The sequence below is a fragment of the Lamprocystis purpurea DSM 4197 genome, from assembly GCF_000379525.1.
In the GTDB taxonomy this organism is placed as follows: domain Bacteria; phylum Pseudomonadota; class Gammaproteobacteria; order Chromatiales; family Chromatiaceae; genus Thiodictyon; species Thiodictyon purpureum.
On sequence record NZ_KB902452.1, the window covers coordinates 1 to 57147 of the forward strand.

General features: G+C 65.7%; 51 protein-coding genes and 5 pseudogenes (1 of these 56 only partly in view). 8 read left to right on the forward strand and 48 right to left on the reverse strand.

The window, feature by feature from the left end; all coding sequences use genetic code 11:
* Positions 1 to 130: 130 nt before the first annotated feature.
* The 13 genes from radC to ssb all read right to left on the reverse strand — a co-directional run bounded on the left by radC (position 131) and on the right by ssb (position 11126).
* On the reverse strand, positions 131 to 637 hold the full coding sequence (radC, locus tag A39O_RS0108425) for a RadC family protein (RefSeq protein ID WP_020504229.1): 507 nt from the start codon (positions 635 to 637) through the stop codon (positions 131 to 133).
* Between the two features lie 136 nt (positions 638 to 773).
* Positions 774 to 1022 (reverse strand): hypothetical protein, encoded by a 249-nt coding sequence (locus A39O_RS0108430; protein ID WP_245561838.1) that lies wholly within the window; start codon positions 1020 to 1022, stop codon positions 774 to 776.
* 80 nt (positions 1023 to 1102) lie between these two features.
* On the reverse strand, positions 1103 to 1387 hold the full coding sequence (locus tag A39O_RS0108435) for a hypothetical protein (protein WP_020504231.1): 285 nt from the start codon (positions 1385 to 1387) through the stop codon (positions 1103 to 1105).
* A gap of 179 nt (positions 1388 to 1566) precedes the next feature.
* Positions 1567 to 2181 carry a hypothetical protein gene (locus tag A39O_RS0108440; RefSeq protein ID WP_020504232.1) on the reverse strand — a complete coding sequence of 205 codons (615 nt, stop codon included), beginning with the start codon at positions 2179 to 2181 and terminating at the stop codon, positions 1567 to 1569.
* Positions 2182 to 2447: 266 nt separating this feature from the next.
* A complete protein-coding gene (locus A39O_RS0108445) occupies positions 2448 to 4289 on the reverse strand; it encodes a cobaltochelatase CobT-related protein (RefSeq protein ID WP_020504233.1) in 1842 nt (613 codons plus the stop codon).
* A gap of 108 nt (positions 4290 to 4397) precedes the next feature.
* A complete protein-coding gene (locus tag A39O_RS32675; RefSeq protein ID WP_169338426.1) occupies positions 4398 to 5504 on the reverse strand; it encodes a DUF3150 domain-containing protein in 1107 nt (368 codons plus the stop codon).
* Between the two features lie 88 nt (positions 5505 to 5592).
* Positions 5593 to 5961: a hypothetical protein gene (locus A39O_RS0108455; RefSeq protein WP_020504235.1), complete on the reverse strand. Its 369-nt coding sequence runs from the start codon at positions 5959 to 5961 to the stop codon at positions 5593 to 5595.
* A complete protein-coding gene (locus A39O_RS0108460; protein ID WP_020504236.1) occupies positions 5958 to 6920 on the reverse strand; it encodes an AAA family ATPase in 963 nt (320 codons plus the stop codon). The genes A39O_RS0108455 and A39O_RS0108460 overlap by 4 nt, the downstream gene beginning before the upstream one ends.
* Positions 6921 to 7206: 286 nt before the next feature.
* Positions 7207 to 8229, reverse strand: a complete 1023-nt coding sequence (locus A39O_RS0108465; RefSeq protein WP_020504237.1) for a YqaJ viral recombinase family nuclease — start codon at positions 8227 to 8229, stop codon at positions 7207 to 7209.
* A gap of 114 nt (positions 8230 to 8343) precedes the next feature.
* A complete protein-coding gene (gene bet, locus A39O_RS0108470; protein ID WP_020504238.1) occupies positions 8344 to 9432 on the reverse strand; it encodes a phage recombination protein Bet in 1089 nt (362 codons plus the stop codon).
* Between the two features lie 115 nt (positions 9433 to 9547).
* Positions 9548 to 10222, reverse strand: coding sequence for a hypothetical protein (locus A39O_RS36390; protein WP_157639857.1), 675 nt, complete (start codon positions 10220 to 10222; stop codon positions 9548 to 9550).
* A 110-nt stretch (positions 10223 to 10332) separates the two neighbouring features.
* On the reverse strand, positions 10333 to 10566 hold the full coding sequence (locus tag A39O_RS40605; RefSeq protein WP_157639859.1) for a hypothetical protein: 234 nt from the start codon (positions 10564 to 10566) through the stop codon (positions 10333 to 10335).
* Between the two features lie 98 nt (positions 10567 to 10664).
* Complete coding sequence (gene ssb / locus A39O_RS0108485) at positions 10665 to 11126, reverse strand: single-stranded DNA-binding protein (protein ID WP_020504241.1); 462 nt, start codon at positions 11124 to 11126, stop codon at positions 10665 to 10667.
* Positions 11127 to 11741: 615 nt separating this feature from the next.
* Here ssb and A39O_RS0108490 point away from each other — a divergent pair.
* Positions 11742 to 12365 (forward strand): hypothetical protein, encoded by a 624-nt coding sequence (locus tag A39O_RS0108490; RefSeq protein WP_020504242.1) that lies wholly within the window; start codon positions 11742 to 11744, stop codon positions 12363 to 12365.
* A 123-nt stretch (positions 12366 to 12488) separates the two neighbouring features.
* Here A39O_RS0108490 and A39O_RS43500 read toward each other — a convergent pair.
* The 17 genes and pseudogenes from A39O_RS43500 to A39O_RS0108565 form a co-directional block, all read right to left on the reverse strand.
* A pseudogene (locus A39O_RS43500) lies at positions 12489 to 12644 on the reverse strand (hypothetical protein); the annotation flags it as partial.
* A 184-nt stretch (positions 12645 to 12828) separates the two neighbouring features.
* Positions 12829 to 15522 carry a conjugal transfer mating pair stabilization protein TraN gene (traN, locus tag A39O_RS0108500; protein WP_245561840.1) on the reverse strand — a complete coding sequence of 898 codons (2694 nt, stop codon included), beginning with the start codon at positions 15520 to 15522 and terminating at the stop codon, positions 12829 to 12831.
* Positions 15523 to 15565: 43 nt separating this feature from the next.
* Entirely contained in the window at positions 15566 to 16627 is a 1062-nt protein-coding gene (locus A39O_RS0108505; RefSeq protein WP_020504245.1) for a TraU family protein, read from the reverse strand.
* Positions 16627 to 17874: a TrbC family F-type conjugative pilus assembly protein gene (locus A39O_RS0108510; protein WP_245561843.1), complete on the reverse strand. Its 1248-nt coding sequence runs from the start codon at positions 17872 to 17874 to the stop codon at positions 16627 to 16629. The genes A39O_RS0108505 and A39O_RS0108510 overlap by 1 nt, the downstream gene beginning before the upstream one ends.
* Positions 17861 to 18379 carry a S26 family signal peptidase gene (locus A39O_RS0108515; RefSeq protein WP_020504247.1) on the reverse strand — a complete coding sequence of 173 codons (519 nt, stop codon included), beginning with the start codon at positions 18377 to 18379 and terminating at the stop codon, positions 17861 to 17863. Before A39O_RS0108515 ends, A39O_RS0108510 begins: the two co-directional genes overlap by 14 nt.
* Complete coding sequence (locus A39O_RS0108520; protein WP_020504248.1) at positions 18376 to 18732, reverse strand: hypothetical protein; 357 nt, start codon at positions 18730 to 18732, stop codon at positions 18376 to 18378. The genes A39O_RS0108515 and A39O_RS0108520 overlap by 4 nt, the downstream gene beginning before the upstream one ends.
* A complete protein-coding gene (traC, locus tag A39O_RS0108525) occupies positions 18719 to 21121 on the reverse strand; it encodes a type IV secretion system protein TraC (RefSeq protein WP_020504249.1) in 2403 nt (800 codons plus the stop codon). Before traC ends, A39O_RS0108520 begins: the two co-directional genes overlap by 14 nt.
* Entirely contained in the window at positions 21118 to 21390 is a 273-nt protein-coding gene (locus A39O_RS0108530) for an RRXRR domain-containing protein (protein ID WP_157639861.1), read from the reverse strand. Before A39O_RS0108530 ends, traC begins: the two co-directional genes overlap by 4 nt.
* Before the next feature lie 68 nt (positions 21391 to 21458).
* A complete protein-coding gene (gene traA / locus A39O_RS0108535; RefSeq protein ID WP_020504251.1) occupies positions 21459 to 21806 on the reverse strand; it encodes a TraA family conjugative transfer protein in 348 nt (115 codons plus the stop codon).
* 104 nt (positions 21807 to 21910) lie between these two features.
* Positions 21911 to 22318: a TraV family lipoprotein gene (locus tag A39O_RS0108540; protein WP_020504252.1), complete on the reverse strand. Its 408-nt coding sequence runs from the start codon at positions 22316 to 22318 to the stop codon at positions 21911 to 21913.
* Positions 22315 to 22620, reverse strand: a complete 306-nt coding sequence (locus A39O_RS38105) for a hypothetical protein (protein WP_211211556.1) — start codon at positions 22618 to 22620, stop codon at positions 22315 to 22317. Before A39O_RS38105 ends, A39O_RS0108540 begins: the two co-directional genes overlap by 4 nt.
* Complete coding sequence (locus A39O_RS0108545; RefSeq protein ID WP_020504253.1) at positions 22617 to 23357, reverse strand: DsbC family protein; 741 nt, start codon at positions 23355 to 23357, stop codon at positions 22617 to 22619. Before A39O_RS0108545 ends, A39O_RS38105 begins: the two co-directional genes overlap by 4 nt.
* A 172-nt stretch (positions 23358 to 23529) precedes the next feature.
* Positions 23530 to 23640: pseudogene (locus A39O_RS43505) on the reverse strand (TraV family lipoprotein); the annotation flags it as partial.
* Between the two features lie 165 nt (positions 23641 to 23805).
* A pseudogene (locus A39O_RS32685) lies at positions 23806 to 25019 on the reverse strand (ISNCY family transposase); the annotation flags it as partial.
* A gap of 78 nt (positions 25020 to 25097) precedes the next feature.
* A complete protein-coding gene (locus A39O_RS41685; protein WP_020504254.1) occupies positions 25098 to 25262 on the reverse strand; it encodes a hypothetical protein in 165 nt (54 codons plus the stop codon).
* Entirely contained in the window at positions 25259 to 25477 is a 219-nt protein-coding gene (locus tag A39O_RS0108560) for a hypothetical protein (protein WP_020504255.1), read from the reverse strand. The genes A39O_RS41685 and A39O_RS0108560 overlap by 4 nt, the downstream gene beginning before the upstream one ends.
* Positions 25474 to 26235, reverse strand: coding sequence for a DsbC family protein (locus A39O_RS0108565; protein WP_020504256.1), 762 nt, complete (start codon positions 26233 to 26235; stop codon positions 25474 to 25476). The genes A39O_RS0108560 and A39O_RS0108565 overlap by 4 nt, the downstream gene beginning before the upstream one ends.
* Positions 26236 to 26906: 671 nt before the next feature.
* Between A39O_RS0108565 and A39O_RS0108575 the strand changes: the two genes are divergently transcribed.
* Positions 26907 to 27206, forward strand: coding sequence for a hypothetical protein (locus tag A39O_RS0108575; RefSeq protein WP_020504258.1), 300 nt, complete (start codon positions 26907 to 26909; stop codon positions 27204 to 27206).
* A 601-nt stretch (positions 27207 to 27807) separates the two neighbouring features.
* On the opposite strand, the gene A39O_RS32690 is transcribed toward A39O_RS0108575, so the two are convergent.
* The 8 genes from A39O_RS32690 to A39O_RS0108615 all read right to left on the reverse strand — a co-directional run bounded on the left by A39O_RS32690 (position 27808) and on the right by A39O_RS0108615 (position 36397).
* The gene (locus A39O_RS32690; RefSeq protein ID WP_020504259.1) at positions 27808 to 28482 is read right to left on the reverse strand and encodes a YfdX family protein; all 675 of its coding nucleotides are present in this window, start codon (positions 28480 to 28482) and stop codon (positions 27808 to 27810) included.
* A 188-nt stretch (positions 28483 to 28670) separates the two neighbouring features.
* The gene (locus A39O_RS0108585) at positions 28671 to 28928 is read right to left on the reverse strand and encodes a hypothetical protein (RefSeq protein WP_020504260.1); all 258 of its coding nucleotides are present in this window, start codon (positions 28926 to 28928) and stop codon (positions 28671 to 28673) included.
* A 49-nt stretch (positions 28929 to 28977) separates the two neighbouring features.
* On the reverse strand, positions 28978 to 30252 hold the full coding sequence (locus tag A39O_RS32695; RefSeq protein ID WP_020504261.1) for a carbohydrate porin: 1275 nt from the start codon (positions 30250 to 30252) through the stop codon (positions 28978 to 28980).
* A 102-nt stretch (positions 30253 to 30354) separates the two neighbouring features.
* Positions 30355 to 31038 carry a MarC family protein gene (locus A39O_RS0108595; RefSeq protein WP_020504262.1) on the reverse strand — a complete coding sequence of 228 codons (684 nt, stop codon included), beginning with the start codon at positions 31036 to 31038 and terminating at the stop codon, positions 30355 to 30357.
* Positions 31039 to 31061: 23 nt separating this feature from the next.
* Positions 31062 to 32414, reverse strand: a complete 1353-nt coding sequence (locus A39O_RS32700) for an APC family permease (RefSeq protein ID WP_020504263.1) — start codon at positions 32412 to 32414, stop codon at positions 31062 to 31064.
* Complete coding sequence (glsA, locus tag A39O_RS0108605) at positions 32411 to 33367, reverse strand: glutaminase A (protein WP_026199249.1); 957 nt, start codon at positions 33365 to 33367, stop codon at positions 32411 to 32413. The genes A39O_RS32700 and glsA overlap by 4 nt, the downstream gene beginning before the upstream one ends.
* A gap of 21 nt (positions 33368 to 33388) precedes the next feature.
* Entirely contained in the window at positions 33389 to 34921 is a 1533-nt protein-coding gene (gadC, locus tag A39O_RS0108610) for a putative glutamine/gamma-aminobutyrate antiporter GadC (RefSeq protein ID WP_020504265.1), read from the reverse strand.
* 78 nt (positions 34922 to 34999) lie between these two features.
* The gene (locus A39O_RS0108615) at positions 35000 to 36397 is read right to left on the reverse strand and encodes a glutamate decarboxylase (protein ID WP_020504266.1); all 1398 of its coding nucleotides are present in this window, start codon (positions 36395 to 36397) and stop codon (positions 35000 to 35002) included.
* Positions 36398 to 36890: 493 nt separating this feature from the next.
* Between A39O_RS0108615 and A39O_RS0108620 the strand changes: the two genes are divergently transcribed.
* From A39O_RS0108620 to A39O_RS0108635, 4 genes are all read left to right on the forward strand, one after another.
* A complete protein-coding gene (locus tag A39O_RS0108620) occupies positions 36891 to 38225 on the forward strand; it encodes an APC family permease (protein ID WP_020504267.1) in 1335 nt (444 codons plus the stop codon).
* Positions 38226 to 38355: 130 nt separating this feature from the next.
* Positions 38356 to 39990 (forward strand): alginate export family protein, encoded by a 1635-nt coding sequence (locus tag A39O_RS0108625; RefSeq protein WP_169338427.1) that lies wholly within the window; start codon positions 38356 to 38358, stop codon positions 39988 to 39990.
* 22 nt (positions 39991 to 40012) lie between these two features.
* Positions 40013 to 41041 (forward strand): SDR family NAD(P)-dependent oxidoreductase, encoded by a 1029-nt coding sequence (locus A39O_RS0108630; protein ID WP_020504269.1) that lies wholly within the window; start codon positions 40013 to 40015, stop codon positions 41039 to 41041.
* Between the two features lie 465 nt (positions 41042 to 41506).
* Positions 41507 to 42580, forward strand: coding sequence for a hypothetical protein (locus A39O_RS0108635; protein WP_020504270.1), 1074 nt, complete (start codon positions 41507 to 41509; stop codon positions 42578 to 42580).
* Positions 42581 to 42610: 30 nt separating this feature from the next.
* Here the strand turns inward: A39O_RS0108635 and A39O_RS0108640 are convergent, their stop codons facing one another.
* Entirely contained in the window at positions 42611 to 42988 is a 378-nt protein-coding gene (locus tag A39O_RS0108640; protein WP_020504271.1) for a sodium-independent anion transporter, read from the reverse strand.
* 507 nt (positions 42989 to 43495) lie between these two features.
* Between A39O_RS0108640 and A39O_RS32705 the strand changes: the two genes are divergently transcribed.
* Entirely contained in the window at positions 43496 to 43993 is a 498-nt protein-coding gene (locus A39O_RS32705; RefSeq protein ID WP_157639865.1) for a PepSY domain-containing protein, read from the forward strand.
* 349 nt (positions 43994 to 44342) lie between these two features.
* Here A39O_RS32705 and A39O_RS0108650 read toward each other — a convergent pair whose 3' ends face one another.
* Positions 44343 to 45788 (reverse strand): DUF1254 domain-containing protein, encoded by a 1446-nt coding sequence (locus A39O_RS0108650; RefSeq protein ID WP_020504273.1) that lies wholly within the window; start codon positions 45786 to 45788, stop codon positions 44343 to 44345.
* A 287-nt stretch (positions 45789 to 46075) separates the two neighbouring features.
* Between A39O_RS0108650 and A39O_RS0108655 the strand changes: the two genes are divergently transcribed.
* Complete coding sequence (locus A39O_RS0108655; protein ID WP_020504274.1) at positions 46076 to 47509, forward strand: DUF1254 domain-containing protein; 1434 nt, start codon at positions 46076 to 46078, stop codon at positions 47507 to 47509.
* A gap of 68 nt (positions 47510 to 47577) precedes the next feature.
* Here A39O_RS0108655 and A39O_RS43510 read toward each other — a convergent pair.
* The 8 genes and pseudogenes from A39O_RS43510 to A39O_RS0108700 all read right to left on the reverse strand — a co-directional run.
* A pseudogene (locus A39O_RS43510) lies at positions 47578 to 47709 on the reverse strand (hypothetical protein); the annotation flags it as partial.
* A 212-nt stretch (positions 47710 to 47921) separates the two neighbouring features.
* Positions 47922 to 48922 (reverse strand): annotated as a pseudogene (locus tag A39O_RS38110) (AAA family ATPase); the annotation flags it as partial.
* A gap of 163 nt (positions 48923 to 49085) precedes the next feature.
* Entirely contained in the window at positions 49086 to 50987 is a 1902-nt protein-coding gene (gene dnaK / locus A39O_RS0108670) for a molecular chaperone DnaK (RefSeq protein ID WP_020504277.1), read from the reverse strand.
* A 533-nt stretch (positions 50988 to 51520) separates the two neighbouring features.
* Positions 51521 to 53713, reverse strand: a complete 2193-nt coding sequence (locus A39O_RS0108680; protein ID WP_026199253.1) for a patatin-like phospholipase family protein — start codon at positions 53711 to 53713, stop codon at positions 51521 to 51523.
* 171 nt (positions 53714 to 53884) lie between these two features.
* Positions 53885 to 54664 carry a bestrophin-like domain gene (locus A39O_RS0108685; protein ID WP_020504280.1) on the reverse strand — a complete coding sequence of 260 codons (780 nt, stop codon included), beginning with the start codon at positions 54662 to 54664 and terminating at the stop codon, positions 53885 to 53887.
* 28 nt (positions 54665 to 54692) lie between these two features.
* Positions 54693 to 54818: a hypothetical protein gene (locus A39O_RS43115; protein WP_020504281.1), complete on the reverse strand. Its 126-nt coding sequence runs from the start codon at positions 54816 to 54818 to the stop codon at positions 54693 to 54695.
* A 229-nt stretch (positions 54819 to 55047) separates the two neighbouring features.
* Positions 55048 to 55560: a DUF1269 domain-containing protein gene (locus A39O_RS0108695; protein ID WP_020504282.1), complete on the reverse strand. Its 513-nt coding sequence runs from the start codon at positions 55558 to 55560 to the stop codon at positions 55048 to 55050.
* A 190-nt stretch (positions 55561 to 55750) separates the two neighbouring features.
* On the reverse strand, positions 55751 to 57147 hold the 3' end of the coding sequence (locus tag A39O_RS0108700) for a YhdP family protein (protein WP_157639869.1). Its footprint extends 2716 nt past the window's final position; the window shows 1397 of its 4113 coding nt (coding positions 2717-4113); its start codon lies off the right edge, out of view; it ends in the stop codon at positions 55751 to 55753.

Here is a 57147-nt window from a genome sequence, read left to right on the forward strand (position 1 = left end):
AACGCCAAGCAACGCGAGGCGCTGGCGCTGATCAAGGCGATCGAGATGTAGCCAGGCATTTGCACCAAAATTTTTCGAAAAATATTGAAATATCAGTCGAATATCGCGTTTTCCAGGCGGGAACTTCGGGTTAGAGCAATCCCCGTTCAGCAAGCGAGGTGGCATCCCCTTCGCCGACGATCAGATGATCGAGGACCCGCACGTCGATCAGGGCGAGCGCGTCCTTGAGCCGCTGCGTGATACGAAGATCCGCCTGACTAGGCTCGGCAATCCCCGAGGGATGGTTGTGGGCAAAGATCACGGCCGCGGCGCTAGTCTCGATCACCCGGCGTATGACCTCCCGGGGATGCACGCTTGCCCCATCAATGGTGCCCTTGAATAACTCCTCGTAACGGATGACCCGGTGCCGATTGTCCAAGAACAGACACACGAACACCTCATAGGGCAGACCATAGAGTCTCAGCTTCAGGTAGTCGCGGGTTTCTTTCGGACTGGTGAGGCAGTCTCCTTTGGTCAGATACACCGCCTCCAGACACCGAATGGCTTTCGCCACCAGATCACGGTCGGTGCGCGACAGAGCCGGTCGGCGGTCGGCGTCGTCCGCATCCTCTGCAAATAGGGAAAGTTGTTTGGCCATGATGGTCTCCTGGATTAGTCAAATCGGGGAGACGCACCTTCCCCCGCAGGGAGAACGAGTCTCCCCATGGGGGTCAGTTGGGTCGCATAGCCGCGCTAGGGCGTGCGGCCCGTGGGCTTAGCAGTCGTGGGCGGCGCTATTCCTGCGGCTCAAGTTCGGCATACGCGAAGGTCTCGACGCGCAGGTTTCCCTCTGCATCCAGGGAGATCGCATAGAGGCCGTCTCCCGCGGAACAGTCGCTGGCGCGATGCAGCCTCGCCCTGACGAGCACATCGGGCTCGTCCAGGGGACCGATCACGCAGGGCTCCAGATCGCCCTCCATGATCAGCAGCCAATAGCGGGCCGGGGGGCGATCCATGGTCTCGGCCCCGTTCGTTGGTGTCATGTGTCTCTCCGCATACATGGGGGGACGCACGCTCCCCATCGGGGAGGCGGCCTCCCCGGTGGGATTGATTGAACGTGGATTCAGAGCAGACTAAGAGGGCTCCCGGCGAGGCCGCAATAGCCTCTGGGTCCGTCATCTGCGCGATAGCTATCCGGCATCTTGCGCGAATCCATTCCCGGATCTTCCCAACGCCACGCCATGCACTGCTCATGCAGGCACGGCGCAAAAGTGGAGACTGTGGGAATGGTGCCGTTGCCAAGCTGACCGGGCTGATAGACCGCGGTGAGCTCATCCATGGTCATCCGGCGGCTGATCGTGCGTAGCGGACAGCCGATGCCCTTGGCTTCGTGCGCGGCGACGATCATGGCTTGACCCCGGCAGCCATGGACTGGTCATAGTCGAGCGGGTCCGGGTCATCCTGCGGACGCCAGGCGTGCTGGCAGTTGTTATTGCTCACGTCTCACCTCATTGGGCTGACGGGGAGACGCACGTTCCCCGATCAGGGAGGCTGTCTCCCCGTGGGGGTTATCGAACTGGTTTGACGTTATTCGGTGGCAGCAACGCCACACGGGCCGATCACGACGAGCTTGTTCCCGTCCTTGACGCGCTCATACACCTGCTCCAGCAGGGCGATCCCCTCAGCATCCAATTGGGTATCGGGATGACTGGTAACCTGCTCGACAATGGTCGGAATTGCTTCGTAACAGAACAGCCCGGCGCGCACGCCGTCGCGTACCGACCGCCAGGGTTTGCAGTCCTTGCGGTCCACCAGGAGGAACTGCGGGCACCAGGTGACCGTGGTCCGCCCGCCGTCCGCCGCATCGAGTTCAGCCAGCTTCCCGCGAAACTGATAGGTCGTCGCATCAAAGACCTGGTTCCCGCAGGAAACCCAGGCATGGAACAGGAATCCTCCGGAGCCGGCGGCCACTGCGGAGCCTTCGACGTGGTGACACACCACTGCGCCGGGGTCATGACCGTCGACGCGCCAGGCCGCATAGCCAGCCACCAGGCGCGCATCGTCGATGCCCTCGCGGGCGAGTAGGTGCTGACAGGCCATGGCGTGCCAGATGCAGTCGGTACCCAGGTGACTACTCGCCGTCGTCGCGAGGGTCCGCACGGCCGTGGCGATATGGCCGGCGATCTCTTCGGATATATTCATGTTTTCTAATGCTCATAAGGAGACAGGCCACCCCGCGGGGAGCCATGCTCCCGGTTGGGGTTGCGGGTTGGTCGTCGTTGCGGCTGTTCTTACTATTCCGCCCAGCTGGCGGTGATCTCGGTCTCCGCATGGAGAACCGAAGAAGTCATGCTGGCGATGCGTTCTTCCGCTTCGAGCGGGAAAACCCATGGCCAGCACGCCTCCCGAACCAGGTCGGACAGTCCGCAAGGGACTGCCGAACCTGGTTCTCTCTGGCTTATCGGTTCTTACACGAGAAGCAACCGTTCCGCGATCCCGAAGAGCTGCCCCTTGAGGTCAGCAATGGTCTCGATCCGAATGGCCACCGGGAAGAGACCCGCGACCTGGGTCGCAATGCCCACGCCGATCATCTCCAGCCCCGCCGCACCGGCACGGTCCACCATCTCCTTGGTGCTGCTCCAATCATCGGGGCCACCGTCCGTGAGCGTCATGATGACCTTGCGTTCCTCCTGGCGCGCCAGCAGGTCCGCCGCGGCGTACCACAGGGCGCCGGTCATCGGGGTACCGCCCCGCCCGCCTTGGACGAACGCACCCGCACGCGCCTGCAGGCGGTCGCCATGGGAGGTGATCCGGGTGACCTGATCAGCAAACCCATAACGGCTCGGGAACGCCGTGACGGCGCACGAGACACCGCGCATCGGTTCCAAGGCCAGCGCCAGAGCCATTGCCGCATCCAATGCGATCTGATCTTGATAGCCCTGCATGGACCCCGAGAGGTCCACGAGCAGGTGCAGCGCGGTGTTGGGTGCCGCGCGGCGATCCTTGCGCGCGAAGATCCGATCGTCGCCGACCGCGGCCCGGTGGAGGTGGTTCGCGCTCAACGTGCGTCCACGCCGGACCGTCCTGGTCTGGGTCATCGTGTGGGCTTGCACCAACCCCTGCAGGCGGGCGGTGAGCTTCGCGGACTCCGACCGCACCCGGGCGAGTGCCGTTTGGCCTTGGAGCACGTGGCCCTCGTAGTTCTCCAGGATGGGCAGCAGCAGGGTTGAGTGGCCCGTCGCCTGCCGGCTCAGGGCCTCAGTGACGGCCTGGAAGGGGTCTTCCGGCAGATCGCTTTCCCCGGCTGAGAGCACCGCCTGCAGGGCCTCGCGCCCGTCGTCGCCTTCGTCACCGGTGCCGTTGCCGGCGTGCTCGGCGGGGCCGCTGTCCTCAGCGGCGTCGTGACTCGTCCCGGGGCGCTGATCCTGACTCCCATCGAACCCTTCACCTTCGTCCTCGCCACTGTCACCGGACGGCCCGGCGCCAGGGCCGGCGCCCTCCTCGTCTCCCGTGTCTGCGTCCTCATCGGACCCGTTTCCAGCAGCACTGTCGTTTTCGCTGGGCAGTGCGCCACCGGCTTGTGCATCGTCGCCTTGACTCTGCGGGGGCTGATCATCGCCGTCGTCTTCCTGGTCGTCGTGTTCGTTCGAGTCCTCAGCGGACCCCGGCGAGGGCGGCGGCGGCTCCTGCGCTTCCTCCTGGATCAACGCAACGATGCGCTGGGCCAGGTCGGCGGCGGCCCTGGTGCTGTCCAGGCTTGGCACCTCGGTGAGAAGCCCCAGCAGCCGATGGACAAAAGTCGGGGGAAAGGTCTTGCGCAGTACCTGCTCATCCTGGCGGGCCATGGCATCCAGGCCATCCCAGCGCAGGAAGCGCCGACGACAGTGCGTATAGACGAACCCCGCCATGATCTGAACGGGTTGGTCCGTTGGCTGCACTGGCCGGTTATGTCCCTCTTGAATCAGAAACGCCTCGACCGCCCACAGGGTGGTCGCGGTCCCGGGGTAGGTCCGGATCATCGCGGCCTCGATCCGCACATCCTCCAGGACGTTCATCACGTGCTTGACGAGCGCGCCTTGGCTCCCCGTCTCGCTGAACGCCGTGAAGTCCGTATAGCGGACGTGGGCCGCCTCGTGGGTCAGGTAACCCCAGGCGAGGGTCTTGGCGACGGGGCTGTCGTTGATGTGCGGGATCCGAATGGTCTTCCCATTGGTCAAGGCCCGGGTTCCCCCGACTTGCACCTGGACCCCAAACTTGCGGCCATAGGCGGCCGCAACGATCGGAAGGGCGTTATGGATCGTGTTCTGCATGGTGCGCTCCTCACTGCAAACGGGGCGCACCGACCCCGGTGGGGCGACAGGCGCCCCAGGGGGTTATGAAAGTCGGTCTGAACACCGGGGTGTTCGACCGCGTGCTGGTCAAAAGAAGAAGGTCTGATCTTCCACTGCCAGTTCCTCAGTCGGCTGGACTGGTCCACGGGCCAGATCGACCAGGCCCTCAAGGACTCGGTCGGTCACGTCCATGGCACCCGCCACAGCCAACGGTTCGAGGTCTTCGCCCATGGTCTCCACCGCGGGCGGGGCCATCCCAAAGACGGCGTCCAGATCCTCCTCGTAAGACATCGCAGACGCGATCACGGGCGCTTTCGGCGCGGTTGCCGGCGACTGGGCACCTGGTTCTACGGCATCGTCCTGGTCGCTCGATGTCTGTCCATGCTGGATCGCCAACTGCCCCGCCCCATGGCGAGCCATCTTCTGGGCGCCCCCCAGGAGCATGGCCAGTCCATATCCCTCGTTGAACATCGCCCCCTCGATCGGCCCTTCCAGGGGCAGCCGGGCGCACCAGTCGTCGATGCTGTCCACGACCGGCTGGATGCGCCGGTCCACGAACGCGAGGCAGGCCAATTTCTCGCGGATCTTTACGAAGGTCCCAAGCGCCCGGCGGTGGAGTTTCTCCTTACCCAAGAAGCTCTCATCAAGCTCCCGTGCCATCTGTTCGACTTCGGCGAAGATGCTGTCGCCCAGACCCTGGACCTCTTCCTCCAGGGTTCCGGGTCGCTCGGCCGGCCCAACCAACAAGAGTTGATAGCCAAACTTCATCCGACCGCCCACGACATTGACGGGCTCGATCGCCCGACGGATCGGGGCCTCCCACTGCGGCAGGCTGGTGATCCAGTCTTCCAGGGCCGCGTTGTACCCGGACAGGAAGCTGCCGGTCTCGGCGTCGAACTCCGACTTGAGGGCGTCGAGTTTGTCGGCGACGGCCTCGGCGTGCTCGGCGGCCACGGCAAAGCCGCCCAGGAACCGAGTACCGACGAGCAGGCAGGCCCGCTCGGCGGCCTTCTTAACGCGGTGGAACACCCGCAGCGCCTCGGGGTTACAGACCCTTTTTGACCCCAGGGAGACCAGCTCCTCGGGGGGCATCTCCGTTCCCAACTTCAGGTCCTCGGCGCGCAGTTTCTTGCGGCCGGACCAGATGCGGACATCGAGACAGACCAGTGTGAGCTGGTCGGTGATTCTCTGCATGACGTGCATGATTGCGCCTTGCCAAATCGCGACGCGCACGCCGCCCTGCGGCGAGACGGGCGCCGCGGTTGGCGGTTGGGTGAGTCGGTTAGAAATAGAACCCGTTTTCAAACCCGCCCAAGAGGGCGGCCAGGTCGATGGGAACCTTCTTCGGTTGGGGTTTAGGCAGGGGTTGCGGTGCCGGGGACGACGGTTGCCGCCACGGCACGGGTCTGACCTCCCCGTCGCTGCCGATCAGGACCTGCCCGACGGACCGGTACCCCTTGCCCAGCTTCTCGGCTTCGCGCTTGTTGATGGTCGCCCGGGTCAGACCGACCTGGTTTTGCACCAAGTGGCCCTCCTTGCCCCAACGGACCTCGTAGAGGCCGGCGCCGTTGCCCATCTCCGCGTAGGCCCAGTCCTTGGCAGTGCCATCCGGATGGGTGAAGCGGAACAGCGCATAGGTCTTCCCACTCATGGCTTCGGCTCCCAGTAGTCGCCGAAGATATCCGCGGCGATCCGGTGGATCGCCTCCTTCTGGTCCCGCTCCGCCCGCGCGGTCAGGGCTTGGGTCAGGGCATACGCGAAGACCTGCGGGGCGCCCTTGAAGGTGAGCGACAGGTGCGCCCAGCGCACCAGGGTCCGGGTGCTCATGGTGACGGTCAGCTCCGGACCGCCGCCCTCGTGGTCGCCCACGAACAGCCGCCGGATTTCTCCGGCGACCTGGATCATCTTGTCGATGATGAGCACGGGGAGCTTGGGCGCGGCCTGCTGGACGACCTGCTGTTCGATCTCCGGCTCCGGGTAGCCCACCTGGACCACGCGGAAGCGGTCCATGAAGGCCAGATTCTGGCGCAGGACCCCTTGGTAGAGGCCCGAGCCGTCCCCCGCGCCCACAGAGTTGCCGGTGGCGAACACCCGGAACTTCGGGTGCGGCCGGATGACCTCACCCCCGTTCTCGGCGATCACCAAGGGCTGCCCCTCGATGATGTCGTTGAGCCCGGCGAGTTCGGCCGGGTCCATCAGGTCACTCTCGTTCAGGATCAGGATGTGTCCGTCGCGTGCCGCGACCGACAAGGGACCGTGGATGAAGCGGGTCTCGCCCTGGACCAGGATGAACTGGCCCACCAGGGCGTTGAGTTCCATCCGGCCATGGCAGGTGACGGACTGCACCGGCCAGCAGAGCCGGGCGGCGGCTTGGGTCACCAGACTGGTCTTGCCCGATCCGGTGGGACCGGTGAGGAACATGCCGTCCCCGCTGACGTCGTGCAGAAAGGCGAGCACATCGCGCAGGATCTCGTTGCGAAATACATAGGGCTTGCGCACCGGGATCTGGGGGTGGGTGTCGTCGGCGAACCCAAGGACTTCCAGGCCGGGACGGGCCTGCACGCCGAAGGTGGTCGCCACCTCGTATCGTTGTGTCAAGGTCGTTGCCATGCTCTATCTCCGAGGGGGTTGGCGCCCGCGGAGACACCGGTCCCCCGGAGGGAGCGCAGGTCTCCCGGGGTGGGGTGTGATGAGGAATCGGTTTGGCTGTTTTTATGAGACGCCCAGCTAGCGTCATGGCCAGGTCCGACATGGACCTAGCGCAATCCGGTTGTCCACTAGGGACGCTCTTGTGAAGAGCCCCTACGGGACAGCCGCCGGGCCGGGGCCCGGGGTGTCGGTGGTGCGGCGGTTGTGCGGGCCCCGCCCATCCCTGGGCTGGTGTCCACGGGCACGGTCAGAAGAAGAAGCCCTGCTGCGCTTCGCCCTCCTGACCGGGAGTCTCGACCGGGGCCGCCGTGAAGGGCACCGTCGCCTTGTCCTCTTTGAGCGCGGTCACCTTGACGCATTCGGCGGAGGCACGGCGGTACTGCTCCAACTCGGCCGGTTCGATGTTCGGCTCGACCTCGGCCAACGCCTCCTTATAGTCGATGGCGCCGCGCTGGCTGTAGCGCAGGACCTTGATCCCGGCGGTCTCCGCCAGGAGGAAAGCACCCATCAAGGGGACGAGCCGATCCTCGATCCCGTCCATCTTGGCCTTGGCCTTTTTGACCTGCGCATCGAGTGTCGCCTTCGCGGCGGCCAGCTCCCGGTACTCACGCGCCAGGACGGCCCAGGTGGCAAGGTCTTCACCCTGGGGGATGAAAATGTCCAGCACCGGGTCGGGGGGCGGCTCCCGCTTTTTCTGGATGCGCTCCCAGAAGGCGAGGCAACCGGGGATCAGGGTCCCGTTGATGAAGCTGTCATCACGTGCGATCTGGTACTCCAAGGGCGGCTGTCCCCGGAGGCAGGGGTCGAAGACCAGCCAGCCACTGGGCGCACCAGCAACGGCGATCTGGCATTGGACCTGGACCCAGTAGAGCTTGAAGGTCGCGGCCTCTTCATCGGTGGCGACCAACTCAGCGAAGGTCGTGCGCCACGGGACCTTCAGCTCCACGGGATGCCCCTCGTCGTCGATCCCGTCAAACGAACAGCGGATGGCTGGGAACTGCGCATGTTCCGCGCACAGCGGTAGCACGAAGGTACGGTGACGCTGCTCGAAGGCGCGGCGGGCCTCGTCCTCCATGGCGATGCCGCGCTGCACCAAGAGGTTCTTGGAAAGGTCTTCCGGGCGGACCAGCCCGGTCTTCTCGGCCCACAGACGCCAGGGCGTCTTGTAGGGCGAGCGCCCCAGGATCACGGCGCCCTCCGAGGCCGTGACGCCGCCTTCGCGCCAGCGCAACCACTCGGGGCTGCGCTGGCGGATGTCGATGACTCTCATCGTCTGGTGCTCCTGAACGTAAGGGGCACCCGGTCCCCAGGGGGCCGCAGGTGCCCCGGATGGGTTGGACTTCAGAATGGGCGTGCAGTCGCCGTCCTTGGTGAACGGCCGCACTCAGGCGGCCTTGGCCTCCACTGCCCGCGCCTTGGCGACTGCCGCCGCAGCGGCCTTGCCGAGTTCCCGCAGCGCGTAGGCCAGGTGGTCGCCGCTAAAGCGCGTCCGGGCATACTCTTCGGCGGAACCCCAGGCGCCGCTGGCAAGGGCTCTTGCGATGAGTGCCGCCACGTGTGCCTTGATGTGATCATCGAGCAGTTGCTCCCGCTCCGCGTCATGCGGCGACTCAGCCGCCGGTGCAACGGTCGGATCACCGTCGGGTGCCGGGGCCTGATCCTTCGCAGCCTCGTTGACCGGAAGTCGGGTCGTCGCTGGCGCCGCTTTGGACTCGCCGTCCAGTTTGGACGCCGGGACCATCACCGCGTCTGCCTCGCTCACCCTGGCCTGGACATGCAACGGTGTGCTTTCGACCTCGATGGCCTTGCCCTCCATCTCTTCAGCGGTGTATTCCCCAGCCTCTTCCGGGAACGCCGCGCGCAACGCCGCCGCCTTGCCGCACTTGATCAACTGGCTGCGCGGACGCTTCTGCCACATCTCGTTGGGCATTTCAGTTTTCTTGATTCGGGCATAGGTCTCTTCCCAGAACACGATCTCCGTGAACGGACAACGGGTCGCACTCACGAGTCGGTAGACGGTGAATTCGACCCACTCCGGATAGATGACCGTTACCTCGTAGCTGTCATACCCATGCGCATCTTCATTCCAGGACTTTCCCTGGAATGCACGGGTCCGTTCCGGACCGAATTTCGGGGGGTCCATCCCCACCCAGAGCCCGGTCCGGGCCGCCGTGATCTGGACCTCCGCGATGCCTGGCCAGACGGTCTCCACCTCGCGGTTGAGACTCTTCGACCACATCGGGACCACATGGACGGGGCGCTTCATCACGTCCAGGCCACGGGCCTGGCAATAACGAACGGCCAGCAAGACCCCTTCCGCGGTCTTGGCCGATGGGAAGATGCTCTCGGTGAGTACCTTCCAGGTTCCGGCGTCGAGGCCGAGTTCGGCGAGCGCGGCGGCCGGGACGGCGAGCCGGTCGGCGATTTGGGTACCGTTGACTGGCACCAGATTTGTGTTGTTTCTCTTGGCCATGGTGTTTTTCTCCGTCGGGTTGACGACCCGGGGAGACACACCACCCCCTTAGGGAGTCGGTATGCTCCCCAGGGGTTGCTTTGATGCCGGCCTGGCCGGCGTTGGTTGAACTTCGTTACGTGCAGGCCATCTCCCATGCATCGAACATCGCGCGCTGTTCGGCTCGGACAGCCTCGTGTTGTGACGTGCGGACGCGCTCCGCGATCACCGCAGCGGCGTCCTTCGCCGCACTCAGGATGTAGTCGTCGCAGGACTCGAAGCCCCAGCACGCGTCGTTCTCGACCGTCGGGCGCCCTTCCTCATCGAGCAAGGTCACCGTGTAGCCGAGGTAACCCCAGGCGTTGTTGCACCAGGCACGTAGGTACTGGAAATCCTCCTCCACCGCTTGGGCGGCGACCATGCGCACGCTCGGCGGCTTGGTGCCGAAGCGCGCCGTGAGCCATTGTTGGAGCCGCGCGACCGTTGCGCGGTCGCACCACGTGGCGCCGTGGAGCCGCGTGGCGACGCGGGGGCGCCCGACCGGCGGTCGGTGCGCGCCCCAGCGCTCACGCAGCGCGATGCGCTGGGCCGTGGCCACGTCGTAGTAGCGCCGCAAGGTGCGGTCCCGGTGAAGAACTCGCTCGCCGGGGCGCTTCTCGCGCCGGGTCCAGTCCGATACCGGCCCGTGGCCGTCTGCCTGTTCCCAGGGCGGGTCATTGCGGTCGTCGAGGGCGATGACGAGCGTGAAATGCATCGCGTTAACGACGATCTGGCGCTCTTCTGCCCAGACCTTGGTCGAGAAGTCGGTCATGAGTGTCTCCTGCGGGTGCACCCCAGGGAGACACACCACCCCCGTAGAGAGTCAGTATGCTCCCTGGAGGGTTCAGTCGGGTTGTCGCGGGCCATCCATGGCCGGGGGTCTTACTCGGCGGGTTCTTGATGGAACTGCGCGAGCATGTCCCACAGCCGGCGGTTCTTGATGACGGGTCGGGCGAGGGTCGAGCGCAAGTAAGCAGGCTCGTCGAACTCGGCGGACCAGTCCCGTGGTCGCAGTTGCTGCGGTACCATTCGATCATGGAGCCGGCGGCACAGAGGTATGAACCCGATGCCGGCAACCGCGATTCCGCCGAAGAAAGCTATCAATAGATCGGTCACGTGGTGTCTCCCAGAGGGTCGGAAACCCGAGGAGACACACCTCTCCAATCGGGAGAATGAGTCTCCCGCGGATGTGGGGTAGCGATTAGATCATTGACTCAGAAGGGTATGTCATCCTCAAACGGCATACCGCTGTCCTGGGCAGGCAGTGGGGGCTCGTTGCGCGTCGGGCGAGGAACCGACGCACCAGCCGCGTTCGGCTCGGTCGCGCGCTTGGCGTCGAGCATCTGCATGGTGCCCCTGAGATCGACGTAGACCTCGGTCGTATAGCGGTCCTGTCCCTCTTTGTCCTGCCACTTGCGGGTGCGCAGTTGCCCTTCCACATAGATTTTGGAACCCTTGTGGAGGTATTGCTGGACGATCTCGGCGAGCTTGCCGAAGATCACCACGCGGTGCCACTCGGTGCGCTCCTGAGCTTCACCGGTATTCTTGTCCTTCCAGGACTCGCTGGTAGCGATACTGACATTGGCCACCGCATCGCCGCTTTGCGTATAGCGCACCTCCGGCTCGTTGCCGAGATTGCCGATGAGGATGACTTTATTGACGCCTCGACTGGACATGATTTTCCTCCGACGGGACATGGAGGGGCACCATGTACCCACTGGGGCAGTGATGCCCCGGTGGGGTAGATTTCGATATCGGTTTGGCTGCTTTTGTAAGACGCCCAGCTAGCGTCATAGCCGTTCTCACGCAGGGAGAACGCACAATTCACCTGTCCGCTGCGCACCAAGAGGCACGCAGGTGTGGCAAGAATCGCAGGGGACAAGGGAATCGCTGATCGCGCCGCCGGCTGATGGCCGTCAGCGGTGCCGCGTCGAACCGTTGGGTTGAAACGTAGAACCCGCCGCACGCAGTCAAGCGCTGCAAGGGATTGAGAGAGAACCGCGGTCAATGCGTCTTGTATGGCGGTCGCAAGGCGCACTCCGGGCGGCTCCGCGGGCGCTGTGAGATGGGATCGAACTCGATATGGCTGTTTTTCTCGAGCGCCCAGCTAGCGCCGTCGTCCCTTTGTAGCGCGGCGCGCGGCACTTTGCAACCGATTTCGCCGGCGCCCAAGGCGCCCCGGCAACCTCCCGCAAAGGCCCAGTTTTTTGACACCTTCAGCGCCTTACGCCGCGCTGTGCGGCGCCCTACCCTGGGGTCCCGATCGACTGCTTGAGGTTCCGCAACCACCCATGGCCACCCCCCGCCCCGAGTCCAGACGCCGCTTCAGCCGCCCGGTGTTCGATGAGCACATCACCGTCCACTCCGATCACGCCCAGCGCCTGATCGACCGCGGGCTATTCCGTGTTTCCTCCGCCCTCTACGCGATCGACGTGATCCTGCGCATCATCGGGGATGATGATGAGATGGATCAGGTCGAGGCGATCGTCAACGAATTGATCCACTCGTTCGCACAGGCGATGAGTAGCGAACAGGAACAGCTGACGGTATTACGCACCCAGCGTGGCGTCACCCGCGTCCCGCGGTATGAGGCCCCGCGCACCCTGACCGTCCATGTTCACTCGCCCCAGATGGCCCAATACACGGCTCTGATTCAGTCGCTCGATCAATTGATGATCATGATCGATACCCTGTGGCTCAACGGCGCCCTGACCAGCAAGCAGCGCGTCAACGGCTGCTTCGCGTGGCGCGTGCGCCTGCTGCGCATCGGCCGCGAGATCATCAATCTGGAGCGGCGCGCCCGCGCCTCCGCTGACCGCCAGGGCAAGGCGGCGGAGGTGCAGGCCGAAACGGGCGAGGGGTTGGTCGTCGTCGATCAGGACGTCGAGGATGCCGGACCGGAGGCGGCGGCCTAAGCCGCGCCGCCCGCGACCGCGGCTACCCGCGCGGCGCGCTGGCGCTGGTCGTCGCCGCGGCCGGTGGGGATCCGCAACAACACGATATCGGCCTGCGCGAACCCCCGGTCCACGACGCTGGGACCGATCGTCGCGTTCGACCGCCGCACGAATGGTTGCGGCGCGGCGACCCACGATCACACCGTCCACGGGCTTGGCGGCGACCTGGCGGAACGCCCGCCACCAGGCCCGCTGATGGATGGTCTGTTGGGGCGTGACCAGGGCGGCGCTCCGCACCGTGGCGAAGACCCAGACCGAACCTCCGGCAACTTATCCACAATCGTTGTGCATAACCCGGTCAGCGGCGCGCCCCACGCCGCCTGATTGCTGTTGCGTCATCATCGCTTACCACGAAAACATGACAACCGGTCAGCCGTTGGTCGGCACCGCGGCCAACTCGGCGGCGCCGCGCGCCGCACCCGCGTCACGGCGGCCGTGTCCCCGGGAGCGCCGGCAAGGTCGCGCCCCAGGCATCATGCTCCGCATCATGGCGCACCTGATCGCCCGACAGTCCATCGGCGCGGGCCGTGGAGCGTACCGCGGCGTTCGGGCGCTGACCGTCCACCGCCAACGCGCTGCCCATGCCGGTCAGGTCTTCGATGTTGAGCTTTTCCAACGTCGGGAAATGGCCGGTCTGCACCAGGATCCCGAGCCACTCGTCGAGGTTCACCTGATTCCAGTCGACGCGGCCGAAGTCCGCGACCTTCAGCCCCGCGCAGTCCGGCTGCTTGGGCTCCCCCCAGCCCAGCCCCAACTGCGGGCGCAGCTGCTCCTGGAGAATCCGCGCCAGTGGGGTGGTGAAGCAGCAGTAGGCATCGCGTTTCTCCACGCACCAGCCCAGGACATCCGACTTGCAGTACCCGCCGACGCGCACGCACGATTTCAACTCGCGTTTCGCCCCCAACGCGAACTCGTCCTGTTCGCAGGTCCAGATGAGCTTGATCAGGATCATCACGATCTGATAAATCAGATAGGCCCACATGACCACCGCCAGCACCGTGCCGAGGATCGCCGCCCCGCCCCCCAATTGCAGCGTCCCTTGGACGGCGCCATTGACGACGGCGGAGCCACCCGCGGTGGTGGAGAACAGCAGATTCACCGCGGCGTCACCGAACAGTTGCGCGGCCCACTCGGCGGTCTGCTGCATGATGAGTTGGGAGACGCCCTCAGTGGCGACCTTGGCGGCGGCGTCGGTGGCTGACGGCGCCACATTACCCATCAGGGTGTTCGCCGCACTGGTGAAGGTCTCCTGCACCGCGCTCCAGGTCGAGGCCACCGGACCGCGCAGTGTCTCCCAGGCGCCACGCACGACATTCTGATGATCCATCGCCAGCAGGGCATGGTCGATCTTGCTCATGCCGATCACCAGATCCAGGTAATCCGACAGGTTGGTGGTCCCGGGCGTTTTGCAGCAGTTGACGATCCCCCCGACCGCCCGCTTGCACTCCGCGGCCTCGCCGGCAAACACCACGCAGTCGCCCCCGGGATCGCACTGCATATCGGACGCGGCCATCTGGGCGGCCTGCAGCGTCGCCGCCGCCTGCGCGAAATCGGCGGATTGCTCGCTCGGGAAGCTGGCGCAATCGGTCCCCATGCAGCGCACCGGCCCGGCACAGTTCATGGTGGACTGCCGATCGAGCACCGGGATACGCGCCAGCGCCCCGCAGTCCCAGGTTTCCTCGTGGAGGTAGCAGTGCCCGTTGGCATCCTGCGCCCCCTCGACGCAGGCGGACTTGATGAACCCGCACTGCGGATTCTGCTCCAGCGCCGTGCAGTCGGTCGGATTGTTCCCCTCGTTGAATGGACACTGTTGATTGCCCTGGGGGTCGGTCCAGCACGCCATCTGGCCACGGTTGAAGCCCGAGCAGTCGGCGGCCACCTCGACTTGCGTACAGAACGGACTTTGGCCGGGGATCGGCGACGGCTGCAAGTCCCCCGGGCACACGTTCGTGCCGCCGCTGGTGTAACACCCGTTGGCGTCGAGGGGCGGGGCGCCGCGGCAGGTGATGCTGCCTTGGCAGAAGCCCCCATTGGCCGCCAGCGCGGTCGCCATCTTGACGCAGGACGGCGTGTTCGACCAGCCGCGCTCCTGCACCAGCGGGGCGTGCCGCAGGGTGACCGTCACGGTGTAGGCACTGGAGGCGCGCCACCACTGCCGCGGCCCGGTGGTGCGAAAGGCATAGTCGTTCCCCACGGTGAACGACGCGCCATCCTTGAGATTGGCGGTCCATTCCATCGTGATGGCCGGGCGGTTCACGGCATCAAACGACGCCGTGCTCGTATCCGCATAGGCATACCCATCGAACGCCACGCTGTAACGCTCGGTATACTGATCGATCTGAAAGTCCAACGCGGACGGGGCGCGCGGCGCGACGGCGACCGACGCGCTGGTGATTCGACTGCTGTCGCTGACCGTGTAACCGAAGGTCTGGGGCGCGCGGTACGCCGGATAGTTCGTGCCCATGTCTTCATGCGGCGTGTCCGCCTGGCGATAGCTGATCTGGGTACAGCCGCTCCCGCACGACTGGACCGTCGCCCCGCCCCAGGCCGTGACCAACGCGATCATGGTGTAGTCATGGAACACCGAACAGGCCCCCGCGTGATCCTCCAGACGGTCGCAGGTCCGGTACTCCGGGACATGCGCCTGCCGCTCCCCCGTGGTGAAGGTGGTGCTGAGCGAGCAGTCGGCGAAGGTTCGGCTGATCTGTGCGAAGTTGGTGATGACCTCGTCGGTCTGGGACCACAGGGGGTCCATACGCATATCCGGTCGCGAGCGGTCGACGGTCGCGCGCAGGGTGCGATAGGCCCCGCCGGTGGCCGCGGGGTCGTTCAACAGCGTGGCTTGGGCGTGCTGGCCCTGGATCAGGGTCCCGGCATGGTTGCCGAAGAGCGCACTGAAATCGCTGGGGCTGCCGGACTGCGCACCGGGGAACAGTGTGCTATAGGACACATCGCCGCTCGCCTTTCCGGGCATCAGTTGCAGGGTGTCGCCCGTGGTCGTCGGCACGGCGAAGGCACCGCGTGCCCCTTCTCCGGTTGCCTGGCCATGTTGCGCCGCCGCGCGAAAGTCATCGCCCCAGACCAAGGCCCAGGGGACCCACACGACGGCGATGCTCACGAGACCTGCCAGGAGGCGCGTCAACCACCGCCGGGGTCCGGGCTTAGAAGAGGGCGACACAGCAATCCATCCAGCGCCACAGCAGGTACACATGGTCCTCGCCGGGACCGGGGATATTGCGCCACTCGCCCCACCGGAAGGGGCTCTCACCGATGACGTGGGCGCGCTGGGTTTCCGGCAGGGGATAGAACATCGAGAGCTGGTACTGGCTCTTTTTCATGAAGACATCAATGGGCGCCTCGCAGGCGGCATCCGCGCCCATGGTACGGCGGGCCAAGCCCCGGCGGTGCAGGGCCGCCAAGGCGCGCGTCGCCGACAGACTGGTGGCGCGGGCAGGCGACCCGGACGCCCCTTGGTGACCACTGAAGGGGTACAGATTCCCCCAGGTGCCGGCGCACCAGAACAATGCATCGATGGGTGTGCCGGCGGTGGCCGCGGCGGCATCCCCCAGGCACGCGGCCAGCGCCACCGGCTGGGCGAGCCAGGCGGCCTCGGGGTTGGTGAAGAAGGCCAGTTCGTCGTTGTTCCAGGTCGGATCGAGCTCCGACAGGTAGAGGATGTCGACGTCGACCAGGCCGTCGTGGTTGCAGCGGCTATCGAAGAAGAGATCCAGGAGGATCAGCAGCGGGAAGGCATACCAGTGATAGTTCTGGAAGGCGCCATCGCTCGCGTCATGCTCGCTTTTACCGGAGGTTCCGAGCAGCCGCCGACTGCCCAGCGGCAGGCGGATACCCCCGAGCGTGGGGGAGCAGCCCGGCGCCCGCGTTAACTCGACCAGCCGGGCCGGTTCCCACAGGCTGATCGTAAGGCCCGGGTGCGGAAGCCCCGCGGTGTCGTTACACAGACACGCCGGCTGGTCCGAGGCCCCGGCGGGGATCGTCCCGCCGCCGATGGGCAACCCGGCGATGCGCACCGGAAACAAACAGCCCCAGCAGATGTCGGTGAGCAGTTTGCCGGAGAACACCTGGGCGTCTGGGCAGCCGGCATCGACATCGGCTGCGGACACGGATGTCGGCACGGTGCCCAACACCGTCAGGAATAGAACGAGCAGTGGGCGCACGACCCCGCGGGCCGACCGCCTCATCGCAACCGCGCGTGCGGCCATCACGGCACCTCCGGTGACTGGTTGACGGGGACCTCACTGACCACGAACACCCGCCCGCGGGCTTCGACCAGGGACGGCACGCGCTCCAGGGCGAAGCGGGTCCGTACATCCGGGGTCAGCAGATAGACCGGAGCATCGAGTTGGTCCTCAACGGCGCGCAGGCCCTCCCAGCCGCGGGCGCGCTCCAGTGCGGTCACCAGATAGAATGGGCGCTGCGTCCCGGCGGTCTGCCCGAGACGCCGCGCGGTCTCGACCTGGCGCGGGTCGGACGCGTCGAAAACCACCAGACGCTGGGTGAAGGGCAGGTGCTCCAGCGGATTGACGGTCTGGCCGGCATGGATCAGCGGTGTCCCGTCCGGCAGCAGCAGGTCCGCACTGGCCGTGATGGTCGGATCGATGCGGCGCTCGCGGGCCACGGTGACGAGCGGCAGGGACGCGAACGTGGCGCGTTGCCAGTAGCGCCCGATGGCGCCCTCCCGCAGCGCGTTGAGATCCAACGCCGCCAGGCGGCGCTGCAGCTCCGCGATCAGGTCGGGCTCGCTGATCGCGGCCACGGGTCCGCGCACCCCCAAATCCCCACGAGTGCCCGCGCGCAGCGTGGCGCGCAGCCAGTCGGGTGCGGACAGGCCGCTGACCCGAGCCAACTCGCCGGTGGCGTCGCGCGCGATGATGACGGGCACCACGGTGACCCCCGCGTCACGGAAGGGGGTCGGATCGAGTGCGACATTCGGTAGCGGGTCCAGATCCTTCAGGAGGGCTTGGATGTCGCGGATGGCATCCATCATCGGCTCACCCGGATGGACGCCGCGCAGGACGATCCGCACGTCCGGGCTCCGGGCAGACGCGAAGATCGTACGCAGAGCCGCGGCGCCCAGGGAACGCGAGACGAAGACGGTGTAGACGATGTCTAGTCCGGCGTCGGTGCCGGCCACCGGGGAGCGCGGGGTCTGCGGCGTACCGCAAGACTGACCCAGGCCGTCGCAGGCCGCAACGGCGGACGGTGTCTGCCCATACCGCGCCAGCGCATCACGGCCAAGGGCGTCGCCCGCGGTCGCGTCGGTGGATGGCGCGGCCGGTTGTAGCCACGACGGCGCTTGCACCGCACCGGCACCCGCCTCGATCGCGGCGGCCTGATCGCGAATGGCGCTCAGACCGTCCAGATCGTCGGCGGCGGGGCCACGTATTGGCCCGTACGTCAGCGCGAGCAGGAGACCCGCGAACCCCATGGCGAACTTAGTCGATGGCATAGGCCCTCCCAAGCAGTTGCGTCCCCGGCAGGGACCCCCAATAGCGGGAATCGAAGCTGTCGTCGGTCCCGCCCATCATCCACAGCGCATCCGGCCCGAGCGCTTCCTCGCGGACGAAGGCGGACGGCGGGCGGTGCAGGGTCGACGCCAGTGCCAGCCCCGCCCCGACCGGGACGCCGTTGACCGTGGTCCGCTGCGGGGTCACCGCGACCCGGTCGCCGGGGACTCCCGCCAGGCGCTTGATCACGATCTGGCCGGGCGCAAAGAACGGCGCCATGGTGCGGCCGGCGACGAAGGCGACGGTCGTGTCCCGCGTGAGGCGCCGATCGTGGCGGTCGATCAGCCAGACGCTGGAGGGCGGAAGGCACTTATGGACCTGCGCATCAATGCCGAGGTGAAAGCGCGCGCTCAGATACACCCCCAGCCCGGCCAGGAGGAGCAGGCTCGGACCCGCGCGCCACCAGAAGCGGCTGGTCACCAGCGGGTGCGATGGTGCAATGGTCATTGGACGCGCTCCTGATTCTGGGCTGGCAGCACCAGCGTCGGCGGCGCCTCCAGCACCGCCTGGGCATCGAGCACCAACACGCCCCCCTGGGCGAGTTGATGGGCGATGGCGCGGTGGCGGGTGATGACCGCATCGACTTGGGCCGGGGCCAGCCCGCGCACCGCCTGCGCCAGATCGAGGATGAGCACCGGCGGGCGGGTCGCGAGCGCCGCCACCACGGGACGCAGGGCGAGGTGCGCACCCAGATAGCCGCTGACCAAGGCGATCAGGGGGACGCCGATGCTCAGGACGACGCGGCCCAGACCCAGACCGCGCGGCGCCGCCGTGATGGGGGCCGGCTCAGGCGAGGTCATCGGCGGTGCCCTCCAGCAGCCGGTTGATCGCGTCAGCGACCGACAACCCCTGCGCGCGCAGCTCGCGAATGGCCGCCACATCGCTCGGGCGCGTCGAGTACAAGAGCCGCCGGAAGGGGTCGACCACCAGCCGCCCGATCCCGGCGCCGCGATCGGTCAGGAGCATGATCTCGGAATAGGCGCCGGGGACGGTGTGCACGGTCTTGAGCAGTTCCGCCCCGCCCTCACTCATCGGCAGGCGGTTCTCGGCGCGCAGCTGGTCGATGGCATGGGCCGGTTGCGCCAGCAGCATGGTGTGGGCGCTGTTGTCGGCAATCGCCCGCCCGGTCGGGTTGCTGTACAGGTCGTTGAGCGACTGGGTGACGGTGATCGCTGCCCCGTTGTACTTGCGAAAGCGCCGGTACCCGGCTTCGATAAACTTGGCGACATCGCCATGGGTCAGTAAGTCCCACGCCTCGTCGATGAAGACGAGCTTGGGTTGGCCACGGTCCCCCAGGTACATGACCTGCTGGATCTGATAGATCAGTTGCAGCAGGATGACCTGTTGCAGGTGTTTGCGGCCTTTCAGCTCTTCGAGTTCCAGCACCACCAGATCCTTGTCGAAGGCGATGCTGTTGCGCCCGTGGAAGTAGCGTCCGTACTCCCCTGCCGTGGTGAAGGGGTAGAGTTGCTGCCCCACGTCGGTCAGCCGCGGATCGTCGCACGCACCCAGCGCCTGGGCGATGGCATCGATGGTCATGCCATGGCCCACGCTGTCCCACAGTTCCTTGAGGACCCGCTTGATCCCGGCGGTCTGGAAGTCGCTCAAGGGTTCGGTGGGCGCGGCCATGGCCGTCACCAGGGCGGCGATCACGTCCGCCTCCTCTTCCCAGTTGCGGATCAGATCAAACGGGTTGAGCGAGATCTGCGTCTCCTGGGTGAAGGCGATGAACTGGCCGTCGAAGGCCTCGCACAGGTTTTGGTAACTGCGCCCGACATCGATCACCCAGCAGCGTCCGCCCACGCTCAGGTTGGTGGCGATGATCTCGTTGGCGAGGAAGCTCTTGCCCGAGCCGCTGGAGGCCGCGACCACGGCGTTGTAGTTGGTCAGGGAGTCGAACAGGTTGACGTCCATCAGCTGACCGTTGCGCCCGACCAGGTTGAGCACCGGCTCGCCGGTGCCCTTCCAGTCGCCGAACACCGGCAGCAGCGCCGTGGCGTGGCTGGCCGCCAGGGTGCGGTAGCGCATCATGTGTGGGATGGCATCGCGGTCCGCCCCAAACGGCAGACAGTGCAGAAACAACGGCAGGGCGAAATATTGATCGGGCATGACCTGGAAGCCCAGCTCACGCCAATAGGTGCGCAGATTCGAGGCGGCGGCGTTCGCCTCCTCCCGCGGGGCGAAGAGGACCAGGCCAAGGTAACAGTGCACCGGGCGGTCGCCGTTATCCAGGGATTTGAAGAGCGTCTCGAAGCCCTGGCGGCGGTACGCCAGCGCCGGCAAATAGGTCGACAGCGGACCCAGGGCCTGGTGGTTGGCCCATTGGCGGCCGGCGGTCAGTTTCACCCGCGCCGCCTCGGCATCGGGAAAGCGCAGGTTGAGCGTGATGAGGACCGGATGGCGGATGCCGCGGGAGCCCGACAGCGCATCCCCCAGATAGCGGGCCGCCATGCCGAAGCCCACGCGGTCCGGGAAGCGCTTCACCGACAGGGTCTGCGCCCGGTGGCCGCCCAGGTTGATGCCCTTGCTGTCCACTTCCACCGCGTGCATCAGGTCCAGGAATTGTTCGCGGATGAGGCGATGGGGATCGCATTCGGGGACGATCCGATCGCGCCAACCGGCGCGCGGGTCCCAATTGAGCAGGGTCGCCATCAGGCGCACATAGCGGTCGGCGCTCAGCGGCACCGGGCGCAGGCCCGCGGTGTGGAGCACTTGAAAGGCCGTGGCGTAGAGTTCCGTCGCCTCACGGGTCTCGTGCGCCGTGGGGACCGGCTCGGCCAGCGGCAGCTTGACGGTGACGATCACTTGTAGATCGCGCAGGCGCAGATCACTGCCGGGACCCAGCGCCGCATTCGCCCCGGCGCGCAGGAACTCGGCGCGCCGCCGCGTCGAGGCCCGCAGCAAATCATCCCCATGCCCCAGGCGCAAGACCTGCATGCGGGCGAGCTTTTCCTCCAAATCCGGCGAGGTCCAGAGGATCACCTGCATCAGGGTATCGGGCGGCCAGTCCAGGTTGATCAGGACCGACAGACGATCGGCTTGGGCGCGATCACCACTGGCCAGCGGCTCGCAGAGGTAGCCGAAGCCAACGGAGCGGTCATCGAGCAGGAACAGCTGCTGCTCCGGGTCGAAGGCGAGCGCCGGGAAGAGGTTCGCGGCACGTTGGCCGGTAAAATGATGGGCACTCACGGGGCTTCTCCGGCCGGCATAAAGGGATCGAGGCGAATGACGGGCGGATGCTGGCGTACCCAGTGCGCCCGTCCGCGGTTGACCAGCTGGCGGGCGCGGGCCTGACTGCAGGGGGCCAACGCCTGGCCCTGCGGGTCACGCACCTGCACGCGCAGCGCGGTGGTGCGACCGCGCGTCAGGGCGTCACTGAGCGTGCGGTCGCGGTCGGCTTGCGACAGGGGTCGCAGGACGGACCAGACGGCGGCGGTGACGGTGATTGCATGGCGCATGGTTTTTGAAAACTGACGGTTGCCCGTCACGTCTCGGCCGCGAGGCCGGTGGGTTCAGGCTCTTGGGGTCAGAGCAGCGGCAGGGTGGCGGAGACAGTGGCGTCAATAACGCTGGGGGCCAGGAAGAGCCCGGTCCCGGCGGCGATGCCCATCACGAACCCCATCACCGAACCCTTGGTCACCCCCGCCACCAGGCCGACGATGATGAAGATCGCGGCGATAACGCGGCCCAGATAACCGGTCATCCAACCGGTCAGGGTGGTATAGAGGGGGGTGAACTCCGACCCGCTGGTGCCGGCCCAGGTGAGCGATGGCGCGAGCAGCACCACCGTGAGCGCCAGCAGCAGGATGAGCATGCGGCCCTGATGACGCCCGATCGGCGGTGCCGGGCGGGGGTTGATGACTGCGGAAAACATGACGTTTATGACCTCTTGATGGTGGAACTGCCGGTCGCTGCCGGCGCGGCCGATTGCCCAGGCGTCGCCCAGGCCACGGAATGGGTTGCGGGTTGGACGGCGGGTCAGACCCCACGCTGGCCGGCCCCGATGGGGAACCCGGCGGGCAGTGGCAGGGGGGCCGCAGCGCCGGCATCGCCCGGCGTGGTGAGGGGCGCCGCGCGGGTTTCGATTTGCAGGGGCCGCAGCACCGTGGTCCGGGACGGCGCCGACGCGTCGCCATAGGTCCACTTGGTGGGGTCCACTTCGATGTACACCGTGGACGGCGCATGCAGGTCGCCGCGTTGGTCTTCCCAGGCGGCGAGCCAGACCGCCATCGTGGTCGCGGATTGCCGCTTGGGGGTGAACTCGGCGGGGCGCTGGTCGACGGGCTGCGAGCGCACGGTCGCTGGCATGGCGCCCGGCGGGAGGCAGCCGGCAAGGGCGCCACCGCTCAGGAGCAACACGATGGCCAAGCGGGTCGTCGGTGTCATGGTGGTTCCCCGGTGGTGGTGGTGCGAACGGTGTCCTCGCCAAACGCGCCGTCTTGGGCCTGCGCGTCGGCGCAGCAGGGCGGGCGGCGCGCGCTCCTGAGCGTGCTCGGGCGGCGTTGCGCGGCCGGCGGCGGCCCCTGGCCGGCGGTGAGGGCGTAAATGGAGGAAGGGGGTAGGCACAGCGGCTGGCCGGGAAGTCCCGGGCACCCATAGGTGGCGTTGCCGCCCGTACAGGCGCTCACCGCGAGCCCGAGCGCAACCACCAGGGGCCGGGGGAGCCACTGGGCAGACCACCCGGTCATGGGGTCCCCTCCCCGGCCCCGCCGTCCAACCAAGCGGCGAGATCGTCTGGCCGGCCCTGATGCAGGCGCCCATCGGGTGCGATCAGGAAGGGGGTGCCGCGGATACCGAGAATCTGGGCGGTGACCAAGGTGCGTTGGGCGGTCCCCTGCCCGCAGGTCCCCTGAGGCGCGGGCAACTGGGTGTCGTGCGCCAAGAGGGCCTGCAGGGCGGCCGCCGGATCGGTGGACGCCAGGCAGTGCAGGGCCAGCACCACGGACTGCGACGGCGCGGCGATCGGCAGCGCGACGAGGCGAAACCGGTAGCGGTCGGTAAGTGCCGGCAGGTCCGCATAGAGCGCGCGGCAGTGTTCGCAGTCCGGGTCGACGAAGACCACCACCTCGCGGCCGGCCCCGTCATTGATGGCGCCCAGGTCGGCCGGGTCGAGTTTCAGCCGTGCCAGATCAAGGTGCCCGGCGAGGCGCTCCGCTTGGACCAGCGAGGTCAGTTCGACCCCGTTCCAGAGGTCATGGACGGTGCCGCGGAACAGGTAGCGCCCGTTGTCGGTGATGAACAGGAGCTGTCCATCGGTGGTCTCCACCGCCTGGATGCCCCCCGCCGGCAACCGCGCCATGCGGCTGATCGATGGACCGTCACCCAGGGGTCCGGCCCCGGTGGTGGCGGGCGCGGCCGACGTGGCGCAGGGCGGCGAGAGGATCGCGGCGGCGAGGGCGAGCAATGAGAGACGGCGGAGACGCATCGGCGAGTGCTTCGACGGGAAGTTGGCGTGCCGTCAGAGTGCCGGATGGGGGGGGCGGGGCGTGAGGGCTGAACGTGCGGTTTTAGGGGGGGAATGCGGGAGATTGTTCGCCAACGACTTCATCGACCACCCCTGGCATCAAGATCGAAGTCGCCTTGCCATTGGTAGTGCGTTACTCCACGTGCAGCCGCGCGGTCGTGGATGGGGCAGCGTCGCTCCAGCGCGGCGGTTCCACCTCCACATACACGGTCGCCGGTGCGTGCAGATCGCCCTTGTCCTCCTCCCAGGCCGCGAGCTAGACGGCCAGCTTGGTGAACGACACGCGCTGCCAGCAATTCCAAATTTGACCCTACCCCGTATTTGGCCGGCTTCGGGGCTTGCGCGAAGCCGGCCGCAGACCCTCCAGCATGAAGTCAAACTGGTCATCCCAGGAGTCGAAAGGCAGATACTGCGAGAGCGCGCGCAGGTGTTCGAAGAAGGTCTGGCGCGAGGGTAACAGGGCACGCACGGCCCGATAGCGTTGGTCCAGGCAGTCGAGGACGGTGTGGACCAGGTAGGCCAGGATGATCAGGGTTGCCAGCACAGCGGACAGGTGCTGTTTGCCATGGCCATAGTTGTGTTCGAAGTGGTAGCCCTTGGTCTTGAGGGTATTGTTGTTTTCGTTCTCGATTTTCCAGCGGCTGCGGCCCACCGCGGCAATCGCGACCACCGTCTCGGCGGTGACCTGGTGCGAGGTGGCCCAACTGTTACGGTAGAGCACCCGACCGGCGGCGTCGGTCGTGGTCAGCTCGCACCAGTCGACAGACAGGGCATCGGCGCTGTCGCGCAGTGGCAGGTGATGGAAGTAACGATAGGTATCGGTGAGGCGTTGGGTACCGGTCCAGCGCGTGGTGACCACGCGCGGCAACGGACCCTGGCGTTCGAAGTCCGCCAACCACTCATAGAGGGTGGGGTGGGACTGGGGCAGGCACACGAACAAAAAGTGGCCGTGTTGGGCCAGGACCTGTTCGCAGAAGGGCTGGTGACAGTACAGGTCATCACCCAGGAAGGTGATCGGGCCTAACGCCGCGAGCCGTGGCGCCCACTGCGGCAACCACCGCGCGCTGGCGGCCAGTTCGCAGTCCTGTTTGATGTGACCATCCTGCGGCGTAACGAACGCGGGGGCAAGGGAAAGACGGTCGCTTGGCCCGGCGCGACCAGCGCCGGGGTGACGGCGCTATGGACATGGCGGGTCTGACCGTTGGCCAGGGTGCGACTGGAACAGTTGGGACACGAAATCGCGGTTGAGGAGAAGTACTCCGTCCCATCCAGTGCGACCGCGAAGCCGCCGGCGAGGGTGCGGTGGGTCTCCAGTGCACCCAGCCGGCCGAGTCCCTCCACGATGTCCATCAACAGCGGCGCGAGTTCCTCCGGGGGCACCGGGTCGAGCAGGTTGCGGCTCTGCTGGTCGCAGGGAATCTGATGGACCCCGAACAACGACGTGGCATTGTTACGCCCGCGCTCCTTCTGCATCCGCACCTGATAATCGAGGAACGACGGACTTTGGGTAAAAAAGACGGAAAACGCACTGAGCGCCGCGTCCGCCACCAGGTAGCGCTGATTGTTGCCGCCCTTGCGCACGTCGCGTAGGCCGTCGAAGGTGTCGCGAATCTGTTTGATCATGACACCCGCCGTCAACAGCGGCAACTCGGCCGCAGCGGAAGTTACCATGGAACTCTCCAGTCAGCTCTGAAGAGCCCTTCATAACATCATGGTCTTAAATTTGGAACTGCTGACGCGCTGCGGGGCGAATTGCGCCGGACGTTGATCCGGTCCGACAACCCTGGGACCCGGCGGTTGGGACGTGGCGCAGCCGGCCAGGACGCCCAGCAGGAGCAGTGCAACGACCCGCCTGATGCGTTTCATAAGAAGCTCCCACTGGTGGTGATGGTGCTCGGGCGGCGTTCCGCGGCGGGCGGTGGGCCGGCCCCGTCCGTCAGACGGTAGATGGCCGAGGTGGGCAAACACAGCGGCTGACTGGGGAATCCAGGGCAGGCGAAGGTCGCGTTGTCGCTGGCGCATCCTGGCAGCACCGCCAGCGGGAACAGGGCGAGCGGCCAGCACCAGCCGACGCGGCTCACTGCCCGCCCTCACCAGCGTTGGGCGCTGCCGTCGGGGTGCCGGCGAGCCACCCGGCGAGGTCATTCGGGCGGCCCTGATGGAGGCGTCCATCGGGTGCGATCACGAAGGGGGTCCCTCCCACCCCGAACATCTGGGCCGTGATCAAGGTGCGCTGCGCTGTCTGCTGTCCGCAGGTGCCCGTCGCCGCCGGCACGTCNGTCGGGTGTTCCAGGAGTGCGGCGAGCGCGGCGGCACGGTCGGTGGTGGCCAGGCAGTGCACGGCCAGCACCTCGGACTGGGAGTCCTCGCCGATGGGCACGGGGATCAACCGGAACCGATAGCGGTCCGTCAACGACGCCAGATCCTTGAAGAAGGCGGCACAATGGGGGCATTGCGGGTCGACGAAGGCCACGACCTCCGGACCCGTGCCCAGATCGAGCGCACCCAGGTCGGCAACGTCGAGCTTCAGGTGCTTCAGATCGATGCGCCCGGCCAGCTCCTCGGCCTGGGCCAGCGAGGTCAAGGCCACGCCGTGCCACAGGTCGTAGGCGTTGCCCCGGACCACGTAGCGCCCGGTGTCGGAGATAAACAGGAGTTGCCCGTCGGTGGTCTCGACCGCCTGGAGGCCGCCCACCGGCAGCCGGGCCATGCGACGGATCGCGGTGTCGCTGCTACCCAGGATGGTGCCCAGGGTGGCGGCGGGCTCGGCCCAGAGGGCGGAGGGCGGCGCGGCGAGTAGTGCCGCGGCGAGCAGCCCTGAAAACCTGGAGAAGCGCATTGACGGAGACCCGGACCGGCTGTGAAGGTGCCGTCAGGGTGCCCGATCAGGGGGGATGGGTGTGAGTGCCGAAAGTTCGGTTTTATGGGGGGAATGCGGGAAATGGGGCCGGCACGAGCCAGCAGTGGTTCCCGGGTTGTGCGATCTGGTCCTGTTGGATCGCAGGGATAATGCGGGTGGTAGGTGTCCTGCAGCAGCACCACTGGGAATGCTCTTTATTTGAAGTCGCGTCACGAACGGATTGCGCCCCGGACCCGGCGCGTCCGTCCGTACCCCCCTGGCGAATGTCTCGACACCCTGCGGGCGCACCGCGTGACGATCTGCCAGCCACTAACTCAACTGCCCCTCAGGGGCCTCCAGAGCAACACTAAATCCGATGCCCCCGAGTCTCATTTTCATTGACATTCCGGTTGACGGGTTCTCGCGCGCCACCCACCTCCAACAAGCCAATCCCAGTGCGGGTCGGACTGCCGAGGTCGATCGAACCTGGCGACAACTGCGGCCCGACAGCGCGGCTCAAGCGATCGGGCTCTATTCTGCCGAAGCGCCCGCCGTCTGACCGTGGGAAAGCCCGACAGGCTGCTAGACGGCGAATTCTTTCCCGGTTATGCTTACTACGCATCTATTCTCATGTGACTCTAAATGAACGGCCAACTGGGGGGGAAAGTTCGATGAGCAAGAACGACGATCTCAAGCGCTTGGACTCCGAATATTTGGCCCTGGAAATTTCCGGGGAAACGTGGCATGTGGAGTTCGACGCCTTGCAGTCTATCCCGCGGGTGGGAGAGAGCATCCGGCTTACGGGTGGAAAATCGGGCAAAGTGGTCGACGTCGAATATGAATTCTCGCCGCAAGGGGCGCCAAACCGCCTGGGAGAGGAAATGCCAGCCGACCAGTCATACGCGAGGCCAACCCGGATTGTAGTCAAGGTATCACTACTGTCCGAAGATTCTCGCGAGGGCCTAGCCTAATAGCCTGAGTTTTGTCGGCGCAATTGGGGTCCTAAGAGTGGCAGAAAGGCTCGCGGGACCTCCGTTGCCGGTCTCGGAATACGCCGCGAATACGCTTGGGAGTATGCCGGAGAATCAGCACGTTCCGCCGCGGGGGAAGCGCAGCGGTGACGCGGGCAGTGGCCTGCGGTAGCACCTTAGGGTGCGGCCAATTGGCCGTAGAGGCGCGGGAAGACTGGGATGATTGGGCCACCGTAACCGAAAGCCAGTTTCAGGCGCCGGCCAGTGGCAATCGGGCAATCGTGCGCGCGGCGACAGACATCAACTCCTGCATCACGGTGCGCAGACGGCGCTTGGCTGGCACGCGCGATGGAGCATCGCCATATCGCCCGGTGGCTAAACCACCCGTCGCGCCAGGGCAGGGCGCAGGTCCGCTTCATCCCGCGGGACCTGCGCCCGACTCCCTGCGACCCTCCGCGCTCCATACCGGGCAGCCGGATTCCCGAGAAACACCGCCTCAGCGCGCGCCACTCGACCGCGGTCAGCAGACCGCGGCCACTCGGATAGGCAGCAATCCCGGGCAATGATGGCGGCGCTGATCCCGCGGGTGCGCCCCGTCGGATCATCCCTTGGCGGTGGGCGCAGCCTCTGTCTCCAACCATTCCAGGAAGCTCTGCGAGTCGACAATGACACCGTCTTCGGCGGCTTTGAGCGCCAGGTTGGCCTCGTAGAACTTGTCCTCGCCGATCAGCTTGGCGGCCTTTTCCACATCGCCGACAGTGGGTTCGAGCGGCAACAGTACGGCGGTCAGATTGAGATAGACCCCGGCCTCGCGCAAGACCTCCACCGCCTGCTTGTTTTCGCCCTGTTTCAGGTGCCCGTTGACCTTTGCGATCTGCGCCGCCTTCTCCGGGGAGAAGACCAAATTGTCCGCTAAGGACAGTTGTGCATCGATTGGAATCAAGGTGCCGGTGTTCGCCCTTGTCGACTTGAAAGCGAGGTGCTCGGCCGTCTTCGCCGCCTCGTCGAGCGCCGTCTTGGCCTCTGCGAGAAGTTTCTCGGCCTCCTTCGGCAGGCCCTCGAAGATGGCCAGCCGCGCCGCATAGATTGCCCGCAGTGCCTGCAAGCCCTCATCCGAGAGCTTGACGACCCCGTGTTCTGCATGGGACGCTTCGGCGAGCATCAGCCCGGGGTTGCGCACCGTCCGCGGCGTATCGGCCTGTACGACATTGGCCAGACCCAGGGTCGCGGCGACGAGCGTGGCCGCCATCGTCTTGATAAACACTTTGCCTTTCATGTTTCAGCCTTCGGTGGTCATGAGTTGGGAGGACATCGGGGCGCATTGAATGAATCGCTGTGCCGGCTACCGCCTCTTATCGAGCTGCTTGTACTCGGATTGACGCAATCGATTAGAGGGTGGCTCAACGTATCGCGGGCCGGGGGTCGGAGGCAAGCCGTGAAATACCCAATATGGGCCACGGCCGGTCATCCGCGTCCGGCCATCATAGCGCAGTTGCTATGCCGTTCGATGAAGGCGTCATGCTCCTCCTGGTCCTGAATCCGTTTCAAATCCCGCAGGCTGTAAATGCCATCGCCGATTGCGAAGCGATCGGCATTCCCACTCTGGTGCAGTGACCAGGCAAGGTCATAGAGTGCACACATAATGGCTTCCGGCCCCTGGCCTTCGTTGATGAGACGCTCCATATCCCCGGTCAGATCCAGTATCACGTCGCTGTTGGCCATAACGCTCGACTCCGGTAACAATAAATAGGTAAACCCCCGGCGCAACAGCTCAAAACATCAGCGTGGCGCGCAGCGCCAGCACCCAGACGCTGTCGCGGTTAGGGGCGAGCGCCGGATCCGAGATGTACTGCACATCAGGCGTGAGCAGCAGTCCGCGGAAGAAGGTCCAACTCCAATAAGCCTCAATGACCTTCTCGTTGCGCGCGCCGACCGGGGTGGTCGGGGCCGGAGCGGCCTCGCTATAGCCGAATGCCAACCCGATCTGGTCGGTCGGGCTGCGCCCGAGCGGGTTATTCATCGCGCCGCCGAGTGCATAGGAGTTACGGATCGGCGTGACATAGGCCCAGGCGCCGTTGGCGCGGCCAAATAGGGCCCAGGTGTCGTTTAGGTTCTGGACGGCGTTCAGTGACCAGCCACTCGTGGTCGGCTGCAACGGCACCGTCGGGACATCGTAATAGGTGACCGAATATTGTGCGGGGCCGAGGCCGCGGAACTTTGGCGCCCACTGCGCATAGCCGAACCAGGCGAAACCACCGTCGCCGAACCCCTTGGTCGAGAGGTTCTCACCCATGATGTCAGCCGCATTCTGGAAGCCTGCGGCGAACTGAATGGTGCTCGTCGCGTTGATCTGCGCATAGGCGCCAAGGCCGGCAATCGGGTAAGTCGAGGTGCCGTTTTGCGCGAACAGATAATTATTGAAATTCTGTTGTTGGTCGGCGAGGTACTGATTGCCATCGAAGTTGTAGAACGGATACTGCCCGACCGACACCAGCACCTTGTTGCCCGGAAACGCCTGGGTGTAGGTGAGCTGGGCGAAGGTATTCTGGGTTCCGGGGAAATCGTTGATCGGCGTGATCAGCCCCAGGTTTCCGGTCACGTCCCCGGCGGTCTGGCGCCACGGGTAACGCACGATCGTGTAGGCGACCTGAATCGACCCCTCGCCGAAGGTCTTGCTGTTGAACAGCTCCCAGTTGATGCCCGGGGTCGCCAGTACCTGACCGGCTGGCCAGCCGCCGTTGGGCTCGCCCCACTGTTGCAGGTAGCTCGCCGCCATCGACCAGGAAAGACCGGTCTGCGCCTTGGTTCTGGTCTTGAACCGCGAATAGTCGCCGTAGAGGCCATTGAGGTCGGCGGAGAGGGTTTGCCACAGCGTCGCGCGCCGCAGGTGGTCGTGCACACGGCCGATCTTGCCGACAGCGGAGACGTCGGTCGTGCCCAGCGCCGGGGCCTGCCCGGTGGCGTCCTGAGCCCTTGCTGAAACCGAACAGAGGGCCAAGGCGATGGCCGCGGCAAGGTCGGGGACGAGGCGGTGGTGCAGGGTCATGGCGTTGGGTCTCCGCTGGTGGTATCCGTTGCAAGGGGTCGGGCGCCGGTCTGCACAGCGCAACTCGGCGAGTCAAGGCGTGCGGCAGTGCGACCTAAGGCTTCATCGGTGCAGGGCGCCGAGGATGGCGACGCCCAGCGGAGTGGCCGCCACCAGACCGGTCAGACCCTCGACGAGCAGCTGCGTCGCCAGCGCGACCAGCACGATGCCCGAGAAGCGTGCGAGCACGTCCTGCGCGCCGGTGGAGAGCCGCCCGCTCACCGGCCCCGCCGCGAGGAAGGTCAGGGCGACGACCGGGGCCATCGCCAGAATGACGCCGCTCAACACGCCCAGATCCGGCAGGGTCGGATACCGCTCCGCGGCGGCGATCACCACGGCGATCGTGCCGCCGCCGATGGTGACCGGGAAGAGCAGTGGCACCACGGCGAGCTGATCCCAGTTCGAGCTCCCGGCGGCCACGCTGTCTTTGGATGCCTCCAGCCGCGGCTCCGGCGACTTGGCACCGCGCGTCATCAACGGCAGGCCCTGATAGAGCAACGCGGCCCCGCCGGTGGCGGTGAGTGCGCCCGAGGAGATTCCTAACAACAGCAGGAGATACCGGCCGAGCCAGATCGCGAGCAACAGCACCAGCGCATAGTTGCGCCCGATCTCCCAGGCCAGTCGCCGCTGCACGGCGCGTGGGGCGCCGCTCAGGATCGCGGCGGCGGCCCCGAGTGTCGCCGGCGGGCTGAACATCGCCAGCAGGCTCACGAACACGACGACGGTCTGGGTGGCGGTGATGGTCACAGGAGTGTCCGCGGACGTCGTGCTCAATTCGCAGTGCCCGAGGTCGCCCCGGGCGCGGGGGCTGCCGCATCACCGCTCGTGCCCAGCAGCGCCAGCACCCCGCTCAATAGGCAGGCGGCGATGATGATGCCAAGCTCGATGAGCTGGCCGCCCTGCACCAAGCTGGCAATGAAGGCGCCGAAGACGACCGCCATAATCGCGAAGCCAATCACCAGCAGCGTGGCGGACGCGCCGATCTCCTGGCGCAACCGCCAGGCGGCGACGAAAACCGCTAGGTAGCACGCCAGGAAGGTCGCGCTTGCGACGCTGGCGATGGCGTTGAGGTTCAGGAAATTTGTGAGTACCAGGATGATCGCGAGCAGCACCAGCAGTCCGGTGGTGCCCTGGCCGAAAAGCGGGCGCACCAACACGGCCGGTAAGGCGCCACGCTGACCCATGCCATGCGTGATGTTGATGATCGAGTAGAGCGTCGCATTGATCGCCGAGGCCGTCGCCAGCAGCGCCGCGACCGACACCAGCACGAAACCCGCATGCCCGAGGATCGGGGCGGCGGCCTCGGCGACCGCGGTATCGGCATAGCGTGCAAGGGTCTCGGGGCTGACATTGCCGAGCACCACCAGCGCGAGCGTGACATAGAGCGCGAGCACGACCCCGATGGCCAGCGCAAAGGCACGCGGCATGCTGCGTTCCGGGTTGGGGACATCGGCCGCGGCGTTGGCCATCATGCCGTAGCCGGCGTAGGCGAAGAAGGCGAGCCCGACGGCCGCGAGCAGCGCATTTGGGTCCGGTAGCCGGTGGACCTCGAGCATCGCCGGGTGCAGGGTGGCCGCCCCGACCGCGATCAGCAGCCCCAGGATACTGAGCTTGACGATGACGAGCCCGAGTTCCACCCGCCCGACCGCGGCCGATCCCACCATGTTGAGTACGGCAAGCACCACGACGATGCCGGTGGAATAGGCCTCGACGCGCTCCAGATGGGTCGGCGGATCATGGAAGATCCGCGCCGCGTAGGCGCCGAAGGCCTTTGCCACCATCGCCACGGTTAGCGCAAGCGTCACCAGATAGAGGATCGACAGAGTGCGCGCCAGGAGCGGCGGGCCGAGTCCGAGGTGGAAATAGTCGATAATGCCGCCGCGGCTCGGGTAGCGTGCGCCGAGCCGTGCATAGGAATATCCGGAGAAGAGCGCCGCCACCCCGCCGAGCGCGAAGGCGATCCAGGTCTCCCCGTGCACCAGCAGCGCCACCTGGCCGAGCAGGGCGAAGACGCCGGCGCCAACCATCGACCCGATGCCGAGTGCCGCGACACTCCACACCGACATGGCCCGAGCGGGGCCGCCCGCACCGCCCCGCGGCGCTTCACTGCCGGGAATGCTCATGGCGCCCCTCCGCTGCCCGGCACGTGGTAGAGGTCCCAGCCCATGGCCTTGGCGACGTGCGCCACCATGAGCTGGCCGCGCACGCTGTTACCGGTAGGGTCGAGCGGCGGCGAGAACCCCGCCACGGCTGCGACCCCGGGCACCACCGCGAGAATGCCGCCACCCACGCCGCTCTTGCCCGGCAGGCCCACCGTGTAGGCCCAGTCGCCGGAGGTGTCATAGAGCCCTTCCATCGTCATCTCGGCGAGGATGTGAGGTACATTATCCGCCGTGAGCACCCGCTCCTTGGTCAGCGGATTGACACCGCCGGCGGCCAGGGTCGCGCCCATCACGGCCAGGTCCGCGCAGGTGATGAGGGTCGAGCATTGCCGCGTATAGACATCGCACGCCTCCATGGGATCGCTGTACACGGTGTTGGCCGAGTACAGCAGCCACGCGATGGAGCGGTTGTGGAAGTTGGTCGTCTGCTCGGATTGGTTGACCTCATCCGACAGCGTGATCTGGCGCCCGGCGAGCTTGCTCTGCATGGCGAGGATCTGCGCCCAGCGGTCCTCCGCGTCGGTCGCCTTGATCAGACTCACCGTCGCCATGGCGCCGGCGTTGACCAAGGGACTCATCGGACGATCACCATGCAGTTCCAGCGCCGTCACCGAGTTGAACGGCAGGCCGGTCGGATCGGCACCGATCTTCTTCTGGATCTCATCGGCTCCGTACTGCTCCAGCGCCAGCGCCAGGGTGACGATCTTGGAGATCGATTCGATGGCGAATTCGTAGCGGGTGTCGCCCGTCTCGAAGACCTGGCCGTCAATCGTGACCACGGTCACGCCCGCGAGCGTTGCCGGGACCGAGGCCAGGTAAGGGATATAGCTCGCGTTGGCGCCGCCCGGCGCGGCGGCGTATTGGACATGGGCCGCCTTGACGGCGGCGGCGATGGCGTGGGTATCGATGGTCATGAGCATAAGCCAGTGCAGTGTTCAGGCGGCGGTCTCGGCGGCCGGTGCTGGTTTCTGGACCGTGCCCGGATGCCGGCCTTCCAACTCCCAGCCGAAAGGCTCGAAATCAGCCGCATCCTCCGCGTTCTTCCAGTGCGGCTTGCGCACGGCATAGATGACCAGCGGGATCGCGACGAACAACAGATTACCGGCGATCAGGATCAGGACATAGGTCGTCGGGCTGCCCACCGAGATCTGCGACGGCGGGACGAATGACAGCACAAAGGCGATCAGCGAACCGACGAGCCCCGCCCCGGCAAAGACCCACATACCCGCCTCGCCTCCCGGTACCTTGTAGGGGCGCGCTGTATGCGGCTCCGTGTGGCGTAGATAGATACCCGCGCAGAACATCAGCAGGTACATGATCAGATAGAGTGTGACCGTCAGTTGGCTCAGGATCTGATAGGCCGCCTGCACCGAAGGCAGGATGACGAACATGATCGCCAGGAAGGTTACGATCAGTCCCTGCACGATCAGGATATTGCTTGCCACCCCGTTCTTATTCATCTTCTGGAAGAAGGGCGGCAGATAGCCGGCGCGCCCGACCACGGCGAGTCCGGCCGAAGGACCGGCCACCCACACCGTCACGCCGCCGATGACACCGGCAAACAGCGCCACCGCCAATACCGAACCCGCCCAAGGCATGCCGAAGACGCGGAAGAAATCGTCATAGGCGACGAGCAGGCTCTGGGTCAGGTTGATTTGGCTGTTCGGCACGATAAAGCCGATGGCCAGGGTCCCGAGCACGAAGATCACGACGGTCAGGATCGAGGAGATCAGGATCGCCTTCGGATAGTTGCTGCTGGGATTGTCGATCTCCTTGACATGGATTGCATTCATCTCCATGCCGGCGTAGAATAGGAAGATACTGGCGGCCAGCACCAGATTATCGAAGTTGGTAAAGTCGGGGATCAGCTTGTCCCACCCCAGTTGGATCTGCAACGGCTTGCCTTGAAACAAATACAGGATGCCCACCAGAATCAGGACCGCCGCCGGAACGATGGTGCCGATCATCCCACCCCACTTGCTGATGGTGGATGACGCCTTGAGACCGCGCAGCGTCACGAAGGTCGCTCCCCAATAGACCACCAACACCGCGATGATGGTATAGATATTGTTCGCGGCGAGTGCCTGGTCCCATTTCTGTTGGGGTCCGATGAAGGCAAGCGACACCCAGGCGAAGGTGAGCACGGTCGGAAACCAGATGGTCGACTCGGCCCACAGCAGGAAGATGGCGACGAACCCCCACCGCGGCCCGAAAGCCTCGCCCACCCAGCGGAAGACGCCGCCCTTTTGCGGCCAAGCCGTCGCCAGCTCGGCCGCAACGATGGAGACCGGGATCAGGAAGAAGACCGCGGCAAACAGATAATAGAAGATGGAGGTCAAGCCGTATTCGGCCTCGGCCGGCAGACCGCGCAGGCTCACCACGGCGGTGACATTCATGATTGCGAGGGTAAATACGCCCAGCGTCGCCTTCTGTGCGATGCCGAGCTTGCCCGGTTCTGCAGTGGCCATGGTCAGCCCCCTATGGACTTGTGAATTGTAACGGCAGGCGTTGACCGCCGCGCGCCGCGGCGCGCGGCCTGATCACGCCTAGTTGTGGTGGAAGCCCGTACCCTCGGTCGCCGCGAGCTGCGCGGCCGGGTGCGCGGCGAGAAACGCCAGTGCCGCCCGGTAGTCGGTCATCAAGAGGCTCGCCATATCCATGGTGAAACCGCGCCGGCACATCACGCGCATCACGACGATGTCGCTCGCCCCGCCATTCAATGCGAAGGCCGGTACCTGCCAACCGCGTAACCGCAGCCGTTCGGAGAGGTCGTAGAGCGAGTAGCCAGGGTCGCTGCCCGGCTTGATACGAAAGCACACCGCCGGGATACCGGTCTGGGGATCGCCGGTACAGATAAACTCATAAGGCCCGAGCTTCGCTACCTCGTCGGCAATGTAGGCGGCAACCTGGTAGGCGGCACTTTGAACCTTGGTGTAGCCCTCACGACCAAGGCGGAGGAACTCGTAATACTGGGCAATCACCTGCCCGGCCGGCCGCGAGAAGTTGATCGCGAAGGTGCCGACCGAGCCGCCCAGATAGTCCACCTTGAACACCAGGTCCTCCGGCAGCGCCGCGGCGTCGCGCCAGATCACCCAGCCGCAGCCCAAGGGGGCGAGCCCGTACTTGTGACCGGAGGCACTGATCGACTTCACGCGCGGCAGCCGGAAGTCCCAGACCAGCTCCGGCGCGGTGAAAGGCGCGAGGAAGCCGCCGCTGGCCGCGTCGATGTGCATGTCGATATCCAGGCCCTTTGCCTTCTGCAACTGGTCGAGCGCCTCGTGCAGCGGCCCCGGCAGCTCGAAGTTGCCGGTATAAGTGACGCCGAAGGTCGGGACCACGCCGATGGTGTTCTCGTCACAGGCGGCGATCATGCGCTCTGGGTCCATGAAGAGCCGGTCCGGTTCCATCGGGATCTCGCGGATCTCGACATCCCAATAGCGAGCGAATTTGTGCCAGCACACCTGCACCGGACCGCAGACGAAGTTGGGCTTGTCGGTGGGTTTGCCCTGGGCCTGACGCTTTGCCCGCCAGCGCCACTTCATGGCCATACCGCCGAGCATGCACGCCTCCGACGAGCCGATCGTATTGGTCCCGGTGGCATGGCCGCCGGTCTTTGGCGCATGCCATAGGTCCGCTACCATGTTGACGCAGCGCAGGTCGATTGCCGCGGACTGTGGATACTCTTCCTTGTCGATCCAATTTTTGTTGATCGCCTGATCCATGAGCTTATGGACGTTCTCGTCGTCCCAGGTCTGGCAAAAGGTCGCGAGGTTCTGGCGCGCATTGCCGTCGAGGAACAGCTCGTCACTGATCAATTGGTAGGCGATGTCGTCGCGCATTTCAGTCGCGGGAAACGCCTGGTCCGGTGCCACGCGACCCGCCGCCTGCGAGCCGAAGCGTGAATCGAGCAGGGCGGAACGACCATCTGACCGCGTATTACCCATGATGTTTGTCCTCTTTAGTGTTTCGACCGGCATCGGCGCGCCCCGCCCGATGAATACAACAATCATCGAGTACCGCAAGCGAACGACTTTTTCGTGGGTCAGTTAAGCAAGTCCAGGTCGGCGTTGACAAGGCCGGGACTGCCCAAAATGGGCCAGTGCCCCGGGCTGTTCTGACCCGCGAAATCACCGCTGCACAGGTCCATACCCTTGGAACTTTTGTTCTCTGCATCATTTACTTGGCGCCAAACGTCGTTGGTTTTTTGGGTCGCCAGACCCCGGATGTGTCGTTGCAGTCTTCAGCGCGGGCGTCGCTACCCAAAATGGGCCAGCACGGCGATGCGCACCCGCCTATACGCTATTGTGCCTACGGCACCTTGCGTCTTGCGCAAATCGATTCCCTTTCTCGTGCTTGTCGTCCATCCCGATCCATGGCAAGATCGGCCTACCGGTCGCACCGATGACCTGAACGATTTACAGCGCACGAATAAATGGCATGAGCGAATCAGACCACAGCGGCGGCACGATCGGTATCGGCGGCGCATTGTCGATCGGTATCGGCGGCATGGTGGGGGGCGGCTTCTTCGCCACCTTCGGGCTCGCGGTGGTGGGCGCGCGCGGCGCGACCTGGATCGCATTCCTGTTGGGCGGCCTGATCGCACTCGTCACCGCTTATTCCTATGTGCGCCTGACCTTGCGCTATCCGGGGCCGGGCGGCACCGTAGCCTTCGTGCGTCACGGCTTCGGTATCGGGCTCTTACCTGCGTCGATCAACGTCCTGCTGATCCTGAGCTACGTCGCCATCATGGCGATTTACGCCCGCGCACTCGCGGCCTACACGGTGCAGTACCTCCCTGCCGTGGAGCGGGACTTCTGGACCTACGTCATCGCCTCGGCGTCCATCATCGTCATCGGTCTGGTGAATTTCGCCGGTACCCGGTTGATGCAGCGCTCGGAGGCCGTATTCAATACGCTGAAACTGTTCGTCCTGGCGGTCTTCATCATGGCGGGGTTTGCGCTCGGCACGCCGGACTGGAGCCGGCTCGGCCCCGCCGAATGGGTACCCTGGATGACGATCGTCGCGAGCGGCATGACCGTGTTCCTCTCTTACGAGGGCTTCGAGCTCATCGCCAACGCCTCCGACCGCATCCGCGACCCGCGGCGGACCCTGCCGATCGCCTTTTACGGCAGCGTTCTGGCCACGGTCGTCATCTATGTGCTGGCCGTCCTGGTCGCGATCGGTCACCTGCCGTTCGCCGAGATGTCGGCGGCGCGCGACTTCGCGTTGTCGGCCGCGGCCGCCGCCTTCATGGGCAAATTCGGCTTTACGCTGTTGACATTGGGCGCGGTCACGGCCTCGGCCTCAGCGGTCAACGCGGACTTCTTCGGTGCCGAGCAACTCCCGCAGACCCTGGCCCAGCATGACGAGATGAGCCCGGTGTTCGCGCGCACCCGCAGGGGCAAGCCGGTGGCGAGCATGCTGCTGATCGGCGTGGTCGCGCTGCTGGCGGTGAACCTGCTCGACCTCACGGCGCTGTCGGCGGCGACCAGCGGGGGCTTCCTGATCGTCTATGCCGCGGTCAACGTCGCCAACGCCAAGCTGGCAGTGGAGACCGGCAGCCGCCGCTGGATCAGTCTGCTGGCCGCGGTCCTCTGCGTCGCCGCCCTGGTCCTGATGCTCGTGCAGTTTGCCGCCGACCCGGCAACCCGCGGCTCCGCCTGGGCAGTGCTCGGCGTCGTCGTGCTCGCCGTTGTGCACGAAGGCGTCTTCCGCCTGGAGCGGGAGCGCCTCGCGCGGGTGGCCGGCGCGACGGCGGCGGCACAAGTCTGACTCAATCCGCTGGCTTTCATCGTTCGTTTCAATGCTTCACCTGTTCGCGAGCTTCGGAGGTTTGGTGCTGCGTCGGCCTGGCATCCCTAGTGGCATTGCTTGCTTCGTCGTCATGATCTTGGTGTGCGAGATGGCAATGGCCCAAATGGCCGGCGATCCTTGGCAAGGGCTGCGGATCGATGCGGTCCGCATTACGCTGATTCCCCAGCCGGAATCGGGCGAAACCCGGACCGCACTGGAAGATCGCGTCCGCCGCGCGCTCGATCTCTTTCCCGGCACGGCCTTTCGGAACCTGTTTCTCGACTGGGGCTTGAGCAAGTTGAAGTCGGAACCGTGGGTCGGCGATGCGCAGGCCGAGCTGATGCCCGGCGACTCGGGCGGCGTCGTGATCGAGGTCAGAGTGACCGTCTCGGATCAGGCCAAGGCGTCCGCCAGGGCGCCCGCATTTCCGAATTTGCATCAGGGCGCCGATTCGCTGGTCAAGGTAAAACTCATGGCGTCCGGTCTGGCGTACGCGAACCACAATGCCTGGTACGGCCAACCCGGCGCCTTCGTCGGTGCCAATCCACTAGCCAGCAAGCCCGCCGGTGCGGGCTGGGCGCCTTGGGCCGAAGGCGCGACCGAGGTCGGCATCCAGGGTATCGGCCCTATCACGTCTTCGGTCTATGCCTACGGCAGCCTGTCCTGGCTACAAAGCGGCTCCGTCGGCAGCGAGTTGTTCACCAATGAACCGCGCACCTACGGTGGCCTGGAGGACGCCTACGCGGGTCTGATATTCGGCAAGACCTGGAATGATGGGGCGCGCCTGGTGTTCAATCTGAGTGCCGGCCGCCAGCCATTCCAGATCGCCGACGGGATGCTGATCCGGATTACCGCCGGGAATGGATTTGATCGCGCTGGGCTGCAACTCAATCCCCGCTGGGCGGCCGACAATCTGCTGTTGGCAGAGGCGCGCTACAACACCTGGCGTATCCAGACGTTCCAACTCGATCCGGACGAACTCCCCGCCATCGACTCGCGTACCATCATCAACGGAGTCAATATCGATGCCGGCCTGGGTACCGCCCGACAATGGGGTTTGACCTGGCTCTATGTTCCGCAATCGGACTACGGCTACTACACGCCCTCCGCCGCCGGAACCCGCGCCGGCCTTGAGGTCATCGACGCGCGCCTGTCCTGGCTGCCGACGGCACCGGGCGGCGCCGGCCCTTATGCGAAGACCGAGTTGGGGTATCAAATCAATCATGTAAACAGCTTCCCGATGCGCGCCTGGGCCGGATATGTCGAGGGCGGCTACACCCTGGCCGGGCTGCGGTTCAGTCCGTCGCTGAGCTATCGGTTGTCCTACTTCAGCGGTGACAATCCCGCCACGACGACTTACGAGCGCTGGGACCCGCTGCTGTCCGGGGGAACGCCGGAAGAATGGGTACAGGGCATCAACCACTACAATATGTTTCAGGACAGCAACGTCATTGCCCAGCGCATTCAGGTACAGTTGCGGCCATCGCGGACGACGGAGGTCGTGCCGCAACTCTGGTTGTTTAACGCGGACCAGACGAACAACCTCGGCGGCACCTTGGCGCAACTGGCCGGAAGGACGCTTGGCTGGGAGTTGAACCTGACCGGCAAGTATTATCCAACGCGCCATCTCTATTTCCAGGGCAGTATCGCCATCACCGGTCCATTGTCGGGGGTCGACGGCGCCGTCGACGGCCATCTGACACCCTGGGTCAGTGCGATGCTGCTCGCCCTCGTCAACTACTAAAGGGTAAAGGGTTAGACTTACTATGGATCGTCGATCACTGCTCAAGGGGCTGGCCGCCGGGGCCGCTGCCATCCCAGTTGCCCAGACCATTGGGGCCGACCCACTCGGGGCGGCTGCTACGCCCGTTGCCGACCGGGGGGATGACGGGGGAGGCATCGGCAGGGTGGCCATCGCACCGCCCGATCCCGCCTATTTCATCCCGGGCCGATTCCAGGGCAAGACCTTGGTCATTACCGGTTTTGCGCGCGGGATGGGCCAGGCGGCGGCCATCCGTGCGGCGCGCGAGGGTGCCAATGTGGTCGGGATCGACTGGCTGCCCAATGAGGCCAGTCAAACGGCCGCAGCGATCGAAAACGAGGGCGGCAAGATCGCATTCACGGTCGGCAGCGTCGCCAACACGGCCGACTGCGACCGCGTGGTCGCGCTTGCCGTCGAGCGGTTCGGCGGCGTCGATCTGGCAATCAACAATGCCGGGGTCATGGACGGCGTCTACTCGGGCGAGCCGATCGACTATGCAAGCCAGAAGCCGCTGGTGTTCGCACCCATCGACCAGGCCACCGACGCCTATTGGGACAATGTGTTCGCTATCAATGCCGGCGGCGTATTCAAGTCCATGCGTGCCGAGTTGCGCCAGATGGTGGCGCAGGGACGGGGCGGCGCCATCGTGAACGTCGCCTCGATCGCCGGACTCACCGGGCTGGCCGGCAACCCGGCCTACGTTGCCAGCAAGCATGCGGTGAACGGGCTGACCGCGAACGCGGCCATCGACTACGCCCCCTACGGCATCCGCGTCAATTCGGTGAACATGGCGGCGACCGATACGCCAATGGTCGCGCGCGCCGGGCAGTTGGTCGCGGAGATCATGCGCGCGGGCCAAGGCGACAACATGGGATTAATCAAGACCCAGTCGATCCTTGCTTATGTGGATAGCAAACACCGTCCGGCCACCGTCTGGGAGCAGGTGGCCGTGATGCTGTTTCTGCTGTCGGCCGAGGCCGCCAACCTGACCGGGGCGCGTTATGCCACAGACGGGGGTTGGACCGCCTACTGACGCACCCCTGCCAATCGGCAAGCTGGACGACCGGCCATTGGTCAAGCCGACTTGATCGCCGCTTGCCGGCCGCCCAGGTCCACGACGTTATCGCCGCACTCCCCGCGGCCTACCGTACCTGGTCGGCGGCACGGCCTCTTGCGAGACCGGCGTGCGCCTCTCCGGCCGCCAGGCGTGCTGCCTGCCGCTCCCCCAACTACTCTTTGACGCCAGACGTAGCGCGCAGTGCGCTTGGCGTGCGATCAGGGGCTTCGCTGAGAATTTGCCTGCCTGAGATTTCATCTGGGGCGGTTCGCGGCCGTGCTCGTCTATCCGTCTTTCTCCGACAACATTGTTCAGGTACTATCCAGCCAGTCGAGCCCCCGTGGGCAAGGTCCCGGCCGATGGCCGGCTCGTCCGCTCATCGAACCTGGACTCGCCATGTATACCACCGACGATCCCCCCGGAGGGGACGCTGGACCTGAAATGTCTGCCGCAACCGGCGCATTGGACCAGGCGCGATCCGGGGCGGTGCCGTCCGATCTGCCCCTGACGCTGCTTGCCGCCGGATACCACCTGCGCCAGATCAACGCGGTGCGCGCCCGCTTCGACGGCCGCGCCGAGCGGGTGGCGCTTCCGGTCCTGCTGTGGCTGGCCGCGCGGCTGGCCGATCCCGATCCAGAGGTTGCGCATGCCGCCGCGGTGGTGCTACAAAGCCTGGCGCTGGAAACGCGACCAATCTCGAGAAGCTATTCGCTGCGCGAGATCGGGGACGCGACCGGCTTCCCGCGCGAGACGCTAAGGCGTACCGCACGGCAGCTCACGGGTTTCGGTTGGATCCTGCAGGACACCGCGGGCCAACTGAGCGTCACCCCGCGGTTCACGGACTACCTGTGGGCCGATGGCGAGTCGGAGCGGCTGCAGGATTTCCGTTGGACCGCGGCGCGGTTGCGCGAGCTGTCCGACCCGGCAACGGCGTCGAGCGGGGCAAGCGTTACCGAGGCCTTGGCCGCCATGAGTGCGTGCCGCAGCGAAGAGTTGCCCCGGTCCGTCCACTGGGCGATTCCCGCCACCCTGGCGGGGGCGCCGCTCGCGGCGGCCATGGTCTATCTGTGCGGCTACAACCTGCGGCATCTTCTGCACATCGCGCCGCACGTCGATGGCGATCTGCTGCAAGTCGTCCTGCTCGGTGAACTCGCCCACCGCAATATCGCGGCCTTGGCGCCCGGTGCCGCCACGCGCAGCGCCGAACTTGCCGCGGTCCTGCAGGTCGATCAACCGCGCGCGGCCCTGCTGACCAATCCGCAGCGCGCCTTCAATGCCTACTCCTTGGCATCGTGCCTCGGCGTCCCATACGAAACGACGCGGCGCAAATTGACTCAACTGTGCACCCGTGGCTGGGTCGCACGCGACGCGCGCGGGCTCTACTGGGTCTTGCCGCATGCCGCCGATTACTTCCAACAGTTCAATCTCGATCGACGTGCCAACATGCTCGCGACCGCCGCCATGATCGAGGCGCTTCTGCAATCTCCCGCTCCAAGCCAAACGGGTCAGGCTTGAATACATATCGGGTAGAGACTGGAGGAGAAACTAGGGATGGCGAAGGCGCAACCATGCAGGTCCCGGCGCCCCACTCTTGGACTGTCTGGTCTTGTAAGCGCTCAGCCCGGCATCCAACGCCGGGAAAAAGGCGTCCGCCCCGATCAGACCGGTCAGGTGGGAGCGGTCGCATTCCGCTTTCACGTCGTCGGCAAGCTGCGAAAAGACCAGTTGGATGCCCTGGTCCGACAGGCTCGCGTGCAGATTCCGCAAGGCCGCGGCCGCGGTGAAGTCCACGTCATCGACCGCTGCCGCGTCGATACAGAACCAGACCAGGGGCGAGGAGGTGCCGCTGGCGAGCGTCATGACCTCCTCGGTAAAGACGTGCGTATTCGCATAATACATGTTGTGCATGAAGCGGTAGATCATCAGGCCGGGCGCCGCATGAGGAAGACCACCGCCGAGAGGAAAGCCCCAGGCATATAGGCCAGGGGGGCAACTCTGCACACACGCTCGTGGGGCCCTGGCGGGCACTAATGTCGTCGCCCGTATAATGGCGGGCGCTGGAGATTAAACTCCCCCCTTTGCCGGTGAACGAACGGAAGGTACCCACGACCTTTTGTTGCCACGCGCTGGCCCAGGAGGGTTGGGTCCAATTCCAGCCGATGATGATGCCGACGGTGGTGAAGAAGAGTATTAGAAGCACGATAAGGCTCCTGGACTTCTCGGCGTCAGAGCCAGGGCTCGACATTGCTGTTTCAAGGCAGGCCGGTTTCACCGTAAAATGTCATGGTCGACTCCTCCTGCCAGGGCGTCCTGTGCCGCAAATTTTTAATCGAAATGTAAGCCCGCGGGCGGGGTTGGCCGGATGGTTATCCGAGTCCTTTGCCAACACTGTTTCAGGCGCGTCAACGACGGATGCCTGAGGAGATATCCATGAAATTGCAGCGTTCGACTCACTGGATGTTCGGCTGGGCCCTTGCCTTGGCCTTGATCACCCCGGCAACGGCCGGCAGTCGCCCCCCCGCTGGGAGCAAGCCGCTGTCCGAGATCCTGCAAGGGATTGAGCAACGCGCGGGCGAGGTGGTATTCAGCGCCGATTTCAGCAGTGGATCCTGGGAGATCCTGGCTTGCAAGGCCGGCGGTCAGGGTTGCCGGGAGATCGAAGTGGATCCGCAGACCGGCGAGGAACGCAGTTCGAGCCCGGAAGATACCTCGGACGCCCTCCCGCCGTCCAACGGAAAGACCGCTTCGCAGATCGCGCGCTCGATCGAGGGGCGCAACCTCGGCGTCATCGCGGAACTCGAGTACGACGACCCGCAATGGGAAGCGCAGATCCGCCCGGACCGCGGTCACGTGAAGCTCTACGTCGATCCGATCAGCGCAGAAGTTAGGCGTTGCGTTGGTCACGCATGCACGCCCCGCGGCAGATGAACCCCTCGGGGTCCGAGTCACTTAAACAAAGCGCCCGCCTCGATTAAGACGACTTCGGCGCCCGGCGCGGCGCTGGTCGCGAGTCCGGGCATCCCTGCCGCCACTTTTTGCTGGAGGTCGAAGCTCTGCGCGATCGTCGCTGGGAATACGTCCAGATCGGACAGGGATAGACTGGCGGCAGAGAGGCCCAGAGTGGCTGTGCTGCCTCGGCATCGCGGCGACCAATGTAGACGCCGACAATTTCCCAGGTGTCACGGTTCAGGGCAAGACTGGCTCCACGCGCCCGCCGGCCCGCTCGACCCGACCTGCGAGTTCCACCGGCCGGCCGGCCGGCCGGGCGCGGCGCCGCTCAGTCTATGCGCCGCACGGCCGGCGGAAACCACAGGCCGTCCCGGATCGCGATCTCCGGCAGGTAGGTGCGCAGCGTGACCAGGAAAGCGTCGCGCGGCGCGGGCAGCCAGTTGCCCTCCGGGACGCCGGCGGGCCGCTCCGCGGCGAAGGTGACCGTCAGCGAGCCGTCGCGCGCCGGCGCCAGCCCCGGTGTCTCGGGGCCGACGAGGTAGCGGCCGAGCGGGTTCTCGACGAGCCGTCCGTCGCTCGCGCGGTACATGGTGAGCGACCAGAATCCGCCCTGGCCCACGGGCGGCAACTGCCCGGCGGGGAAGGTCAGCGTGTAGCTCCGCCGCCCCTCGAGCGGACGGTCCTGCGCGTCGCGCACCGCGACGAAATACATCGCCTCGTCGGCCGGCAGCGAGCCGACCTGCGTGACCTGCGTCGCCGCATGGCGCAGCGGATCGAGCCCGAGTCGGCCGGTCTGTGGATCGGGCACGCGCCAGCCCTCGCGGAACGGGCCGTAGGAAGCGACGGCGTTGATCGCCAGCTGCGCGTCGCGCGCACCCGCCGTGATCGCCTCGCGCAGCGCCGGATCCTCGGGCAGCCGCCCGCCCGGGCCGAGGCCGACCGCGTTCGACATCGCGCTCAGCGCCCGGTAGGGCGGCGGCGGCGGATTGAGCGCGGTGTAGTCCGAGACGACCTCGAAGAAGCGCAGCGGATCGCGCAGGCGATGCAGCGCCTCGCCGTCGACCGCGGAGGTCTCGATGCGCGGGAACGAGCGGTCCGGACCGCGCCATCGGTCCAGCGGTGCGAGCCGGATCGTATCCTGGACGGAGCGCGCCGCGGCCAGATCGGCCTCGTTGCGCGCGCGCACGCGCTGGAACAGCGTGGCGACCGGGGTCGGCACCACGACCACTTGGTCTATTCCCTCCGGCGTCGCCTCGTCCCAGCCGGGTGGCGCGATCAGGATGTTCGCCGCGATCTGTCCGATGGTGCGCGGGCCGAGCACCGCGACATTGCTGAAATAGGCGTCGAGGATGGCGACCGACAGGTAGCGGTCGCGAACCGCCGGGAGCGACAGCACCACCGGGCCCTGCCGGTCCAACCGCAGGAACGCGGCGCCATACAGCGTGTCGACGTTCGGCATGACGGTGGTGGTGCGCGGCGTCGAGAAATCCCGTACCAACAGCCAGCCGCCGAACGGCTCCTCCTGCGGCGCGATCATGAGGCGCGCTGCCCGATAACTGGCCAACTGGGCGAGGTTCATGAAGGCGGGCAGGCCGATCAGGTACGCCTGGGAAGCGATGGCGCGCGTCGTCCACGCATGCGCCTGCGCGATCTGCGCCGGTCCGAGGTCAAGCCGATAGGATTCGATCAGCGGCGGCTCCTGCGCCACGGCGCCCCCCGCGAGCGATAGCGCCAGCGCGCAGGCCACACCTGCGCCGAGTCTCGGCTTCTGCATTGCATACTCCAACTTCAGTGCTAATCGTCGCGTGCAGGTCGATCTGCCGGTCTTGTCCTCGCCAGAGGGGACACAAGCTAGCTGAGGCGCTCTCTTTGACACAATCGATCGGTTACCCATTCTGGGTATCGCTCCCGTTGTATGGGGTCGGGAAGATCGGCTAGCTTTCCAGCTCGCCGGGGAGCAGTCCTGGGCTCGCGCTGGCTTTGATTTCCTATATCCAACAATGCCTGCCTCTAACAATGCCTGCTACTTACTTGAAGACGCTACGCGTCCGCGCGACTGGCGTGGCACTGAACGTCGTCGGATCGCTGAGCTTGCTGTCTCCGGCCGTCGCGGCGGGACCGCCGATCGCTGCGCTTGGCACCACGGCTGGCGCTCCCGCGGACGCCTCATCCGTCCACGGCGCCGGCCTGACGTCTCTTTCGCCGGCGGACGTGACCACCATCGCCTCAATCGGCTACGTCTGGGGATACCCCACGGTCGACCTCTACCGGATCATGTACGAGCAGGCGCTGGACCCCAAGTCGGGCCTATTCCTTGCGCCACTGAACAATGTCGGCAATTTCCGAAACGTCGCCACACCGCAAGACACCGCGACGATTTCGCCAAACGTCGATACCCCGTATTCGTACGCGTGGCTCGACCTCCGCCAGGGGCCGGTGATCATCACGGTGCCGCCGTTCGCCGCAAACCGATACATGTCTATCGAGTTGTTCGACCTCTATACCTACATCCTCGGCTATGTCTCGCCCCGGACGAACGGGCACGTTGGCGGCGACTTCATGGTGGCGCCGCCCGGCTGGCCGGGACCGAAGCCGAAGGGAGTAAAGAAGGTCTTCCTGTCGACGACGACGCTGGCGCTTGGGCTGTTCCGCACGCAACTTTTCCGGCCCGACGACCTGAATAATGTCCACGCGATCCAGGACCGCTTCCAGGTCCGCACACTAGCCGAGTACATCGGACAGCAGGCGGTGCCGCCGGATCCGCTGCCGCCGCTCGTCGCGCCGGTAGACCTGCGCAAGGACCCGACAAGCATCCAGTTCTATACCGTGCTCGACTGGATGATGCAGTTTATGCCGGTACTCGCCGACGAACAGGACTTGCGCGCGCGGCTCGCGCGGATCGGCATCGAAGCGGGCCGGCGCTTTGACCCGCCCGCGCCGCTGCAGTCGGCGGTCGTCGATGGCATGCGCGAGGCACTCGGGCAGATGCAACAGCGCGCGCTGCGCGTGCGCTCATCGTCCGAGCTGTTCGGCTCGCGCGAGTTCTTGAAGCAGGACGATCTGACGCGCGCAACCGGCGCGATGCTCGGTATCCTCGGCAACGCGCAAGAGGAGTTCCTCGGGGTCGGCTGGCAGGCGGACGTGGACGGCAAGCCCTTCGATGGTACGAAGCGCTACAGCATCCACTTCGCGCAGGGCGACCTGCCGCCCGTCGGCGCCTTCTGGTCGATCACGGCGTACACGGCGCAGAAGCTCCTGTACGCGAACCCGCTCGAGCGCTATGCAATCAACTCGCCGATGCTGCCGTCGCTGACGCGCGGCCCCAACGGTGGCATCACGATCTATGTGCAACACGACTCGCCAGGCAAGGATCTGGAGAGCAACTGGTTGCCGGTGCCGGACGGGCCATTCGGCCTGACGTTCCGCACCTACGAACCAAGCGAGGCGATTCGCGACGGCCGCTGGCGCGCGCCGCCGGTCGTGCCGGTCAAGTGATGGGACGATGATGCCGGGTTACCGCGGGATGCTTAAGGCGCGGTTGGAGCGCTCGGGCATGATGGCGCTCAACGCGTCGCCGTGAAGATCAGCTCGCTTCGCTCGGCCTCGACATGGATGGTATCTCCCGGCGCGAAGTGTCCCGCCAGGATCTCCTGGGCCAGCGGATTCTCGAGGCGCTGCTGAATGACCCGCTTGAGCGGCCGGGCGCCCTAGACAGGATCGAAGCCGACATTGCCCAGCAAGTCCAGGGCCTCATCCGTGATCTGCAGGGTTATCCCCTGATCCCCAGGCGACGGGCGAGGATGTCCACCTGAAGGCGTGCGATGCGCCGGATCTGCTTGCGCTGCAGCGGGTGGAAGACGACGGTGTCGTCGACGCGGTTGATGAACTCGGGGCGAAAGTGCTGGCCGACGATCTCCATCACCGCCCTCTTCATCTCGTCGTAACGCTCGTCTCCGGCTGTCCGCTGGATGACGTCCGAGCCCAGGTTGGAGGTCATGGCGATGACCGTGTTGCGAAAATCGACGGTGTGCCCTTGGCCGTCCGTGAGGCGGCCGTCGTCGAGGACTTGCAGCAGGACGTTGAACACGTCCGGGTGGGCCTTCTCCACCTCGTCGAGCAGCAGTACCGAATAGGGCCGGCGGCGCACGGCCTCCGTCAGATAGCCGCCCTCGTCGTAGCCCTCCTCCTGGCCGACGACGCGCTTGCCGAGATCCTCTTCCAGGTGCAGCAGCTTCTCGCGCTCGCCTTCGAGCATCTTGGAGACGGGGATACCGGTCCACTTGGAGACGACCTCGGCGACCTCTTCCTCGGCGACCTTGTCGCGCAGCAGGGTGGTCTCCTGTTGCTCCGCTTGCTCGGCCTCGACGAGGCGCCGCTCGAGCTCCGGCATGCGCCCGTGCGGCTCGCAGCCTCGTCGATGAGGTCGATGGCCTTGTCCGGGATCTGGCGGTCGGTGATGTAGCGGTGCGAAAGGGTGGCTGCGGCGACAATCGCGGGGTCGGTGATCGTCACCCCGTGGTGGACCTCGTAGCGCTCCTTTAAGCCCCGCAGGATTGCGATGGTGTCCTGTACGTTTGGCTCGTCGACAAGCACCTTCTGAAACCGGCGCTCCAGGGCGGCGTCCTTCTCCACATACTTGCGGTACTCGTCGAGCGTCGTGGCCCCGACGCAGTGCAGCTCGCCGCGGGCAAGGGCGGGCTTGAGCATGTTGCCCGCGTCCATGGCGCCCTCGGCCTTGCCGGCGCCGACCATGGTGTGCAGCTCGTCGATGAACAGGATGATCTGGCCCTCCTGCTTGGCCAGGTCGTTGAGCACGCCCTTGAGCCGCTCCTCGAACTCGCCGCGGAACTTGGCGCCAGCGATCAGGGCGCCCATGTCGAGGGCGAGCACCCGCTTGCCCTTCAGCCCTGCCTGCCGGCCAGGCCGGGCTTCATCAGATCCATCGAGCGCGGAAACGGGACCGGCGCGTCATAGGTGCATCTCGACCCATTGCAGGATCTGCGCGAGCCCCATCGCACTCGGCACCCGGTTGATCGTCTCGCAATGGGGGCAGACTAAGATCATTGCCGTTTCAGCCCGGGCTGACGTCTTCAAACTCGGCATCCACGACATCGTCGTCGCCCCCGCGCTCCGTCCGACCGGTGTTCCCAGTCTGGGATGCGGCCCGCGCGGCCTCGAAGAGCCTGCCGGCCTCCGTCTCCAGGGTCTGGGTCTTGGCGGCAATGGACTTGGCGTCGCTGCCCTTGATGGCCATTTCCAGGTCGCCGATGAGCCCTTCGATGCGGTCTCTACCGGCCGCTGCGAGCGTGCCCTCAAGGTCCTTCACCGTGGTGCGGATGGCGTGAATCAGGGCGTCGGCGCGGTTGCGCGCCTCGACCAACTCGTGGAACTTGCGGTCTTCCACGGCGTTGGCCTCGGCGTCCTTGATCATGCGCTGCACGTCCTTCTCAGAGAGTCCGCTCGACGCCTTGATGACGATGGATTGCGCCTTACCGCTGGCCTTGTCCTTGGCGGAGACGTTGAGGATGCCGTTGGCGTCGATGTCGAAGGCGACCTCGATCTGGGGCATCCCGCGGGGGGCCGGCGGGATACCTTCGAGGTTGAACTGGCCGAGCGACTTGTTGGCGCTCGCCTGCTCGCGCTCGCCTTGGAGCACGTGCACCGTGACGGCGCTTTGATTGTCGTCGGCCGTGCTGAAGACCTGGGTCGCCTTGGCCGGGATGGTCGTGTTCTTCTCGATCAGCTTGGTCATCACCCCACCCAGGGTCTCGATCCCCAGCGACAGGGGTGTGACGTCGAGCAGCAGCACGTCTTTGACCGCGCCCGTGAGCACCGCGCCCTGAATGGCGGCGCCGACGGCAACGGCCTCGTCGGGGTTGACGTCCTTGCGCGGCTCCTTGCCGAAGAGCGCCTTGACGCGCTCCTGCACCTTCGGCATGCGCGTCTGCCCACCGACGAGGATCACCTCGTCGATGTCCGACGCCGAGAGCCCCGCATCGGCGAGTGCCTGCCGGCAAGGCCCCTCGGTGCGCTCGATGAGGTCCGCGACCAAACCCTCCAGCTTCGCCCGCGTCAGTTGGACATGGAGGTGCTTGGCGCCTGTCTGATCGGCGGTGACGTAGGGCAGATTGATATCGGTCTGGGCCGCAGACGACAGCTCGATCTTGGCCTTCTCCGCCGCCTCTTTCAGGCGCTGCATCGCGAGCGGGTCGCCGCGCAGGTCGATCCCCTGTTCCTTCTTGAAGGTGTCGGCCAGGAAATCGATCAGCCGCTTGTCGAAGTCCTCCCCGCCGAGGAAGGTATCGCCATTGGTCGACAGGACCTCGAACTGGTGGTCGCCCTCCGCCTGCGCGATTTCGATGATGGAGATGTCGAAGGTGCCGCCGCCCAGATCGTAGACGGCGATCTTCTGATCCCCGCGCTTCTTGTCCGTCCCGTAGGCGAGCGCCGCGGCGGTCGGCTCGTTGATGATACGCTTCACCTCGAGACCGGCGATCCGGCCGGCGTCCTTGGTCGCTTGGCGCTGGGAGTCGTTGAAATAGGCGGGGACCGTGATCACCGCCTCCTTCACCGGTTCGCCAAGATAGTCCTCGGCGGTCTTCTTCATCTTCTGCAGGATGTGCGCCTGCACCTGGGGCGGCGCCATCTTGGTGCCGTTGGCCGCGACCCAGGCGTCGCCGTTGTCGGCACGCACGATCTTGTAGGGGACCATGCCGATGTCCCGCTGAACTACGTCCTCGTCGAACCGGCGCCCAATCAGACGCTTGATGGCGAACAGGGTGTTCTTGGGGTTGGTCACGGCCTGGCGCTTCGCGGCCTGCCCCACCAGGACCTCTCCATCGCTTCCAAACGCCACCATCGAGGGGGTGGTCCGCGACCCTTCCGCGTTCTCGATCACCTTGGGCCGATCGCCCTCCATGACCGACACGCAGGAATTGGTCGTGCCAAGGTCGATACCGATGACTTTGCTCATGTCTTTCTCTCCTCGAGTCAGGTTCGGTGCCCGCCTTGGGCGAGCGCTCGCGCGACGGCAGGTCAGGCGGTGAGGCCGCGGCCGGCATCGCCCTTCCCGATCCGGTCGTACTCCAGCGCCGGGAAGGGCGCGTCGGTCAGGTTGACGGCTGGATTCAGTCGCCCTTGACCGCGATCTTCTTCGCTTTGCTCTCCGCCGTCTTGGCGTCGGTATACTGGGCTCAGATGGCGTTTCCCGCGATCGCCTGCGCCGACGCGACTAATCGAAAGTTCTCGCCTGATGGTGAGTCATTCTTATAGGCGTAAGAGACAGCGCTCCATTCTGCTCGGGAGCGTCATAAGCCTCTCTGCCAGCCGACTTTAGAGTAGCCGCCTTCTGTAAGTTTCCGGCGATCTGCATTGATGTGACTGATCGTCAGTGCCTGTGTCAAATATCCCGGCAACACCTGAAGCAGTCAATGTCATGAATACCCAAAATGGGCCGCCCGAGATGCCGTCAGGCCCGTAGCGGAAACGCTCGCGCGGACACTCAGTTCAAGGTCGCCCGAGGATCAGATAACCCGTGGTATTCCCGTCTCCGCCCAGGCCCAGGCCAAAGTAGGCGGGGCCGAGCCAGGTATCGGCCCCGAGGAAGACGCTGCTGCCGAAGCGGGTGCCGGGCTTGGTCACCAGCGGGTTGGTGTCCTCCAGTTCGCCGACCTCCAACGAGGCGCCGAAGTAGATGCCGCGGCCCAGCGGCGGCGGCAGGGCGCTGATCAGCCGGTAATAGGTGAGCGAGCCGAAGGCGACTTGGTTGCCGCGGAACTCGTCGTTGGCGTAGCCGGACAGGTGGAGAAAGCCACCTAGGGCAAACTGATCGTAATAGGGCATGTCGCCGCCGAAGGCCTTGCCGGCCTCGGCACTGGCGACGAGGGTGTTGGCGCCGAACGCGAAGGCGCCGTCCCAGCGCCCCGCGGCGCGGTTGAAGTTGACGTCGGCACCCAGGGCAGACTGGGGTGAACGCAGGTCCAGCGTCAGGCGGTTACCGCGCCGCGGCACATAGGCGCTGTCGAGGGTGTCGTAGACAAGGGAGGCGCGCAGACCGGTCTCGTTGGTCGTCCTGGTGGGGAGACTGGGGTCACCCGTATCCAGTTCGGCTGAGGCGTTGGCAAGGACCGCGCCGATACGCACCTCCGCGTTTCCGTCGAATAAAGTGCCGCCCAAGTCCAGACCCAGCGCGCTGCGGGTCAACTGATAGACGGCGACCCGGTTGCCGTCCTGAAAGACGTTGAGCGGGGCGCTCACCGCCCCGAGGCTGGGCACGATGAAGGTGGAGCGCTCGACCGAGAAGGGTTGGTAAAACTCGGTGTAGAAGTCCGCGACGTTGCCGATCTGGGTGGTCGTATACCATTCGGCGCCCAGGCTGTTCATCCAGGTGCGACGATAGGTTCCGCGCAGGCCGAAGCGGTTGTCTCCCTCGAAGTCGGAGGCGACGCCGAGCCCGAAAGTGAGATAGCCTGGTCCCCAAGGCTTTTCGCGCGCATTGACGATCAGACTGTTGGAGCCGCCCTGCCGATCCAGGTTGTAGTTGATGTTCTGGAAGTCGCCCCGGCCGTAGAGCCGCTGGATATCCTTGTCGAGTACCGGGCGGTTCAGTGGTCGTCCGACTTGGTGGTCGACCAGTGGCAGGAAGATCTTGGGATTGACGTAGGTGAGGCCGCGGATGTCGACCTTGGTGATCGGCGCCCGGTCCGGGACGGCGCGGGGGCGGCTGGCCAGCCAGGCTGCATAGTCCTCGGGACTGACACTGAGGTGCGCGAGACGCGGCGCTGCCTTGCGGGCGGCGGCCTCGCCGATGCGGATCGCCTTCGCGGCGCCGTTGAAGTCGCTGGAGGACATGTTGCCCAGCTCCGGTATGATCAACACGTCCTCGCCTGGGCGTAACTCCTTGAGCGACCGCTGCACGTTTTGTTCGGTGAGGATCGTGACCATCTGCGCCATGACCCCGACCACCGACCCCAACTGGTCGCGGGGGAGATAACCGCCCCCCAGGTTGACCGCAATGACCAGGTCCACGCCCATCCGGCGGGCGACGTCGATGGGCAGGTTTCGGACCAGTCCGCCGTCCACATAGATGTGGTCCTCGAACAGGACCGGCGCGAAGACGCCTGGGACCGACATGCTGGCGCGCATCACCTCCGGCAGGGGTCCGGAGTCGAAGACCCGCATGGAGCCATCCTCCAGATTGGTCGCCACGGCGCGATACGGGATCGGCAACTCGTCGAAATTGCGTATCCCGTCCGCGTTCTTGACCAGTTGACTGAAGAACATCTCCACCTTCTGCCCCGCCAGGGCACCGCTGGGCAGACTGACCTTGCCGTCATTGACGCCGATGCTGAAGTCGAGCTTAGGATTCAAACTCTGCTCCCGGCGGCGGATCGGCCAATCCTCCCGGGGCGACTCATCGACAAAGAGCTTGTCCCAGTCGACCGTCGTCAGGCTGTGCTCCATCTCCCTCGGGCTAACGCCGCTGGCATAGGTGCCGCCCACCAGTGCGCCCATACTGGTCCCAACCACGACGCTGATCGGGATGCGCAGCTCCTCCAGGACCTTGAGCACACCCACATGGGCCGCCCCGCGTGCACCGCCCCCGCTCAGCACGAGGCCAATGCGCGGATGGGAAGGGTCGCGGGCCAACGCCGACAGGGCCATACAGCAGAGCAACAGCAGCAGCAACAGGCGTCTCATCGGCGGAAACTCCATCAACAGCGCCATCAACAGGGCTAGGGGACAGGTCCAGTACAGCGACGACACCTGAGTCAACTGCGGTATAGGGTCAGCAGTTGCTGAAGCTCCCGCCGCGAGGCGGCTGCAAGCCGGCGATCATGATTGGGCTGGGCGCAGCCGCGCAGGCCACAATCACTTCATGCCTTCCCGCAATTGAATCAACACCTGGTCGGAGTTCTCCATGCGAATCAAACCGAGCCGTGGGTATTCCAGGTCGAGGATGACATACACGGTCACTGCCGTCACCACCGCGAAACCGAAGATATGGACCCAGGAGCGGGACTTGCCGCCCGCCATGTCATAGCCGGCCAGCAGCGACGCCGTCAGCGAAAGCGCCGCGATCATGACGAAAATCACCATGGGCGGATGCCGAAGCGCTGATTCAGCGCGCGTCGTGGTGATGTCGATCATCTGGTTCAGTGCCGGCAGGAGCAACATGGGCGCGGACTGGACACCGGAGTCACGGCACGCCGCGACGGCGCTGTTCCAGATCTCACCCTGAAGCTGGAGCGAATGTGCCAGTTCCATTTTCGCCGCTGCGACATCGGGCAATTCCTTGTAGGTGGCAATCCGCGAGTCCAGGTACCGTCGGAACAATTCCCGCAGAGCCGGCTGCGCGCCGGCGGGAAGCAGATCCAAGCGCAGCCAGGCGGTGCCAATAGCGTTGGCCTCCACCACTACCAGTTGCCGTTGTTCGTCGAAACGCGTACCCGCCCCGGAAAACGTAAAGGCGATCAGCAATCCCAGCAGGGCAAACACGGCACCGTCCAGCATGCCGACGCCCTGCCGTGATCGTTCCGCTTCCCGCGCCGAGCCCCGAGTGCCAATGCGACGCCCCGCCTCCAGGAGCACCAGCATCCCGAGGAACAGCCCCCCGGCGAAGATCAGGGCATGAGTGGATGATTGGCCCATTGGGCTCTCCTTGGCGCGGTCGCGCCGGTCAATCCGGGTTCGTCCAGTTTGGCGTCAAAGTCCCGCCCGATTGGCGCGGCGGAAACTCGGCGAGCGAGCGCGCATGGTCGGCCAGGATGTCGCGGAGCATGCCGCCGAGGAACGCCTTCTTCATCGCCAGGAGGTTTGAGCGGTGGTCATCTCCTCGTTTCAACGAATCCTTTAGCATGTTGAACAGCAGCGCGCTGTCCGCAAACGGATCGAAGATGCTGTCGCCGATAGGACTGAAAGTACGCCTGCAAGCAGGCAGAGAGCACGCATAAAATTGTAACCCTGTGTCTTGCGTTCGGCCCGTGTCGCCGGCAATAGCAGCCAGGAACCAGGGCCGCGCGCCCGGCGGGCGGTCAAGCTGCCGGGGCCGCCGCCGGATGGGCCTCGATGAACGCCTTGAGTCCGTTCTCCTCATCCTTCGTCAGCGAGGTCTGGATGACATGGCCCTTGCCCTTGAATGGCTCCAGCGCTGCCAGAACCTTGTCCGGGGTGACCTTTTTCACCAGGATGAAAATGGCGGAGCAGCCGGGCTGAAACTTTTCGGCCAACTGCTTCATAAAGTCGTCATTGATCCCGAGATCGGTGAAGCGCCCCGACAGTGCGCCGGCTCCAGCCCCCACGGCCGCACCCACGAAGGGCATGAAAAACAGCATTCCGACCAGCATGCCCCAGAAACCACCCGTTACCGCGCCCATGGCGGTGAGGTCCGTGGCCTGGTGGAGTTTGATCTTTCCGGCGGCGTCCTTGGTCACGACGACCACGTCGTCCATGTCGATCAGGTACTCCTGTTGCAGCTTGGCAAGGGCCGCCCGCAGCTCGAAGGCGGTCTGCTCATCGGGAAACGATATTACGATAAGATTGCTCACTTGACGGTCTCCGGTTGGTCAGGTTGTCGAAAACCGATGCTAATTGGCGGTTGGGGGCACAAGCAATTCGATGGTTACCCAGAATGGGCCAAGACCTATCTGGAGGTCGGCCAGCGCTTAGGCCGACTTCCGCTATTCGAGACCTTGAGCGCAACTTCTCAATATGTGCATCGATACGGGCACACCGGCCTTACCAGCCGAGCCGGGTGATGTCCGGCCGGTCCCAGGGGCCGGTGATGCGGTACTGGTAACTGGCCAGACGATTGAGGGCGCCTTTGGTGAGCCGATTGAACAAATAGACCGCCGCGCCGGCCTCCGGACCCGCGGCCACCCCGCTCGCCAGGGCGAGGCTGGTGCCGAGGCTGGGGACCACGGTGACCAGTTGGTCGTAGGTGCGGGTGCGCAAGTCGGCGATGCCCCTGACCTGGATGTCGCTGGAACTGGCCGCGATCTCGAAAGTCTGCACGCGCGCCTGGCCGCAACCCAGCTCGATCCGTCCGGTGATGCGGTTGAAGGCGAACCCCCGGGCGTAGAGGTCGGCGATGTCGAGGGACAGTCGGCGGCGCAATTTGTACAGGTTGAGAAAGCTGTTGAGGGAACCCAGCACCCGGCCGACCCCGGGATTCACGTCCAGTAGGCGCCCAGGTCCCACGTCGAGTTCGATCCGCCCGGTCGACTGCAACAGCGCGAAGTCCCCGAGACCGCCCGCCCACCCGAGCCGCAGGCGCGCATCCACCAGGGCAGGACTCAGCAGGGGGGCGTAATCCAGGGCACGCAGCAAGGCACCGGTGTCGGTGGATTTGAGGGCCAGGACGAGGTGGCTGCCGGTGCCGTCCGGTGCGTCCTGCGCGTCGGCGCTCCCGGTCACCCGCGTGTCGCCCGGGCCTGCATAGTCGATCCGCGCGACCTCGATCCCGCTGCCGTGTGGGCGGACCTCCAGCGCGAGATGACCGAGCCCGGCCGCTCCCCACCGCAGGTCCGAAACCCGCAGGTCCAGGGCCGGCAGGCGCGGCAGCGCGAGCGCCGCGGCGGTCGGGGCCGGTTGCACCCCCAGCGCGCCGCGCTCAGCCGTCCGCTCGGGCCTCAGGGCCTTGAGGTCGATACGTTCGACCTGGACCACCAGCGGCTGCGCCGACCCGGTCGCGACGGCTGGCAATCGGACCTGGCCGGCCAGTTGGCGCGAGTTGAGGCTTAGGGCCCAACCGTCGGCCGCCGGGGCGGCCTGCACCTGGGCGTCGGTCAGGCTGGCCCAACCCAGATCGAGTCGGGCGAGCCGCACGTCCGCCGACACTGGGCCCAGCGACCGCTGGAGAGCTCCGGGCGCGTCGCGGCCAATGCCGAGACCAGCGCCGAGGCCAACGGCAACGCGCTCCCACCAGCCGCGCCAGGCCGGCAGGTCCAACTCCTTGAGGGACCCGTCGATGACCAGACCCGAGGTCGGCGGCGGCGCGGCCCGCCGCGCCCCCAGGGTCACCCGACCGCCCGCCGGCAGCGGCGACGCCGCGTCGGGGTCCAGGACCAGGTCCCAGGCCAGCGGCTCCCAACTGCCGCTGACGGCCAGCCCACCGCCGGGAAGCGGCACACCGG

What these genes read in the sequence shown, in the direction of transcription:
- bet (WP_020504238.1), bottom strand. Translation starts at nt 9,432, where the DNA reads ATGGCCAAGAGAAACAACACAAATCTGGTGCCAGTCAACGGTACCCAA.
- ssb (WP_020504241.1), bottom strand. Translation starts at nt 11,126, where the DNA reads ATGTCCAGTCGAGGCGTCAATAAAGTCATCCTCATCGGCAATCTCGGC.
- A39O_RS0108650 (WP_020504273.1), bottom strand. Translation starts at nt 45,788, where the DNA reads ATGCAGAAGCCGAGACTCGGCGCAGGTGTGGCCTGCGCGCTGGCGCTA.
- A39O_RS32705 (WP_157639865.1), top strand. Translation starts at nt 43,496, where the DNA reads ATGAAATTGCAGCGTTCGACTCACTGGATGTTCGGCTGGGCCCTTGCC.
- A39O_RS32695 (WP_020504261.1), bottom strand. Translation starts at nt 30,252, where the DNA reads ATGACCCTGCACCACCGCCTCGTCCCCGACCTTGCCGCGGCCATCGCC.
- radC (WP_020504229.1), bottom strand. Translation starts at nt 637, where the DNA reads ATGGCCAAACAACTTTCCCTATTTGCAGAGGATGCGGACGACGCCGAC.
- A39O_RS41685 (WP_020504254.1), bottom strand. Translation starts at nt 25,262, where the DNA reads ATGAAACGCATCAGGCGGGTCGTTGCACTGCTCCTGCTGGGCGTCCTG.
- A39O_RS0108575 (WP_020504258.1), top strand. Translation starts at nt 26,907, where the DNA reads ATGAGCAAGAACGACGATCTCAAGCGCTTGGACTCCGAATATTTGGCC.
- dnaK (WP_020504277.1), bottom strand. Translation starts at nt 50,987, where the DNA reads ATGAGCAAAGTCATCGGTATCGACCTTGGCACGACCAATTCCTGCGTG.
- A39O_RS0108445 (WP_020504233.1), bottom strand. Translation starts at nt 4,289, where the DNA reads ATGCAGAACACGATCCATAACGCCCTTCCGATCGTTGCGGCCGCCTAT.
- A39O_RS36390 (WP_157639857.1), bottom strand. Translation starts at nt 10,222, where the DNA reads ATGACCGACTTCTCGACCAAGGTCTGGGCAGAAGAGCGCCAGATCGTC.
- A39O_RS0108465 (WP_020504237.1), bottom strand. Translation starts at nt 8,229, where the DNA reads ATGAGAGTCATCGACATCCGCCAGCGCAGCCCCGAGTGGTTGCGCTGG.
- A39O_RS43115 (WP_020504281.1), bottom strand. Translation starts at nt 54,818, where the DNA reads ATGAAGAAGGCGTTCCTCGGCGGCATGCTCCGCGACATCCTGGCCGAC.
- A39O_RS0108540 (WP_020504252.1), bottom strand. Translation starts at nt 22,318, where the DNA reads ATGACACCGACGACCCGCTTGGCCATCGTGTTGCTCCTGAGCGGTGGC.
- A39O_RS0108630 (WP_020504269.1), top strand. Translation starts at nt 40,013, where the DNA reads ATGGATCGTCGATCACTGCTCAAGGGGCTGGCCGCCGGGGCCGCTGCC.
- traA (WP_020504251.1), bottom strand. Translation starts at nt 21,806, where the DNA reads ATGTTTTCCGCAGTCATCAACCCCCGCCCGGCACCGCCGATCGGGCGT.
- A39O_RS0108435 (WP_020504231.1), bottom strand. Translation starts at nt 1,387, where the DNA reads ATGATCGTCGCCGCGCACGAAGCCAAGGGCATCGGCTGTCCGCTACGC.
- A39O_RS0108620 (WP_020504267.1), top strand. Translation starts at nt 36,891, where the DNA reads ATGAGCGAATCAGACCACAGCGGCGGCACGATCGGTATCGGCGGCGCA.
- A39O_RS0108585 (WP_020504260.1), bottom strand. Translation starts at nt 28,928, where the DNA reads ATGGCCAACAGCGACGTGATACTGGATCTGACCGGGGATATGGAGCGT.
- A39O_RS0108680 (WP_026199253.1), bottom strand. Translation starts at nt 53,713, where the DNA reads ATGAGACGCCTGTTGCTGCTGCTGTTGCTCTGCTGTATGGCCCTGTCG.
- A39O_RS0108530 (WP_157639861.1), bottom strand. Translation starts at nt 21,390, where the DNA reads ATGCGCCATGCAATCACCGTCACCGCCGCCGTCTGGTCCGTCCTGCGA.
- A39O_RS0108490 (WP_020504242.1), top strand. Translation starts at nt 11,742, where the DNA reads ATGGCCACCCCCCGCCCCGAGTCCAGACGCCGCTTCAGCCGCCCGGTG.
- A39O_RS0108430 (WP_245561838.1), bottom strand. Translation starts at nt 1,022, where the DNA reads ATGACACCAACGAACGGGGCCGAGACCATGGATCGCCCCCCGGCCCGC.
- A39O_RS0108625 (WP_169338427.1), top strand. Translation starts at nt 38,356, where the DNA reads ATGGCAATGGCCCAAATGGCCGGCGATCCTTGGCAAGGGCTGCGGATC.
- A39O_RS0108615 (WP_020504266.1), bottom strand. Translation starts at nt 36,397, where the DNA reads ATGGGTAATACGCGGTCAGATGGTCGTTCCGCCCTGCTCGATTCACGC.
- A39O_RS38105 (WP_211211556.1), bottom strand. Translation starts at nt 22,620, where the DNA reads ATGACCGGGTGGTCTGCCCAGTGGCTCCCCCGGCCCCTGGTGGTTGCG.
- A39O_RS0108440 (WP_020504232.1), bottom strand. Translation starts at nt 2,181, where the DNA reads ATGAATATATCCGAAGAGATCGCCGGCCATATCGCCACGGCCGTGCGG.
- A39O_RS0108510 (WP_245561843.1), bottom strand. Translation starts at nt 17,874, where the DNA reads ATGCCATCGACTAAGTTCGCCATGGGGTTCGCGGGTCTCCTGCTCGCG.
- A39O_RS0108640 (WP_020504271.1), bottom strand. Translation starts at nt 42,988, where the DNA reads ATGATCTACCGCTTCATGCACAACATGTATTATGCGAATACGCACGTC.
- A39O_RS0108455 (WP_020504235.1), bottom strand. Translation starts at nt 5,961, where the DNA reads ATGAGTGGGAAGACCTATGCGCTGTTCCGCTTCACCCATCCGGATGGC.
- glsA (WP_026199249.1), bottom strand. Translation starts at nt 33,367, where the DNA reads ATGACCATCGATACCCACGCCATCGCCGCCGCCGTCAAGGCGGCCCAT.
- A39O_RS0108545 (WP_020504253.1), bottom strand. Translation starts at nt 23,357, where the DNA reads ATGCGTCTCCGCCGTCTCTCATTGCTCGCCCTCGCCGCCGCGATCCTC.
- A39O_RS0108505 (WP_020504245.1), bottom strand. Translation starts at nt 16,627, where the DNA reads ATGGCCGCACGCGCGGTTGCGATGAGGCGGTCGGCCCGCGGGGTCGTG.
- A39O_RS32675 (WP_169338426.1), bottom strand. Translation starts at nt 5,504, where the DNA reads ATGCAGAGAATCACCGACCAGCTCACACTGGTCTGTCTCGATGTCCGC.
- A39O_RS0108460 (WP_020504236.1), bottom strand. Translation starts at nt 6,920, where the DNA reads ATGGCAACGACCTTGACACAACGATACGAGGTGGCGACCACCTTCGGC.
- A39O_RS32700 (WP_020504263.1), bottom strand. Translation starts at nt 32,414, where the DNA reads ATGAGCATTCCCGGCAGTGAAGCGCCGCGGGGCGGTGCGGGCGGCCCC.
- A39O_RS0108520 (WP_020504248.1), bottom strand. Translation starts at nt 18,732, where the DNA reads ATGACCTCGCCTGAGCCGGCCCCCATCACGGCGGCGCCGCGCGGTCTG.
- A39O_RS32690 (WP_020504259.1), bottom strand. Translation starts at nt 28,482, where the DNA reads ATGAAAGGCAAAGTGTTTATCAAGACGATGGCGGCCACGCTCGTCGCC.
- A39O_RS0108515 (WP_020504247.1), bottom strand. Translation starts at nt 18,379, where the DNA reads ATGACCATTGCACCATCGCACCCGCTGGTGACCAGCCGCTTCTGGTGG.
- A39O_RS0108635 (WP_020504270.1), top strand. Translation starts at nt 41,507, where the DNA reads ATGTCTGCCGCAACCGGCGCATTGGACCAGGCGCGATCCGGGGCGGTG.
- A39O_RS0108685 (WP_020504280.1), bottom strand. Translation starts at nt 54,664, where the DNA reads ATGGGCCAATCATCCACTCATGCCCTGATCTTCGCCGGGGGGCTGTTC.
- gadC (WP_020504265.1), bottom strand. Translation starts at nt 34,921, where the DNA reads ATGGCCACTGCAGAACCGGGCAAGCTCGGCATCGCACAGAAGGCGACG.